This window comes from Streptomyces sp. NBC_01689 (assembly GCF_036250675.1).
Classification (GTDB): Bacteria; Actinomycetota; Actinomycetes; order Streptomycetales; family Streptomycetaceae; genus Streptomyces.
Genome location: NZ_CP109592.1, coordinates 4,313,360 through 4,371,030, shown reverse-complemented (window position 1 = coordinate 4,371,030; position 57,671 = coordinate 4,313,360). Strand labels below are relative to the sequence as shown.

General features: G+C 72.8%; 45 protein-coding genes and 1 riboswitch (2 of these 46 running past the window's edge). Of the genes, 29 read left to right on the top strand and 16 right to left on the bottom strand.

Annotated features, from left to right (window positions below):
• From tsaD to OG776_RS18415, 3 genes are all read left to right on the top strand, one after another.
• On the top strand, nt 1–956 hold the 3' portion of the coding sequence (gene tsaD / locus OG776_RS18425; RefSeq protein ID WP_148010050.1) for a tRNA (adenosine(37)-N6)-threonylcarbamoyltransferase complex transferase subunit TsaD. It extends 148 nt beyond the left edge of the window; the window shows 956 of its 1,104 coding nt (coding positions 149–1,104); its start codon lies beyond the left edge, outside the window; its stop codon occupies nt 954–956.
• Nucleotides 953–1,216, top strand: a complete 264-nt coding sequence (locus OG776_RS18420; RefSeq protein WP_148010051.1) for a hypothetical protein — start codon at nt 953–955, stop codon at nt 1,214–1,216. Before tsaD ends, OG776_RS18420 begins: the two co-directional genes overlap by 4 nt.
• Before the next feature lie 216 nt (nt 1,217–1,432).
• On the top strand, nt 1,433–2,500 hold the full coding sequence (locus tag OG776_RS18415; protein ID WP_148010052.1) for an LCP family protein: 1,068 nt from the start codon (nt 1,433–1,435) through the stop codon (nt 2,498–2,500).
• A 47-nt stretch (nt 2,501–2,547) separates the two neighbouring features.
• On the opposite strand, the gene OG776_RS18410 is transcribed toward OG776_RS18415, so the two are convergent.
• Entirely contained in the window at nt 2,548–3,135 is a 588-nt protein-coding gene (locus OG776_RS18410) for a class I SAM-dependent methyltransferase (protein ID WP_148010053.1), read from the bottom strand.
• Between the two features lie 209 nt (nt 3,136–3,344).
• On the opposite strand from OG776_RS18410, the gene OG776_RS18405 reads away from it, so the two are divergent.
• Nucleotides 3,345–3,701 (top strand): YciI family protein, encoded by a 357-nt coding sequence (locus OG776_RS18405; RefSeq protein ID WP_148010054.1) that lies wholly within the window; start codon nt 3,345–3,347, stop codon nt 3,699–3,701.
• A gap of 45 nt (nt 3,702–3,746) precedes the next feature.
• Nucleotides 3,747–5,015 (top strand): RNA polymerase sigma factor, encoded by a 1,269-nt coding sequence (locus tag OG776_RS18400; RefSeq protein WP_148010055.1) that lies wholly within the window; start codon nt 3,747–3,749, stop codon nt 5,013–5,015.
• Between the two features lie 89 nt (nt 5,016–5,104).
• Here the strand turns inward: OG776_RS18400 and OG776_RS18395 are convergent, their stop codons facing one another.
• Nucleotides 5,105–6,292, bottom strand: a complete 1,188-nt coding sequence (locus tag OG776_RS18395) for a THUMP-like domain-containing protein (protein WP_261994612.1) — start codon at nt 6,290–6,292, stop codon at nt 5,105–5,107.
• A gap of 375 nt (nt 6,293–6,667) precedes the next feature.
• Here OG776_RS18395 and OG776_RS18390 point away from each other — a divergent pair, with 375 nt between their 5' ends.
• From OG776_RS18390 to groL, 3 genes are all read left to right on the top strand, one after another.
• Entirely contained in the window at nt 6,668–7,510 is an 843-nt protein-coding gene (locus OG776_RS18390) for a polysaccharide deacetylase family protein (protein ID WP_148010057.1), read from the top strand.
• Between the two features lie 445 nt (nt 7,511–7,955).
• Nucleotides 7,956–8,264, top strand: coding sequence for a co-chaperone GroES (gene groES, locus OG776_RS18385; protein WP_060901476.1), 309 nt, complete (start codon nt 7,956–7,958; stop codon nt 8,262–8,264).
• 114 nt (nt 8,265–8,378) lie between these two features.
• Entirely contained in the window at nt 8,379–10,007 is a 1,629-nt protein-coding gene (gene groL / locus OG776_RS18380) for a chaperonin GroEL (RefSeq protein WP_148010058.1), read from the top strand.
• Nucleotides 10,008–10,155: 148 nt separating this feature from the next.
• Here groL and OG776_RS18375 read toward each other — a convergent pair whose 3' ends face one another.
• Nucleotides 10,156–10,929, bottom strand: coding sequence for an SDR family NAD(P)-dependent oxidoreductase (locus OG776_RS18375; protein ID WP_148010059.1), 774 nt, complete (start codon nt 10,927–10,929; stop codon nt 10,156–10,158).
• A 131-nt stretch (nt 10,930–11,060) separates the two neighbouring features.
• Nucleotides 11,061–11,729, bottom strand: a complete 669-nt coding sequence (locus tag OG776_RS18370; RefSeq protein WP_329321708.1) for an MOSC domain-containing protein — start codon at nt 11,727–11,729, stop codon at nt 11,061–11,063.
• A gap of 79 nt (nt 11,730–11,808) precedes the next feature.
• Here OG776_RS18370 and OG776_RS18365 point away from each other — a divergent pair, with 79 nt between their 5' ends.
• The gene (locus OG776_RS18365; RefSeq protein WP_148010061.1) at nt 11,809–12,705 is read left to right on the top strand and encodes a LysR family transcriptional regulator; all 897 of its coding nucleotides are present in this window, start codon (nt 11,809–11,811) and stop codon (nt 12,703–12,705) included.
• Nucleotides 12,706–12,844: 139 nt separating this feature from the next.
• On the opposite strand, the gene OG776_RS18360 is transcribed toward OG776_RS18365, so the two are convergent.
• Nucleotides 12,845–13,174 (bottom strand): WhiB family transcriptional regulator, encoded by a 330-nt coding sequence (locus tag OG776_RS18360; RefSeq protein ID WP_148010062.1) that lies wholly within the window; start codon nt 13,172–13,174, stop codon nt 12,845–12,847.
• A gap of 391 nt (nt 13,175–13,565) precedes the next feature.
• Here OG776_RS18360 and OG776_RS18355 point away from each other — a divergent pair, with 391 nt between their 5' ends.
• From OG776_RS18355 to OG776_RS18340, 4 genes are all read left to right on the top strand, one after another.
• Nucleotides 13,566–14,177, top strand: a complete 612-nt coding sequence (locus OG776_RS18355) for a response regulator transcription factor (RefSeq protein WP_003948568.1) — start codon at nt 13,566–13,568, stop codon at nt 14,175–14,177.
• Between the two features lie 256 nt (nt 14,178–14,433).
• Complete coding sequence (locus OG776_RS18350) at nt 14,434–15,009, top strand: sigma-70 family RNA polymerase sigma factor (protein ID WP_148010063.1); 576 nt, start codon at nt 14,434–14,436, stop codon at nt 15,007–15,009.
• A 461-nt stretch (nt 15,010–15,470) separates the two neighbouring features.
• Nucleotides 15,471–16,979: an IMP dehydrogenase gene (gene guaB, locus OG776_RS18345; RefSeq protein WP_329321705.1), complete on the top strand. Its 1,509-nt coding sequence runs from the start codon at nt 15,471–15,473 to the stop codon at nt 16,977–16,979.
• 139 nt (nt 16,980–17,118) lie between these two features.
• Entirely contained in the window at nt 17,119–18,243 is a 1,125-nt protein-coding gene (locus OG776_RS18340) for a GuaB3 family IMP dehydrogenase-related protein (RefSeq protein WP_148010065.1), read from the top strand.
• Between the two features lie 216 nt (nt 18,244–18,459).
• On the opposite strand, the gene OG776_RS18335 is transcribed toward OG776_RS18340, so the two are convergent.
• Nucleotides 18,460–19,668: a nucleotide sugar dehydrogenase gene (locus tag OG776_RS18335; RefSeq protein ID WP_148010066.1), complete on the bottom strand. Its 1,209-nt coding sequence runs from the start codon at nt 19,666–19,668 to the stop codon at nt 18,460–18,462.
• Nucleotides 19,669–19,953: 285 nt separating this feature from the next.
• On the opposite strand from OG776_RS18335, the gene OG776_RS18330 reads away from it, so the two are divergent.
• The 8 genes from OG776_RS18330 (at nt 19,954) to OG776_RS18295 (ending at nt 37,950) form a co-directional block, all read left to right on the top strand.
• Nucleotides 19,954–21,660, top strand: a complete 1,707-nt coding sequence (locus OG776_RS18330; protein WP_148010067.1) for a glycerol-3-phosphate dehydrogenase/oxidase — start codon at nt 19,954–19,956, stop codon at nt 21,658–21,660.
• Between the two features lie 996 nt (nt 21,661–22,656).
• Nucleotides 22,657–24,924, top strand: a complete 2,268-nt coding sequence (locus tag OG776_RS18325) for a serine/threonine-protein kinase (protein WP_329321702.1) — start codon at nt 22,657–22,659, stop codon at nt 24,922–24,924.
• A gap of 205 nt (nt 24,925–25,129) precedes the next feature.
• Nucleotides 25,130–28,549: a protein kinase gene (locus OG776_RS18320; protein ID WP_329321700.1), complete on the top strand. Its 3,420-nt coding sequence runs from the start codon at nt 25,130–25,132 to the stop codon at nt 28,547–28,549.
• A gap of 167 nt (nt 28,550–28,716) precedes the next feature.
• A complete protein-coding gene (locus OG776_RS18315) occupies nt 28,717–30,351 on the top strand; it encodes a serine/threonine-protein kinase (protein WP_329323724.1) in 1,635 nt (544 codons plus the stop codon).
• Nucleotides 30,352–30,435: 84 nt separating this feature from the next.
• Complete coding sequence (locus OG776_RS18310; protein WP_329321698.1) at nt 30,436–32,133, top strand: serine/threonine-protein kinase; 1,698 nt, start codon at nt 30,436–30,438, stop codon at nt 32,131–32,133.
• 114 nt (nt 32,134–32,247) lie between these two features.
• Complete coding sequence (locus OG776_RS18305; RefSeq protein WP_329321696.1) at nt 32,248–34,197, top strand: serine/threonine-protein kinase; 1,950 nt, start codon at nt 32,248–32,250, stop codon at nt 34,195–34,197.
• A gap of 162 nt (nt 34,198–34,359) precedes the next feature.
• Nucleotides 34,360–35,997, top strand: a complete 1,638-nt coding sequence (locus OG776_RS18300) for a succinic semialdehyde dehydrogenase (protein ID WP_148010072.1) — start codon at nt 34,360–34,362, stop codon at nt 35,995–35,997.
• A 144-nt stretch (nt 35,998–36,141) separates the two neighbouring features.
• The gene (locus tag OG776_RS18295) at nt 36,142–37,950 is read left to right on the top strand and encodes a GMC family oxidoreductase (RefSeq protein WP_329321693.1); all 1,809 of its coding nucleotides are present in this window, start codon (nt 36,142–36,144) and stop codon (nt 37,948–37,950) included.
• Between the two features lie 153 nt (nt 37,951–38,103).
• Here the strand turns inward: OG776_RS18295 and OG776_RS18290 are convergent, their stop codons facing one another.
• Nucleotides 38,104–39,129, bottom strand: coding sequence for an LPXTG cell wall anchor domain-containing protein (locus OG776_RS18290; RefSeq protein WP_261994614.1), 1,026 nt, complete (start codon nt 39,127–39,129; stop codon nt 38,104–38,106).
• A gap of 214 nt (nt 39,130–39,343) precedes the next feature.
• Between OG776_RS18290 and OG776_RS18285 the strand changes: the two genes are divergently transcribed.
• On the top strand, nt 39,344–40,528 hold the full coding sequence (locus tag OG776_RS18285) for a hypothetical protein (RefSeq protein ID WP_148010074.1): 1,185 nt from the start codon (nt 39,344–39,346) through the stop codon (nt 40,526–40,528).
• Nucleotides 40,529–41,110: 582 nt separating this feature from the next.
• Here the strand turns inward: OG776_RS18285 and OG776_RS18280 are convergent.
• Nucleotides 41,111–41,404: a chorismate mutase gene (locus tag OG776_RS18280; RefSeq protein WP_148010075.1), complete on the bottom strand. Its 294-nt coding sequence runs from the start codon at nt 41,402–41,404 to the stop codon at nt 41,111–41,113.
• 618 nt (nt 41,405–42,022) lie between these two features.
• On the opposite strand from OG776_RS18280, the gene guaA reads away from it, so the two are divergent.
• Complete coding sequence (guaA, locus tag OG776_RS18275) at nt 42,023–43,603, top strand: glutamine-hydrolyzing GMP synthase (protein ID WP_148010998.1); 1,581 nt, start codon at nt 42,023–42,025, stop codon at nt 43,601–43,603.
• A 9-nt stretch (nt 43,604–43,612) separates the two neighbouring features.
• Here the strand turns inward: guaA and OG776_RS18270 are convergent, their stop codons facing one another.
• On the bottom strand, nt 43,613–44,089 hold the full coding sequence (locus tag OG776_RS18270; protein ID WP_329321689.1) for a pyridoxamine 5'-phosphate oxidase family protein: 477 nt from the start codon (nt 44,087–44,089) through the stop codon (nt 43,613–43,615).
• A 269-nt stretch (nt 44,090–44,358) separates the two neighbouring features.
• Here OG776_RS18270 and OG776_RS18265 point away from each other — a divergent pair, with 269 nt between their 5' ends.
• The gene (locus OG776_RS18265; RefSeq protein ID WP_148010077.1) at nt 44,359–45,153 is read left to right on the top strand and encodes a class II aldolase/adducin family protein; all 795 of its coding nucleotides are present in this window, start codon (nt 44,359–44,361) and stop codon (nt 45,151–45,153) included.
• Here OG776_RS18265 and OG776_RS18260 read toward each other — a convergent pair.
• Nucleotides 45,146–46,027, bottom strand: coding sequence for a DUF4429 domain-containing protein (locus tag OG776_RS18260; protein WP_329321687.1), 882 nt, complete (start codon nt 46,025–46,027; stop codon nt 45,146–45,148). The genes OG776_RS18265 and OG776_RS18260 overlap by 8 nt on opposite strands.
• 246 nt (nt 46,028–46,273) lie before the next feature.
• On the opposite strand from OG776_RS18260, the gene OG776_RS18255 reads away from it, so the two are divergent.
• Nucleotides 46,274–47,587 (top strand): hypothetical protein, encoded by a 1,314-nt coding sequence (locus OG776_RS18255; RefSeq protein ID WP_329321685.1) that lies wholly within the window; start codon nt 46,274–46,276, stop codon nt 47,585–47,587.
• A 263-nt stretch (nt 47,588–47,850) separates the two neighbouring features.
• On the top strand, nt 47,851–48,393 hold the full coding sequence (locus OG776_RS18250; protein WP_443077274.1) for a DoxX family protein: 543 nt from the start codon (nt 47,851–47,853) through the stop codon (nt 48,391–48,393).
• 181 nt (nt 48,394–48,574) lie between these two features.
• Here OG776_RS18250 and OG776_RS18245 read toward each other — a convergent pair whose 3' ends face one another.
• Both OG776_RS18245 and OG776_RS18240 read right to left on the bottom strand, forming a co-directional pair.
• Nucleotides 48,575–48,835: a hypothetical protein gene (locus tag OG776_RS18245; RefSeq protein ID WP_148010081.1), complete on the bottom strand. Its 261-nt coding sequence runs from the start codon at nt 48,833–48,835 to the stop codon at nt 48,575–48,577.
• Nucleotides 48,822–50,189, bottom strand: coding sequence for a PspC domain-containing protein (locus OG776_RS18240; protein WP_148010082.1), 1,368 nt, complete (start codon nt 50,187–50,189; stop codon nt 48,822–48,824). The genes OG776_RS18245 and OG776_RS18240 overlap by 14 nt, the downstream gene beginning before the upstream one ends.
• A 178-nt stretch (nt 50,190–50,367) precedes the next feature.
• Between OG776_RS18240 and OG776_RS18235 the strand changes: the two genes are divergently transcribed.
• Complete coding sequence (locus OG776_RS18235; protein ID WP_410093196.1) at nt 50,368–51,657, top strand: ATP-binding protein; 1,290 nt, start codon at nt 50,368–50,370, stop codon at nt 51,655–51,657.
• Nucleotides 51,658–51,704: 47 nt separating this feature from the next.
• Nucleotides 51,705–52,481 carry a LuxR C-terminal-related transcriptional regulator gene (locus tag OG776_RS18230; RefSeq protein ID WP_261994669.1) on the top strand — a complete coding sequence of 259 codons (777 nt, stop codon included), beginning with the start codon at nt 51,705–51,707 and terminating at the stop codon, nt 52,479–52,481.
• Between the two features lie 307 nt (nt 52,482–52,788).
• Here OG776_RS18230 and OG776_RS18225 read toward each other — a convergent pair whose 3' ends face one another.
• Entirely contained in the window at nt 52,789–53,421 is a 633-nt protein-coding gene (locus OG776_RS18225) for a hypothetical protein (protein WP_148010085.1), read from the bottom strand.
• Nucleotides 53,422–53,538: 117 nt separating this feature from the next.
• Nucleotides 53,539–54,621 (bottom strand): C40 family peptidase, encoded by a 1,083-nt coding sequence (locus tag OG776_RS18220; protein ID WP_148010086.1) that lies wholly within the window; start codon nt 54,619–54,621, stop codon nt 53,539–53,541.
• A gap of 405 nt (nt 54,622–55,026) precedes the next feature.
• Between OG776_RS18220 and OG776_RS18215 the strand changes: the two genes are divergently transcribed.
• Nucleotides 55,027–55,380 (top strand): hypothetical protein, encoded by a 354-nt coding sequence (locus OG776_RS18215; protein WP_148010087.1) that lies wholly within the window; start codon nt 55,027–55,029, stop codon nt 55,378–55,380.
• Here OG776_RS18215 and OG776_RS18210 read toward each other — a convergent pair.
• Both OG776_RS18210 and OG776_RS18205 read right to left on the bottom strand, forming a co-directional pair.
• Nucleotides 55,358–56,335 carry a tellurite resistance/C4-dicarboxylate transporter family protein gene (locus OG776_RS18210; protein ID WP_148010088.1) on the bottom strand — a complete coding sequence of 326 codons (978 nt, stop codon included), beginning with the start codon at nt 56,333–56,335 and terminating at the stop codon, nt 55,358–55,360. The genes OG776_RS18215 and OG776_RS18210 overlap by 23 nt on opposite strands.
• A 110-nt stretch (nt 56,336–56,445) precedes the next feature.
• Nucleotides 56,446–57,627: a C40 family peptidase gene (locus tag OG776_RS18205; RefSeq protein ID WP_148010089.1), complete on the bottom strand. Its 1,182-nt coding sequence runs from the start codon at nt 57,625–57,627 to the stop codon at nt 56,446–56,448.
• An 8-nt stretch (nt 57,628–57,635) separates the two neighbouring features.
• A riboswitch (cyclic di-AMP (ydaO/yuaA leader) is annotated at nt 57,636–57,671 on the bottom strand; it runs 136 nt beyond the window's last position.

Below are 57,671 nucleotides of genomic sequence, written 5' to 3'. Positions count from 1 at the left end.
CCTCCCGCGCGCACCTGGAGGCGATGGTGCCGACCGTCGAACGCGCCCTCAAGGACGCGGGGGTGAGCGCCCGCGACCTCGACGGGATCGCCGTGACCGCCGGGCCCGGACTCGCCGGCGCCCTGCTCGTCGGGGTCTCCGCGGCGAAGGCCTACGCGTACGCCCTGGGCAAGCCGCTGTACGGCGTCAACCACCTCGCCTCGCACATCTGTGTGGACCAGCTGGAGCACGGCGCGCTGCCGGAGCCGACGATGGCGCTGCTGGTCTCGGGCGGCCACTCGTCGCTGCTCCTGTCCACCGACATCACCTCGGACGTCCGCCCGATGGGAGCGACCATCGACGACGCGGCGGGCGAGGCCTTCGACAAGATCGCACGGGTGCTGAACCTCGGCTTCCCGGGCGGTCCGGTCATCGACCGGTACGCCAAGGAGGGCGACCCGAAGGCCATCTCCTTCCCGCGCGGGCTCACCGGGCCGCGCGACCCCGCGTACGACTTCTCCTTCTCCGGTCTGAAGACCGCCGTGGCCCGCTGGATCGAGGCGAAGCGGGCGGCGGGCGAGGAGGTGCCGGTGCGTGACGTGGCCGCGTCCTTCCAGGAGGCGGTGGTGGACGTGCTGACCCGCAAGGCCGTACGGGCCTGCAAGGACCAGGGCGTCGACCATCTGATGATCGGCGGCGGGGTGGCCGCGAACTCCCGGCTGCGTGTGCTGGCCCAGGAGCGCTGCGAGGCCGCCGGGATCCGGCTCAGGGTGCCCCGGCCGAAACTGTGCACGGACAACGGCGCGATGGTCGCGGCGCTGGGCGCGGAGATGGTCGCGCGCGGGCGCGCGGCCTCCGACTGGGACCTGTCCGCGGACTCGTCCCTGCCGGTGACCGACCCGCACGTGCCGGGTACCTCGCACACGCATACGCACGATCATGTGCACGAGGTCAGCAAGGAGAACCTCTGCTCGTGACCGTCGCGCTGATGTGGGAGGCGCGGGCCGTCGACGGGCGGGGCGGAGAACTGCTCGCCTGGGTCCGCGAGCGGGAGCGGGAGCTGCCGGAGCGGCCGCTGCGCGGTGAGGTCCTGCGGGCGCCGCAGGACCGGGTCCTCGTCATCACCTGGTGGGACGCGGCGTACGACGCCGAGCTCCCGGAACTGCCCGAGCCGGACCGGGAGTTGGTGACCCGGGCGGTGCACAGGTGGCGGTTCGAGTCGGTCGGCGGGAGCTGACCGGACGCGCGTGCCGTGCACCCCGCCCGCCCGTACCCCGCCGGCCGGGCGGGCGACGACCGGATCGCCGGACCGGGCACACCTCACCGGAGCCGTGCGGGAGCCGCGCCCGGGCGGCTGGTTCGGGCTGAAGACAGTCTGAGAAAAGTGAGATTTTCCGAAGGAAATGCGAGCGGGTGTTTCTGCCCGTAACAATTCGGACTTACGTTCTGCCTCGTGAGCGGAACAGACGGGCGGGGAGCAGGCGACGAGGGCATCGCGGGACACGGGGGTCGGCGGCGGGGGCTGCTGAAGGCCGCGGGCGTCGCGCTCGCCGGGGTCCTCGTGCTCTCCGCGGCGGGGGCCGGCTGGGTCTACTGGCACCTGAACCACAACATCAGAAGCGTGGACATCAACGGCGCGCTGGGCGACGACCGGCCCCCGAGGGCCGTGCCGACCCCGTCCGGCTCCGCCTCGGCCTCCGCCGCCCCGCTGCCGAGCGGCTCCCTGAACATCCTGGTCCTCGGCTCCGACTCGCGCAGCGGCAAGGCGAACGCCGCGCTCGGCGGCGGCGACAGCACGGGCGCCCGCTCGGACACGGCGATGGTCGTCCACATCGACGAGGGCCGTACCCGCGCGACCGTGGTGAGCATCCCCCGGGACACCCTGGTGACCCGGCCGTCCTGCCCGACCCCGTCCGGCGGGACCACCTCGGTGGCGTACGGCACGATGTTCAACAGCGCGTACTCGCTCGGCGGACCCGTCTGCGCCGTGAAGACCGTCGAGTCCCTGACGGGCGTCCGCATGGACCACTATCTGGAGATCGACTTCTCGGGTTTCGCGAAGCTGGTGGACGCGGTCGGCGGGGTCACGGTGACGACGGCCGAGGACATCGACGACGACCAGAGCCATCTGCACCTGAAGGCCGGCACGCATCTCCTGGACGGCACCCACGCCCTGGCCCTGGCCAGGACCCGGCACGGCATAGGCGACGGCAGCGACCTCGGCCGCATAGGGCTCCAGCAGAAGCTGGTCAAGGCACTGCTGGAACAGATCTCCTCGACATCCTTGCTGACCAGCCCCGCGAAGCTCTACCAGGTCGCCGACGCGGTCACCGGCAGCCTCACCACCGACACCGGCCTCGATTCCCTCGGCGAGCTGACGAAGTTCGGCCAGAGCCTCCGGTCGCTCTCCGCCGACCAGGTCAGGACGGTCATGATGCCGGTGACGACGGCTCCCTCGGACGCCAACCGGGTGGTGGCGCGCGAGCCGGCGGCGGGCGAGCTGTGGGCCTCGCTCAAGTGACCGCCGGCTGACCGCGCACAGGGGCGGGGAGCGCCCGTGGCGGGGCGTCAGGTGACCGTGTACGTCAGCAGGTACCGCCAGTAGAGGAGCTGCCGGACGCGGGCGCCCGGCAGCAGCCGGGCCGCCTCGGCACGGACGGCGGTGAGCGACATCTCCGGCGCGCGCACCGGCGCCCCGGCCACCGCGGGCCCGCTCCCGCGCAGCCGGTCGCCGGCCGCGGCCCCGGCCCGGGCCACCGCGTTCGCGGGCACCGCCGCGAGGTCCCACCAGGTGTGCCCCGCGTAGCAGCCCAGCACCAGCAGCACGCCGCCGGGCGCCAGCGCGTCACGGAACCTGGTCACCGTGCGGAAGGGCATGTGGTGCAGGCTCGCGAGGCAGGTGACGACGTCGTAGCGCGCCCGCGGCAGCGTGGCCGAGGCCGCGTCCGCCCGCCGGAACCGGGGCCCGCCGCCGATCCGTTCGGCCGCCGCGATCACCTCCGCGGACGGGTCGACGGCGTCCACCTCGTAACCGCGCGCCGCCAGCCGGCGCGCGAAACGGCCGGTGCCGCAGCCGACGTCCAGCGCGGTGCGCCCGTGCCGGGGCAGCTTGCGCAGCAGGAGCCGGTGATAGTGGTCGTTGTGGTCGAAGGGCATACCGGGAACCTCGCACACCGGCGGTGGCGGCGGAAGTGCTCCCCGGACAGCCGCCCGCCGTCCGTTCGGCGGGCCTCGGGAAGCCGTCCGGCGGCGTCCGGAAAGAATCTCCGAGGTTTTCCGGGGACGGTGTCGAAACCGGCGTCCCCCGATCGACGCAGGGGTGAGAGGCGAGGAGAAGCCCCGCCCTCCGCACCGAAGGAGCCACCATGCCCCGCTACCTGTCCCTGGTCCGCATCGACGAGAACACCGCCCCCGCCGAGGGCCCGAGCCCCGAGCTGATGCAGCGGATGGGCGAGCTGATCGAGGAGATCACCAAGGCGGGGGTCATGCTCGACACCGCCGGACTGACGCCGTCCGTCCAGGGCAAGCGGGTGCACTGGGCGGGCGGGCAGCTGTCCGTGACCGACGGGCCCTTCACCGAGTCCAAGGAGGTCGTCGGCGGCTACGCCCTCATGCAGTGCAAGGACATGGCCGAGGCCCTGGAGTGGACCAAGCGGTTCCTGAAGACCCACGAGGAGCACTGGACGGTGACCTGCGAGGTGCGGGAGATCGCCGAGGGCTGAGCGGCGGCTTGGCCCGGCCGGTCCGCTGGTGTCTGATGGTGGGCTGTGGAACAGCAGCCCACCGTCACCCCGTCCGGCGCCGACGAGACCGTGGAGACGATCTTCCGGATCGAGTCGCCCCGGATCATCGCCGGCCTGACCCGCGTCGTCCGGGACGTCGGCATCGCCGAGGAACTGGCCCAGGACGCCCTGGTCGCCGCGCTGGAGCAGTGGCCGCGCGACGGGGTCCCGGACAACCCCGGAGCCTGGCTCATGGCCACGGCCAGGCACCGCGCGATCGACCTCGTACGCCGCCGGGAGCGCTACGCGCGCAAGCTGGAGGAGATCGGCCGCGGCCTGGAGACGGCCGTCCCGTTCGAGGAACCCGCCGACCCGGACGACATCGACGACGACCTGCTCCGGCTCGTGTTCACCGCCTGCCACCCGGTGCTGTCCGCGGAGGCCCGCATCGCCCTCACCCTGCGCCTGCTCGGCGGACTGACCACGCCGGAGATCGCCCGCGCCTTCCTCGTGCCGGAGGCGACGGTCGCCCAGCGCATCGTGCGCGCCAAACGGACCCTGGCGGCGAAGGGCGTCCCCTTCGAGGTCCCCTACGGCCCGGACCGGGAGGGCCGGCTCGGCTCGGTCCTCGAGGTCATCTACCTGGTGTTCAACGAGGGGTACGCGGCCACGGCGGGCGACGACCTGATGCGCCCCGCGCTGTGCGAGGAGGCGCTGCGGCTGGCCCGCGTCCTCGCCGAACTGATGCCCAAGGAGCCCGAGGTGCACGGACTCGTCGCGCTGCTGGAGCTCCAGGAGTCCCGCGCGGCCGCCCGTACCGGCCCCTCGGGCGAGCCGGTCCTGCTCAAGGACCAGAACCGCCGCCGCTGGAACCGCCTGCTGATCCGCCGCGGTTTCGCCGCGCTGGCCCGCGCCAACTCCGCCACCGGCGGCGCCCCGGGCCCGTACGCCCTGCAGGCGGCCATCGCCGCCAGTCACGCCCAGGCACACACCTACGAGGACACGGACTGGCGGCAGATCGCCACCCTGTACGGGCTCCTCGCGGCCCGCTCCCCGTCGCCCGTCGTCGAACTCAACCGGGCCGTCGCCGTCTCGATGGCGGACGGCCCCGGCCCCGCCCTGGAGATCGTCGACGCCCTCGCGGCCGAACCCGCCCTGCGCGACTACCATCTGCTGCCCAGCGTCCGCGGGGACCTGCTCGCCCGCCTGGGGCGTACGGGGGAGGCGCGGGCGGAGTTCGAACGGGCCGCGGGACTGGCCCGCAACGAACGCGAGCGGGAACTGCTGGAGGCACGCGCGCGGGAGTGCCGCTAGGTCGTGTCCGCAAAGTCGCGTCGTCCGCCCGGAGGGCGGGCCAGGCGTCGCCGGGCAGACGAGACTTTGCGGACACGACCTAGGCCGTGTCAGGCGGGGTGCCGCGGGGCCGGGTGGCCGAGCAGCATCGTCGGTGCCCCCGCCACCCTGGTCAGGAAGACGGTGGCCGCGTGCGGCCCCTGCGGCCTGACCTTCCTGCGCAGTTCCTCCGGCTCGACCGCCGAGCCCCGCTTCTTGACCGTCAGCACCCCGACCTCGCGCTCCCTCAGCAGCGCCTTCAGCTTCTTCACGTTGAAGGGAAGCCGGTCGGTGATCTCGTACGCGGTGGCGTACGGGGTCGGGCGCAGCGAGTCCGCCGTGATGTAGGCGATGGTCTCGTCGAGAAGCCCGCCGTCGAGCTCGTCGGCGGCCTCGGCGACCAGGTGGGCACGGATCACGGCGCCGTCCGGCTCGTAGAGATAGCGCCCCACCGGCCGCACCGCGGGATCGGGCAGACCGCGGCCGCGCAGGACGCGCGGGCCCGGCAGCAGGGTGGCCCGCACCAGACCCGGCTCGATGCCGAACCACAGCACGGCCTCCTTCACGTCCCCGCCGTCCGAGATCCACTCGGCCTCCGCCTCGGCGGGGACCGTCTCGTGCGGGATGCCCGGGGCGATCTTCAGGGCGGCGAGCGGGGCCTTCAGGGCGGCCCCTACCGCCCAGGAGAGCGGCGGCGAGTAGGCCTCGGGGTCGAAGATCCGCCCGCCCGCCCGGCCGCCGCGCCGTGCCGGGTCCACGAAGACGGCGTCGTAGGGAGCCGTGTCCACCTCCGTGACGTCCGCCTCGCGCACCTCGATCAGACCGGAGAGCCCGAGCGCGTCGGCGTTCGCGCGGGCGGCGGCGGCCGCAGCCGGGTCCCGGTCGACGGCGAGGACGCGTATCCCGGCCCGGGCCAGCGCGATCGCGTCGCCGCCGATGCCGGAGCAGAGATCGGCGACCGAGCGCACCCCGAGGGCGCGCAGCCGCTCCGCGCGGTGCGTGGCGACCGTCGTGCGGGTCGACTGCTCCACCCCGTTCGGTGTGAAGAACATCCGCTCCGCGTCCTCGGCGCCGAACTTCGCCGCCGCCCGCTGCCGCAGCCGCGCCTGCCCGAGCGCCGCCGAGACGAGCTCGGCCGGATGGGTGCGGCGCAGCCGGGTGGCGACGGCCAGTTCCTGGGCCGGTTCGGTGCCGCGCACCTCGTCGAGCAGCGCGTGGCCCTCGGGGGTGAGCAGGGAGGCGAAGGAGACGTCGTTCACCGGCCCATTGTCGGTCAGTGTGGGCCAGTCGGTGGACGGCGTGGGGCCGGTCGCGGTGTCGGGGCCGCGCGGGGCCCCTGGCCTGGGAGGATCCGACACCATGCGATCAGTACGACAAACCGATAAAAATGACGTGCACGGGGCGGCGATCCGCAGCGGCACCGCCTCCCGTACCGTCATCGGACCCGAGGCCGGCCGTGCCGGCGTCGGGTCCGCGGAAGCGGGGCCCCCGGCCGGCCGGAGGGCGCCGCGCGCGCCCGAGACCGGGCACCAGGGACCGGCCGCGGACCCGCTGGCCGCACCGCGGGCCCCGGCCCGGACACCCGGCACCGCACCACGCCCGCTCCACCGGTTCCCCGGGCGGGTCACGGCCCGATGCCACGCGGCGGCGCGGCCGGAGGGCCGCCTGTGACAGGCCGTCCGCCGGCACCGCGCGCCCGGACGCGCGCGCGGGCCACCGCCGCGTCGGCCGCGTTGCTCGCCGCCGTCCTGCTGGGCGGCTGCGCCCAGTCCGTCGACCCGATCGAGCGCCTGGGCAAGAAGGCCGCACTGGAGGTCCGCAGGAACCACCCGCACGGTCCGGCGTCGGCGACGTACCGGCGCTGGGGACTGTCCGCGCCGCTCGCCCCGGCGCCGCGCCCGCCGGCCCGCGGCGGGCTGCGCCGTGACCGGACGGGGCTCGTCCCGGTCGTCGGCCGCGTGCCCACCCGCGACAGGGTGGTCTTCCTGACCTACGACGACGGCGCCGAGCGCGATCCGCGGTTCGTCGACATGGTGCGTGAACTGCGGCTGCCCGTCAGCATGTTCCTCACGGACAGCGTCGTCGGCCCCGGCTACGGGCACTTCGCGCGGCTGCGGGAGGTCGGCGCCAGCGTGCAGAACCACACCCTCGACCACGCCTCGTTGCGCGGACTGCCGTACGCCGGACAGCGGGCCGAGATCTGTGGCCAGCAGGAGAAGCTCAAGGCCCGCTTCGGCATCCGCCCCCGGCTCTTCCGGCCCCCGTACAACACCTACGACACCACCACCCTGCGCGCCGCCGCCGACTGCGGTGTCTCGGCCGTCGTCCTGGGGAGGGAGGCCGACGGCCACCGGCTGCACCCCGGCGACATCCTCTCCGGCCTGGACCGGCCGAACCTCACCGCGGCGACCATCCGCCTCCTCCGCCGCATCCAGGCGGAGGGCTTCACCCCCGCCCGCCTGGAGAACTACGTCTGACCACCGACACGGCCGAGCCCCCCCATGGCGGCCGGACCCCGGATGGGCGAGGACGAGAACGAGGACGAGAACGAGGACGGGCGCGAGGGCGACGCCGGTCCGGGCGCGGGCGGGTTTCCGGCGGGTGCGAACTCCTGGCGCGGGCCGCCCCTTCCAGCTCGTCCGGCGTTCGAGGACGAGGGTGTTGAGGCCGGACGGGGCCCAGGGGCGGAGCTATCGGCGGCGCGCTCGGACCGGCGAACGGCACCCGAACCCCACGCCACGCCGCAGGCCTTTGGCACTCCGCTTGACCGAGTGCTAATCGCGGTCATAGTCTCAGGCCTGGCACTCCCCCCTGGAGAGTGCCAACAGCGACGGGCAGATCCGGCACCCGCGACGACGGATCCACCTGGTCGCCACCTCAGACAGTTAACCCCGTGAGATCTCCGAAGGGGGAGGTCGGATCGTGACGACCACCAGCTCCAAGGTTGCCATCAAGCCGCTCGAGGACCGTGTCGTGGTCCAGCCGCTGGACGCAGAGCAGACCACGGCCTCTGGCCTGGTCATCCCGGACACCGCGAAGGAGAAGCCCCAGGAGGGCGTCGTCCTCGCGGTGGGCCCGGGTCGCTTCGAGAACGGCGAGCGCCTGCCGCTCGACGTCAGCACCGGCGACATCGTGCTGTACAGCAAGTACGGCGGCACCGAGGTGAAGTACAACGGCGAGGAGTACCTCGTCCTCTCGGCCCGCGACGTGCTCGCGATCATCGAGAAGTAATTCACCACAGTTCTGCAGTGAACTGCGCCCCTGGCCCCCGCGACCTCATGAAGCCGGGCGCTGGGGGCGCGGTTCGTTTTCACCCACGTTTTCCGAGAGGGCTGAACCGCTCCCATGGCGAAGATCCTGAAGTTCGACGAGGACGCCCGTCGCGCCCTTGAGCGCGGCGTCAACAAGCTTGCCGACACGGTGAAGGTGACGATCGGCCCCAAGGGCCGCAACGTCGTCATCGACAAGAAGTTCGGCGCCCCCACCATCACCAACGACGGCGTCACCATCGCCCGCGAGGTCGAGCTCGACGACCCGTACGAGAACCTCGGCGCCCAGCTGGTGAAGGAGGTGGCGACCAAGACCAACGACATCGCGGGTGACGGTACGACCACCGCCACCGTGCTGGCCCAGGCGCTCGTCCGCGAGGGCCTGAAGAACGTCGCCGCGGGTGCCTCCCCGGCGCTGCTCAAGAAGGGCATCGACGCCGCGGTCAAGGCCGTGTCCGAGGAGCTCCTCGCGACCGCCCGCCCGATCGACGAGAAGTCCGACATCGCCGCCGTCGCCGCCCTGTCCGCCCAGGACAGCCAGGTCGGCGAGCTCATCGCCGAGGCGATGGACAAGGTCGGCAAGGACGGTGTCATCACCGTCGAGGAGTCCAACACCTTCGGCCTGGAGCTGGACTTCACCGAGGGCATGGCCTTCGACAAGGGCTACCTGTCCCCGTACTTCGTGACGGACCAGGAGCGCATGGAGGCCGTCCTCGAGGACCCGTACATCCTCATCCACCAGGGCAAGATCTCCTCCATCCAGGACCTGCTGCCGCTGCTGGAGAAGGTCATCCAGGCCAACGCCTCCAAGCCGCTGCTGATCATCGCCGAGGACGTCGACGGCGAGGCGCTGTCGACCCTGGTCGTGAACAAGATCCGCGGCACGTTCAACGCCGTCGCCGTGAAGGCCCCCGGCTTCGGCGACCGCCGCAAGGCCATGCTGGGCGACCTCGCCACCCTCACCGGCGGCCAGGTCATCGCCGAGGAGGTCGGCCTCAAGCTCGACCAGGTCGGCCTGGACGTGCTGGGCACCGCCCGCCGCGTGACGGTCACCAAGGACGACACCACCGTCGTCGACGGCGGCGGCGACCACGACGCCGTCGTGGGCCGCGTCAACCAGATCAAGGCCGAGATCGAGAACACGGACTCCGACTGGGACCGCGAGAAGCTCCAGGAGCGCCTCGCGAAGCTGGCCGGCGGCGTGTGCGTGATCAAGGTCGGCGCCGCCACCGAGGTGGAGCTCAAGGAGAAGAAGCACCGTCTGGAGGACGCCATCTCCGCGACCCGCGCCGCGGTCGAGGAGGGCATCGTCTCCGGTGGTGGCTCCGCGCTCGTCCACGCCGTCAAGGTCCTCGAGGGCAACCTCGGCAAGACCGGCGACGAGGCCACGGGTGTCGCGGTCGTCCGCCGCGCCGCCGTCGAGCCGCTGCGCTGGATCGCCGAGAACGCCGGCCTGGAGGGTTACGTCATCACCTCCAAGGTCGCCGACCTCGACAAGGGCCAGGGCTTCAACGCCGCCACCGGCGAGTACGGCGACCTGGTCAAGTCCGGTGTCATCGACCCGGTCAAGGTCACCCGCTCCGCCCTGGAGAACGCCGCCTCCATCGCCTCCCTGCTCCTCACGACCGAGACCCTGGTCGTCGAGAAGCCGGCCGAGGAAGAGGCCGAGGCGGGCCACGGCCACGGCCACGGTCACTCGCACTGAGGCACGCCGGTGAGGCTCCGCCCCGGCGGACGCCGACACCGGTGAACCGCACCGAGGCCCAGCACCCTTCGGGGGTGCTGGGCCTCAGTGCTGCGTCGGGGCGGTACGGCCCGTACCGCCCCGCGGTCCGCCGGCTCGCCCCACGCCCCTACTGCGGCCCGTACTTGCGTCCCGTCCGCGACGTGACCCCGCCCAGCAGTCCGCGCGGCGTCACCTTCACCACGCCCATCAGCGCCTTGTACCGCGGGTCGGGGACCGACAGCGACTTGCCTCGGGCCAGGTCGGCGAGCGCGGCCGCGACCAGCTTGTCCGCGTCGAGCCACATCCAGTTCGGGATGTTGTCCGTGCCCATCCCGGCGCGCTGGTGGAACTCGGTGCGCACGAAGCCCGGGGCCAGCGCCATCAGCCGGACGCCGGTGCCCGCCAGGTCCCTCGCCGCGCCCTGGGTGAACTGCACGACCCACGCCTTGGACGCCCCGTACGTGCCGCGCGGCACGAACGCGGCCACCGACGCCACGTTGACGACCCCGCCCCGGCCGCGCTCCCGCATGCCCGCGGTCGCCGCCGACGTCAGCCGCAGCACCGCCTCGCAGTGCACCTTGAGCATCGTCAGCTCGTCGGCCATCGAGACCTCGAGATAGCGGCCCTTGTTGCCGAAACCGGCGTTGTTGATCAGCAGGTCGACCGGGTTCCTGCGGTCGCCCAGCCGCCGGGCCACCGCCTCGATGCCGTCGTCCGTCGCCAGGTCGGCCGTCAGCACCTCCGCCTCGATGCCGTGCCGGTCGTGCAGTTCCGTCGCCTGCTCGGTCAGCCGCCCGGTGTCGCGCGCCACCAGCACGAGGTTGTGCCCGTCAGCCGCGAGGCGGCGCGCGAAGGCGGCGCCGATCCCCGCGGTCGATCCCGTAATCAGAGCCGTTGTCATGGCCCAAGGCTAGTGACCTGACCAGGGGTGGCGCGCCCCCCGTCGTCCGGTGCCGGACCCGCCACCGCGCCCTGCGCGCGGCCCGCGCCGCGGCCGTCGCCGGCGTCCTTCGGGGCGGGTGCCCCGGGCCGCTACCCGTCCCGCCGTGCCACGTACTTCTCCGCGGCCGCCAACGCCTCCGGACGCAGGGCCGCGCCCGCGGCCAACAGCCCCGGCAACAGCTCGCGTTCGGTCGTCATGGCGCGGAACTCGACCGCGACCGTCACCTCGTGCCCCGGCCGGTGCACCACCTCGATCGGGTCGCCCGCGCGGATCTCACCGGACTCGATCACCCGCAGATAAGCGCCCGGCGCGGCCCTGTGGGTGAACCGCTTCACCCAGCCCGGCTCACCGAGGTGCCCCTGGAACGTACGGCAGGGGATGCGCCCGGAGGTGACCTCCAGGACCAGCTCGGCGCCGACCCGCCAGCGCTCACCGATCCGCGCGCCGGACACGTCCAGCCCGAGCGTCGTGAGGTTCTCGCCGAAGGCGCCGTTCGCCAGCGGCCGGTCGAGCTCGCGCTCCCAGTCGTCGAGGTCCTCGCGCGCGGTCGCGTAGACGGCCTGGTCGTCCCCGCCGTGATGGCGCAGGTCGCACACCGTGTCCCCGGCCAGACCGCTGGCGCCGACGCCCTTGGGCCCCGGCGCCGACACCCGCACCGGCCCGGTCACCGGGCGTTTGTCGATGCCGGTCACCCCCACGGCCCGGTCCGTGTACGGGACGGCGCGGGCACGGCCCAGGTTCAGAGACAGAAGCTGCATGACAGCACGCTAGGCGATCCCGGCCAAAGCGTCGACGCGATATTCGCCACCGTACCCAAGTCTCGCTTATGCTCGAACGGTGATCGAGGCTCGTCATCTCCGTGTTCTGCGCGCCGTCGCCGCCAGTGGTTCCTTCTCGGCGGCGGGACGCGAGCTGGGCTGCACCCAGCCGGCCGTCAGTCAGCAGATGAAGGCGCTCGAGTCGTCCGTCGGCACCCCGCTGCTGATCCGCACGGGCCGCGAGATGCGCCTGACCCAGGCAGGCGAGGCGCTGGTCCGGCACGCGGCCGGCATCATCGCGGGCCTGACCGCGGCCGAGGAGGAGGTCGCCGCGATCGCGGGACTGCGCGCGGGCCGGGTCCGGCTCGTCTCGTTCCCCAGCGGCAGTTCGACGCTCGTCCCCACGGCCCTGGCCGCCCTGCGCGCCGCCCATCCCGGCACCCGGGTCTCCCTGGAGGAGGCGGAGCCGCCCCAGTCCGTCGACAAGCTGCGCGACGGCGACTGCGACATCGCGCTCGCGTTCCGGTACGAGGGAGCGGCGGGCGTCGAGGAGTGGGACGACCTGGTCGTACGGCCGCTGCTGCGCGACCGGCTGGTCGGACTGGTCCCCGAGGGGCACCGGCTCGCCGGCGCGGGATCGGTCGCCATCGGCGAACTCGCCGGGGAACCGTGGATCGCGGGCTGCCCGCGATGCCGGGGGCAACTGGTGGAGGCCTGCCGCCGCGCGGGCTTCGAGCCGCGCATCGACTTCGCCACCGACGACTACCCGGCGGTGGTCGGACTGGTCGGCGCGGGTCTCGGGGTCGCGGTGCTGCCGGAGCTCGCGATCGAGTCCGTACGCCCCAAGGGCGCCCGCGCCGTGACCGTGGAGCCGCCGGTACGGCGGGAGATCGTGGCGCTGACCCTGCCGGACCTCTCCCAGGTGCCGGCGGTGGCGGCGACGCTGGACCAGCTGGCCCTGGCCGCGGCCCGCTGACGGCGGAGCGGAGCCACCGGCGCCGCACACAGCTCAGGGACGCGCGGACGCGCGCCTGTTCGAGGGCATGCCAACGCGCGCCCGTTCAGGGGCACACCTGTGCACCCGGCCACGGACTCAACGATGCAGAAACGTTCCTTCAAGTGTTCGAAGCGGAACCGCCGCCGGTGGCCGACGCCGTCACCAGGCGGTTCCTCGCCCGTCCCATGAGTTCTTCGCGCTCGTCCTCGGTCAGGCCGCCCCACACCCCGTACGGCTCGCGCACCGCCAGCGCGTGAGCGGCGCACTGGGCGCGTACCGGGCATCGCATACAGACCTCTTTGGCCGAGTTCTCGCGAGCGCTCCGTGCCGCACCGCGCTCGCCCTCCGGATGGAAGAAGAGCGAGCTGTCGACCCCACGGCATGCCGCGAGGAGCTGCCAGTCCCAGAGATCCGCGTTCGGACCGGGAAGGCGGGAGAAATCTGCCATTGCGTGTCCCCTTGTTGCCGTTCTGGGATGCTCTGTGCCCACCGACCGTACATCTACGATCTAAGGAGATGAAAATATGACTCATTGCGAATCTAGCCGCAGACACCAGTAAATGGGAAGAAAACAGGCTGAATGGGGCATAGGTTGTGTTGAAAGATTGAGGGTCCGTTGCGCATGTCTGCACCGTGTCCGTGCCCTCACGTAGAGTGCCGAAGATGACGGGCTGCCCCGTAACTCTTTCGAGTGACCATCGTTGAGAGTCCCGAGGCGGTTGAAGGAACAAGCGCTCGGGCAGACGGCAGTATCCGTCGGCGAGTGTCGACCGCACAGGTGACGATTCGTACCCAGCCTGGAGGCTCAAGGTGACGCGCATCAGCTGCGGAGGGCGGCCATGACATCCGTCCTCGTCTGCGACGACTCCCCGCTCGCCCGAGAGGCGCTCCGCCGTGCGGTGGCGACCGTGCCCGGCGTCGAGCGCGTGACGACTGCGGCCAACGGAGAAGAGGTGCTCCGCCGTTGGGGCGCCGACCGTTCGGACCTGATTCTGATGGACGTACGCATGCCCGGTCTGGGCGGCGTCGAGACCGTTCGGCGGCTGCTGTCCGCCGACCCCGGTGCGCGCATCATCATGCTCACCGTGGCCGAGGACCTGGACGGTGTGGCGCTCGCCGTCGCCGCCGGGGCCCGCGGATATCTGCACAAGGACGCCTCCCGGGCGGAGCTGCGGGCGACCGTGACCCAGGCGCTCGCCGACCCGACCTGGCGGCTCGCCCCGCGCAGACTGCGCTCGGCCGAGATGGGCGCCGCGCCCACGCTCACCGCGCGGGAGATCCAGGTCCTGGAAGGCATGAGCCACGGCCGCTCCAACGCGGAGATCGGCCGCGAGCTGTTCCTCTCCGAGGACACGGTGAAGACGCACGCCAGGCGGCTCTTCAAGAAGCTCGGCGCCTCGGACCGTGCGCACGCCGTGGCGCTCGGTTTCCGCTGGGGCCTGGTCCGCTAGGTGAGCCGTCGCGGTGGTACGACGCACCCCGCCTGCCGTGTGGCGGGCGGGGCCGACAAGGGGGCGCGCCGGGTGCCCGCTGCTCGTTTCGCCGCCGATGCCGCATCCTTGAGGTGTGGAGTTCCTCGGGGACGAGTCGGTCGAGCGGAAGGGGAGGGCGCAGGAGATGAGTTCCGGCGCACCTGCTCATAACGCTTCGGTGCACAACTACGGACGCGGTGCCACGGACAGAACGACGCCGAGGCACCATGGACCGATGCGTGACGACGAGACGACGGTGATCGGTGCGCTCGTCCATCGCGCGGTCGACGGTGACGAGCAGGCCACACACGACCTGCTCGCACATGTTCATCCTCTGGCCCTGCGCTACTGCCGCACGCGGCTGTCCCGCCTGCCGGGCGACGCGCGGCACTTCGTGGAGGACCTGGCGCAGGAGGTCTGCGTCGCGGTGCTCCTCGCGCTGCCCCGCTACAAGGACACCGGGCGGCCCTTCGAGGCCTTCGTCTTCGCCATCGCCGCGCACAAGGTCGCCGACCTGCAGCGTGCCGCGATGCGCCATCCCGGGTCGACGGCGGTTCCCTCGGACGAGATGCCCGAGCGCCCCGACGACTCCCTCGGTCCCGAGGAGCGCGCCCTGCTCAGCAGTGACGCGGAATGGGCCAAGAAGCTGATGGCCAACCTCCCGGAGAACCAGCGCGAGCTGCTGCTGCTGCGGATCGCGGTGGGCCTCACGGCCGAGGAGACGGGCCAGATGCTGGGGATGTCCCCGGGCGCGGTCCGGGTGGCCCAGCACCGGGCGCTGAGCCGGCTGCGGGCACTGGCGGAGCAGTAGGCGCGAGGCGCGATCCCCGCAGGGTCCGCCGCGCGCGGGCCGGTGGGGGCCGGTCGAACGCGTGCGGTGGCCACCGTCGTGCGCCCGGTGCCGGTGCTGTGCCGGGTCGCCCTGCGCTCGGTGCCCGCCCCGTGCCGGGTTGCCGTGCTTCCGTCGTGTGCCGTCGTGGCGCCGGCGCGCACCGGAACGGCGTCGCCGGTTTCTCGCCGCAAAGGTGAGAACGGACACCATGGAGTGCGGCATCCTCACGCGCGCCCCCGCCCGGAGAACCCCGCGCCACCGCGGTGAACGGGAGGCAGACCCCGGGGGACCAGGGTGTCGGGCCGGAGGATGAACGGTTCCGGCGCGTGGCCCGTACGAACCTACGAAGCCCGAGGGCGATCCGAACCGTGGAATGGGAGACCCTTGCTTCCCGTTAGCATGGACATCCGCACCGATCAAGGCCATTTGGGGAAGGTGTCATGACTGCCAACGTCGACGGAGTGCCCGCCAAATTCGCGACACTCGGGCTGACCTACGACGACGTGCTGCTGCTGCCGGGCGCGTCGGACATGGCGCCCGACGAGATCGACACCGCCTCGTACATCTCGAAGAACGTGCGGGTCAACATCCCGCTGCTCTCCGCGGCCATGGACAAGGTGACCGAGTCCCGGATGGCCATCGCGATGGCCCGCCAGGGCGGCGTCGGCGTGCTGCACCGCAACCTGTCCATCGAGGACCAGGCCAACCAGGTCGACCTGGTCAAGCGTTCCGAGTCCGGCATGGTGACCGACCCGATCACCGTCCACCCGGACGCGACGCTCGGCGAGGCCGACGCGATCTGCGCCAAGTTCCGCATCTCCGGTGTGCCGGTGACCGACGGCGGCGGCAAGCTCCTCGGCATCGTCACCAACCGCGACATGGCCTTCGAGACCGACCGTTCGCGCCAGGTGCGCGAGGTCATGACGCCGATGCCCCTGGTCACCGGCAAGGTAGGCATCTCCGGCACCGACGCCATGGAGCTGCTGCGCCGCCACAAGATCGAGAAGCTGCCGCTGGTCGACGACGCGGGCGTCCTCAAGGGCCTCATCACGGTCAAGGACTTCGTGAAGGCCGAGAAGTACCCGAACGCCGCCAAGGACGCGGAGGGTCGCCTGCTGGTCGGCGCGGCCGTCGGTGTGGCCGGTGACGCCTTCGAGCGGGCCCAGGCCCTCATCGAGGCGGGCGTCGACTTCATCGTCGTCGACACCGCGCACGGCCACTCCCGGCTGGTCGGCGACATGGTCGCCAAGATCAAGTCGAACTCCGCGGGCGTCGACGTCATCGGCGGCAACATCGCGACCCGTGACGGCGCGCAGGCCCTCATCGACGCGGGTGTCGACGGCATCAAGGTCGGTGTCGGCCCCGGCTCCATCTGCACGACCCGCGTGGTCGCCGGCATCGGCGTGCCCCAGGTCACCGCCATCTACGAAGCCTCCCTCGCCGCCAAGGCGGCCGGTGTCCCGGTCATCGGCGACGGCGGTCTGCAGTACTCCGGCGACATCGCCAAGGCCCTGGTCGCCGGCGCCGACACGGTGATGCTGGGCTCGCTCCTGGCGGGCTGCGAGGAGTCGCCGGGCGAGCTGCTCTTCATCAACGGCAAGCAGTTCAAGTCGTATCGCGGCATGGGCTCCCTGGGCGCCATGCAGTCCCGTGGTGAGCAGCGTTCCTTCTCCAAGGACCGCTACTTCCAGGAGGGCGTCGCCTCCGACGAGAAGCTGGTTCCCGAGGGCATCGAGGGCCAGGTGCCCTACCGTGGTCCGCTGTCGGCGGTCGTGCACCAGCTGGTCGGCGGACTGCGCCAGTCGATGTTCTACGTCGGCGGACGCACCGTTCCCGAGCTCCAGGACAACGGCCGGTTCGTCCGGATCACCTCGGCGGGCCTCAAGGAGAGCCACCCGCACGACATCCAGATGACGGTCGAGGCACCGAACTACAGCCGCAACAAGTAACGGTCACCAAGCAGCCGTACAGAGCTCCACGCGTGCGTGAAGCCCGAACGAGGGCGGTCCCGGAGGTTCCGGGGCCGCTCTCGTCGTAGGCGTCGGGGATACTGGAAGGCGCAGAACCGAAGAGGGAAAGGCCACACACGTGACTGAGATCGAGATCGGGCGCGGCAAGCGCGGCCGCCGGGCGTACGCCTTCGACGACATCGCCGTCGTCCCGAGCCGCCGTACGCGGGACCCGAAGGAGGTCTCGATCGCCTGGCAGATCGACGCCTACCGCTTCGAGCTGCCGTTCCTGGCCGCCCCGATGGACTCGGTCGTCTCCCCGGCCACCGCGATCCGCATCGGCGAGCTGGGCGGCCTGGGCGTCCTCAACCTCGAAGGCCTGTGGACGAGGTACGAGGACCCGCAGCCGCTGCTCGACGAGATCGCCGGGCTGGACGCGGAGACCGCGACCCGCCGGCTGCAGGAGATCTACGCGGCTCCCATCAAGGAGGAGCTGATCGGGCAGCGCATCAAGGAGGTGCGCGACTCCGGTGTCGTCACCGCCGCCGCGCTCTCCCCGCAGCGCACGGCCCAGTTCTCCAAGGCCGTGGTCGACGCGGGTGTGGACATCTTTGTCATCCGCGGTACGACGGTGTCGGCGGAGCACGTCTCGGGCGCGGCCGAGCCGCTGAACCTCAAGCAGTTCATCTACGAGCTCGACGTCCCCGTCATCGTCGGCGGCTGCGCCACGTACACCGCGGCCCTGCACCTGATGCGCACCGGCGCGGCGGGTGTCCTGGTCGGGTTCGGCGGCGGTGCCGCGCACACCACGCGCAACGTGCTGGGCATCCAGGTGCCGATGGCCACCGCCGTGGCCGACGTGGCCGCGGCGCGCCGCGACTACATGGACGAGTCCGGCGGCCGGTACGTGCACGTGATCGCCGACGGCGGCGTCGGCTGGTCCGGCGACCTCCCGAAGGCGATCGCCTGCGGCGCCGACTCGGTGATGATGGGCTCCCCGCTCGCCCGTGCCACGGACGCGCCCGGCAAGGGCCACCACTGGGGCATGGAGGCGGTCAACGAGGAGCTGCCGCGGGGCAAGAAGGTCGACCTCGGTACCGTCGGCACCATCGAGGAGATCCTCACCGGCCCGTCGCACATCCCGGACGGTTCCATGAACATCTTCGGCGCCCTGCGCCGCGCCATGGCCACCACCGGCTACAGCGAGCTCAAGGAGTTCCAGCGCGTCGAGGTGACGGTCGCGGACGCGCAGCACAAGCGCTGACACCGCGGCCCAGCCCGCGCGAGGGGCCCGGACCGTCCTTGACGGTCCGGGCCCCTCGCGCGTCCGCTCCGGTCAGCGGCCGGCCCGAGGCCTGTGGATGCCCACAGGGGCGTGAGCGCACGCCTGAGAGCGCCCGGGACGCGGGCGCGGGGGTGTGGGAGAGCTGACGTCCGTCGACAGGGGCCGCTGACGTCGCGGTAGGGGATTCCGGCCGGGTCAGAGCCGGTGCGCCGCCCCCGTGGGGGTCGCCCCGCGGGTGTCCAGGAGGAGCTGGGCCTTCACGGACAGGCCCTGGAGGTCGTACGTGCGGTGCTGCTGGAGCAGGATCGTGAGATCGGCGTCGGCGGCGGCCTCGTAGAGGGAGTCGGCGCGCGGGACGGGGTGGCCGAGGACGTTCCAGGCGGGGACGAGCGGGTCGTGGTAGCTGACGGACGCGCCGAGTTCCATCAGGCGCAGGGCGATCTCGTGGGCGGGCGTGCCCTGTTGGTCGGCGAGGTCGGCCTTGTAGGTGACGCCGAGCAGCAGCACCCGCGCGGCGCGGGCCGATTTCCCGTGTTCGTTGAGGAGGGCCGCGGCGCGCTGGATGACGTACTGGGGCATGCGGTTGTTGACCTGCCGGGCCTGTTCGACCAGGCGCAGGGAGCGGGGCGCGCGCCCGGTCAGGTCCTGGGGGATGCCGTGTCCGCCGACACCGGGGCCGGGCCGGAAGGCCTGGAAGCCGAACGGCTTGGTCTCGGCGCAGCGGATGACGTCCCACAAGTCGACGCCCAGGTCGTGGCAGAGCACGGCCATCTCGTTGACCAGGGCGATGTTCACATGCCGGTAGTTGGTCTCCAGGAGCTGCACGGTCTCCGCCTCGCGCGGTCCGCGCGCGCGGACGACCTTGTCCGTGAGGCGTCCGTAGAAGGCCGCGGCCGACTCGGTGCAGGCGGGGGTGAGGCCTCCGATGATCTTGGGGGTGTTGGCCGGGGTGAAGTCGCGGTTGCCGGGGTCGACCCGGCTGGGCGAGTACGCGAGGTGGAAGTCGCGTCCGGCGCGCAGTCCGGAGCCCTCTTCCAGGAGGGGGCGCAGGAAGTCGTCCGTGGTCCCGGGGTGCACCGGTGACTCCAGGATCACCGTGGTGTGCGGGCGCAGGCGCGCGGCCAGGGTGCGGGCGGCGGAGGCCACCTGGGCCAGGTCGTGCGCGCCGTCCGGGCCCGGTGGGGTCGGGGCGCAGATGACGGCGGTGCGGACCCGGCCGAGCTCGACCGGGTCGGTGGTCGGCCGGAAGCCCCCCGAGAGCATCCGGCGCAGTTCGGCGGGGGTGAGTGAGCCGCCTTCCGGACCGGTCTTGTAACCGAGCGTGGAGACACCGGCGGCGACGGCGGCCTGGGCCAGGGGCAGGCCGAGATGACCGAGTCCGATGACGGCGAGATCTGCGGGCATGGCGTGGCCCGTCCTTCCCAGTAACCGAAGCGGGACAGGTGCGCAAGTCCGGTGGACAGGATGGACGAGCGCAATGTCAGACTAGGAGTAAATATGACCGACATGTGGTATTGGTCGGGCGCGTTTCCACGAGTGTTGTCCACAGGCCGGGCGCGCGGGTTGTCCACAGGCTGAGGGTGCGTGGTGGCCGAAGAAGGGCAAGACGGTCAGACTTTGGGCAGGGGGCAGGTGAGCCGGGCGTCGCCGGACAGGTGAGGCCAGCGCGACAGACAGCGGGAGGCAGCGGTGAGGACAGCGAAACTGGGGCCGGCGGAGCGTGCCGAGTCCCTGGCGGGAATGGCCGAGCGCGAGCTGGACGTGCTGGTGGTGGGCGCGGGCGTGGTCGGTGCGGGCACCGCGCTCGACGCTGTGACACGCGGCCTGTCCACCGGCCTGGTCGAGGCCCGCGACTGGGCCTCCGGCACGTCGAGCAGGTCCAGCAAGCTGATCCACGGCGGTCTGCGCTATCTGGAGATGCTCGACTTCGCCCTCGTGCGCGAGGCCCTGAAGGAACGCGGACTCCTCCTGGAGCGGCTCGCACCCCACCTGGTGAAGCCGGTGCCCTTCCTCTACCCCCTCCAGCACAAGGGCTGGGAGCGGCTGTACGCGGGATCGGGCGTCGCCCTCTACGACGCCATGTCGATGACGAGCGGCCATGGACGCGGACTGCCCACCCACCGTCATCTCTCCCGCGGCAAGGCCCTGCGCGTCGCCCCCGCCTTGAAGAAGGACGCGCTGGTCGGCGCGTTGCAGTACTACGACGCGCAGATGGACGACGCCCGCTACGTGGCCACCCTGGTGCGCACGGCGGCGGCGTACGGCGCGACGGTCGCCAACCGCGCCCGCGTGACCGGCTTCCTGCGCGAGGGCGAGCGGGTGGTCGGCGCCCGGGTGCAGGACGTCGAGGGCGGCGGCGAGTACGAGATCCACGCCAAGCAGGTGGTCAACGCCACGGGGGTGTGGACGGACGACACCCAGGCGATGGTCGGCGAGCGGGGCCAGTTCCACGTCCGTGCCTCCAAGGGCATCCACCTGGTCGTACCGAAGGACCGGATCAACTCCTCGACCGGCCTGATCCTGCGCACCGAGAAGTCCGTCCTCTTCGTCATCCCCTGGGGACGGCACTGGATCATCGGCACCACGGACACCGACTGGGACCTCGACAAGGCACACCCGGCGGCGTCCAGCGCGGACATCGACTATCTGCTGGAGCACGTGAACTCGGTGCTCTCGGTGCCGCTGACCCGCGACGACGTCCAGGGGGTGTACGCGGGACTGCGGCCGCTGCTCGCCGGGGAGTCGGACGCCACCAGCAAGCTGTCGCGCGAGCACACCGTGGCCCATCCCGTGCCGGGACTCGTGGTCGTGGCGGGCGGCAAGTACACCACCTACCGGGTGATGGCCAAGGACGCGGTGGACGAGGCGGTGCACGGACTCGACCAGCGCGTGGCCGAGTGCGTCACCGAGGACACCCCGCTGCTCGGCGCGGAGGGGTACCGGGCCCTGTGGAACGCGCGGGCACGCATAGCCCAGCGCACCGGACTCCATGTGGTCCGGGTGGAACACCTGTTGAACCGCTACGGGGCGCTCGCCGAGGAGGTCCTCGACCTCATCGCCGCGGACCCGGCGCTGGGCGAGCCGCTGCCGGCCGCCGAGGACTACCTCAAGGCCGAGATCGTCTACGCCGCCTCGCACGAGGGGGCCCGGCACCTGGACGACGTGCTGACCCGGCGGACCCGTATCTCTATCGAGACCTTCGACCGCGGTACGCGCAGTGCCCGGGAGGCGGCCGAGCTGATGGCGCCGGTCCTCGGCTGGGACAAGGACCAGATCGAGCGCGAGGTCGAGCACTATGAGAAGCGGGTCGAGGCCGAGCGGGAGTCGCAGCGCCAGCCCGACGACCTGACGGCCGACGCGGCACGGCTCGGCGCCCCGGACATCGTGCCCCTCTGACCTCGGCTCCGGCGGCATCACTCGAACGGGTGTATTGATCCGGGATATCTGCTCGGATCCCGTCCGTTCTGCGGGTGCGGGTGCGGGTGCGGGTGCGGGTGCGGGTGTGGAACTCGGCCGAGGGCAGGGCGGATTCCGGGCCGGGACCGGCGATCTCGCCCGGGCTCGCGCGCGGGCGAGGACGTCGCGTCGGTCGGCGGTGGTGGTGCGCGCACGGCCGCCGAGGACGCGGCCGTCGTCCCTCCTCGGGATGGGTGTCCACCGGGTCGGACCGCGACAGTGGGTGTCCGGCGGCCGGTCGGGGCACCACGGTCGCGACGGGCGACGTGGTGACGCCGCCCGCGTGGAAGTGGCCGGCGCGGGTGACGTCCCGTCCGGCGGCGGAGCATGGGCCCGTCCCGTCGGAGGACGGCAGGGTCCGCGGCCGGGGCTCCGCCCCGGGTCATGGGACGGCCGAGGGCGTCACGGGTGGTCCGGGAGGCGGAGTTTGACGGTCCGACGGGCGCGGCGGGGACTGTGGGGACGCGACAGGCGGGAGAGACGGGACAGACGGAGGAGACGGGGGAGACGAGAGGGGGGCGAAGGGGTCGGTGTCGGCGCCCGAAGGCTCGCGCGGTCTAGGGCTTCGGGGGGAGCGGGCGACGGCGAGCTTGTCCGCGCGGACGGCGGGAGGGTCCCCGGGGCCCCGGTCGGGGTGATGTGAGAGCGGAGGAACCCGCTGGGCGCGGTGGGAAGAAGGGGGAAGGAGGGGCGAGTTCGGGCCGGAAAGGGCGGCCTGGCCCGGTACCGCGAGTGTCGGGGACAGTGGTATGACCAGGAGTGTCCGAGGTGTCCGGCGCGGTGGCATCGGCGGTCCTTCTTTCTCGCCGTCCACCATGCGGGACGCCACGGGCCCGGCACCGGGGGGACCCCTTCCGAGGGGCACCCTGGGCGCTGAGCGCTTGTCGGGTGAGGGACAATGAAGGCTCTGTCAGGGCGGGTTGCATGAGGGGACGCATGTCGGAGGCGGAGCGGGCGGGAGCATCCCGTCAGGACAAGAGCGAACGTCTCCTCGCCGGGCGGTACCGGCTGGGGGATGTTCTCGGCCGCGGCGGCATGGGCACGGTCTGGCGGGCCCAGGACGAAACGCTGGGCCGCACGGTCGCCGTCAAGGAGCTGAGGTTCCCGTCGAGCATCGACGAGGACGAGAAGCGGCGGCTGATCACGCGCACCCTGCGTGAGGCCAAGGCGATCGCGCGCATTCGCAACAACGGCGCGGTGACGGTCTTCGACGTGGTCGACGAGGACAACAGACCGTGGATCGTGATGGAACTCGTCGAGGGCAAGTCGCTCGCCGAGGTCATCCGTGAGGACGGCCTCCTCACACCCAAGCGCGCCGCGGAGGTGGGGCTCGCGATACTCGACGTGCTGCGGTCGGCGCATCGCGAGGGCATCCTGCACCGCGACGTGAAGCCGTCGAACGTGCTGATCTCCGACGACGGCCGGGTCGTGCTGACCGACTTCGGCATCGCCCAGGTGGAGGGCGACCCGTCGATCACGTCGACCGGCATGCTCGTGGGCGCGCCCTCCTACATCTCCCCCGAGCGGGCGCGCGGCCACAAGCCCGGGCCCGCGGCCGACCTGTGGTCGCTGGGCGGGCTGCTGTACGCGTCGGTGGAGGGCGTCCCTCCGTACGACAGGGGCTCCGCGATCGCGACGCTCACGGCGGTCATGACCGAGCCCGTGGAGCAGCCGAAGAACGCGGGTCCGCTGGAGAGCGTGATCTACGGGCTGCTCGCCAAGGACCCCGAGCAGCGGCTCGACAACGAGCGTGCGCGGGCGATGCTCAACGAGGTGATCCGCGCCCCCGAACCGCGGCCGGCCGTTCCGGAGCCGGTGGACGCGACGAAGGTCGTGTCACTGCCGCCGCTGCCGGACGACGAGTCGGGCAAGGGGAGTTCCGGCGGCAGGCGGGGCGAGGAGGCCGGCGAGCGGTTCCGTGGCGCGCTGCGTTCGGTGCGCAAGGCCGCCTCGGCGGCCGGCGCGGCCACCGCCGCGGCGACGGCGCGCTCCAAGTCCACCGGTACGGCGGGCACGGGCGCGGCGAGCACCGAGGGCGCGGCGGGCACGGCCGCCGAGTCCCCGACGGTTCCCCGGCCGGCGGCTCCGCCGGTGTCGGCGGGCGCGACGCCGTCGAAGTCCGCGGACGGCAGGACCGGGACCGCCGGTGCGGGCACGTCGGGCGCGGTCGCACCGGGCCCGCGCACCGGAGCGGCGGACGTCTCCCGCAAGGCGGGCGCCCGCGACGGCGTGGCGGTGGGGCTGAACTCCGGTCCCGTCGGCGGGACCGGTACGAAGGACACGGCCGGTCCGGCGGACGCGACGCGGGTGACGGGCACGGCCGGCACGAGCGGTTCGGGCTCGGGGAGTTCCCAGGGTTCCGGCTGGCCCGTGGCGCCCGAGCGGCCCCCGCGGCCCGCACCGAGGGCGCCGCTCACCGATGTGGTGCCGCGGCGAACCCTGATCATCATCGCGGTGGTCCTGGCGCTCGTCGTGGTCGGGACGGTTCTGGCCCTCACCCTCGGCGGCGGTGACGGCAGCGGCGCGAAGGGCGGCAAGAGCGGCGACACCAAGGCGAGCGCCTCCAGCGGGGCGAACGCGGGCGGTGGCGGCAAGGACGCGAGCAAGGGCGAGCACACCGACAGCGACGACAAGAAGGACGGCTCCTCCGGGACGGACGGGAGCGGCGCCTCGGGCACCACGCCCAGCGCGGACGCCTCGGGCGACGGGAGCAACTCGGACGACAAGGGCGGTACGGGCGGCGGCGGCAAGGAGTCCGGTTCCGCGGGGTCCACCGCCGTGTCGACCTACCACGGGGCCCAGGGCTTCTCGATCGGGCTGCCCAAGGGGTGGTCCTACCGGTCCACGGACAGCGCGGGTGCGCGTTTCACCGGTCCCGACGGGCAGAAGCTCCTCGTGGGCTGGACCTCGACGCCCAAGGACGACCCGGTGGCCGACTGGCGGAACCAGGAGCGGGGAATGGTACGGCCGCAGTACCAGAAGATCCGCATAGAGAAGGTGGACTACCGCGGCTGGAACACCGCCGACTGGGAGTTCACCTACCAGGACGGGGGCACGACGTACCGGTCGATCGACCGCGGATTCGTTGTCAACTCCCATCAGGGGTATGCGTTGATGTACACGGCGAAGGCCTCCGCCTGGGACAGCGAGCTGCGCAAGGACACCTGGCAGACGCTGACGAAGACGTTCCAGCCGAAGTCGTGAGACGCGGGTCCGGGCCCGGGTCGTGAGGTTCGGGCCGGTTCGCCCGGGGTGTCTGATGTAGGGCTCGGTCACGGGCTGGTGACATCTCGCATCCTCACATTGCGGGTTGCCTCCGGCACGTATCGTGAGTGGTTGCGGACCGTACCAAGCCGTAACGGGACGCAAGGCGAACGGAATTGACCACCGGGCGGCCGGGGGAGGCATCGTGGACGAGTACGCGGGTCGGGTACTGGCCGACCGCTATCGCCTGCCGCTGCCGCCGTCCGACGAGTACGAGTTCGCCGAGAGCCGCGCGTTCGACACGTACAGCGGGCAGGAAGTCCTGGTCCGCCAGGTGCCGTTGCCGGAGATCGTCGAGGCCGAGGTCCTCGACGCGGACGGGCTGCCCGAGGGGTTCGTGGCACGGGACGGCGGGGTGCGCCGCCCCTCCGCGCGCACCACGCGGCGGCCGGCCGAACCGGCGGTGCGGCGGGCGATCGAGGCCGCGCAGGCCGCCGCCCAGATCCCCGACCATCCCCGACTCGACCAGGTCTTCGACGTGTTCGCCGAAGGCGGCTCGCTGTGGATAGTGAGCGAACTGGTGCCCGCGCGGCCGCTGGCAGCGCTGCTCGCCGAGAAACCGCTGAGCCCCTACCGCGCCGCCGAGGTCGCCGCGGACGTCCTCACCGCGCTGCGGGTGCTGCACGCGCACGGGTGGGTGCACCGCAACATCACCGCGCGCACGGTGCTCGTCTGCGACGACGGCCGGGTGATGCTGACCGGGCTGGCGGCCGGAGCCGCCGAGGAGGCGCTGTGCGGGTACGACCCGGTGCCGGTAAGGGACTTCGACGGTCCGGAGGGTGTGGAGGGCGCGCCGGGAGGACCGGGGGCACCCGGAGCGACAGGAGCCCCGGGCCGGGCGGGGACGCGGGTCCCCCAGGTGTCGCAGGTCTCCCAGGTGTCGCAGGTCCCGCAGATCCCCCGGGGTCCGGGCGCTCCCGGGAGTGAGGGCGGCGGCACCGAGCAGGTGCGCAACGCCGGTTCGCCGGGCGGGGCAGCCTCGCGGGGCGTGAGCGGTTCCGGAGTTCCGGGGGCCACGAGTCCCGGGGGCACGTTCGGTGCCGTGGTCGCCGGTGCTCAGGGAATCGACGCGGAGGCCGCGCGGCGGGCCGCGATCGAGGCACGTGCGGAGAACGGCACGCCCGTCGGAGAGGCGCCCGCGGCGGGCAGCGCGGCCCTGGCCCGCAGGGCGATCGAGGCCGGGGGCGACGCGCGGGCGGCGCGGGCCGGAGCCATCGCCGCGTACCGCGCCGGAGCGCGCGCCGCGGCCCGTGTGCACGAACAGCAGCGGGGTGCCCCCGCCGCCCTGCCCGCACCCCGCCCGGCCCCGCCGGCCGACGCCGCGGCTCCGCCCGCCCAGGCGTCCGGACACATCGTGGAGCAGCGGCCGGAGACCCCGCCGCCCGGTCAGATCGCCGACCCGTACGGAGTGGCGCACACCAGGGCCTGGCACGGTGCGCAGCCCCGCCCCGGCACGGGGGGCCCCGACGGCCAGGGCACCGCCCCGGGTCCGGGCCAGGACGCCGACCACACCACCGGCAGGCAAGCGGACCGGACGGCTCGGGCCTTCGGCCAGGTCCCTGGCCAGGTCCCCGGCCGGGACACGGGTCAGGGATTCGGCCGGGACACGGGGCAGGGCTTCGGCCGGGGTACGGGCGAGGGTCTCGGCGAGGGCCAGGGTTTCGGTCAGGGTGAAGGCCGGGGAAGCGAGCACGACACCGGCCACGGCACCGGCCCCGACACGGGTCGAGGCGTGGGCACCCACGCGGGCCCCGGCTTCGGCCAGGGTGCCGGTGAGGGCACCGGCCACCACGCGGGACAGGTTCCCGGCCAGGGCTTCGGCCAGGAGGCCGGTCACAGCGCGGACCAGGGTGTCGGCCTCGGCCCGGGCCCCGGACACGGCACCGGCCGCGGAGACGCGTACACGGCGGGCCGGGGCGCGGGCCACGGCCCCGGGCAGGGCGTCGAGCCCGGCGCCACTGGCGGATACGACTACGGCTACGGATACGGCGACGGCACGGGCCAGGGCGCCGGCCGGGAGACCGGTCGCGACACCGGTCGCGACACCGGCCAGGACTTCGGCCGAGGCTTCCGCTCCGGCGACGGCACCGGCCCCGCGCGTACGGCACTCCCCGGCGGCGGCGCCGGGCACGGCCGGATCGTCCCGGAGCTTCCCGGCGCCGACCCGGCCACCCTCGTGCGGGGGCGGCAGCAGTCCGCCGTTCCCGTTCCGCCGAAGGGCCGTTGGGACGAACTCGTCGCCGGTGCGCCGCCGCGCCGCGGTCCCGCCACGGCGCTCGCCGCGGAGCGGGCCCGGCAGGCGCGGATGGCGGTCGTCGGTCCGGTGACCGAGCGCTGGGCGCCGGAGCAGGCCGGCCCGGTGCACGAGAACTGGCAGCTGGCGGCGCCGATCGGCCCCGCGACCGACCTGTGGGCGCTCGGCGCCCTCCTCTTCCGGGCGGTACAGGGGCACGCCCCCTACCCGGAGGAGAGCACCGCCGAACTGGTGCAACTGGTCTGCGCCGAACCGCCCGCGTACGCGGAGGAGTGCGGACCCCTGCGGCCCGTGGTGGAGTCGCTGCTGCGTCAGGACCCCACGGAGCGGCTCGACTTCGAGGAACTGCGCGGCTGGCTGCGCTCGCTGGTGCGGTCCGCGCCCGAGCCCGAGGCGGGCGCGCACGTCGTCTCGGCGCCCCCGGTCGACCCGAGCAGGCTCCCGATCGTGCGCAGGAGGGGCGAACTCGTCCGCCGGCGCCGCGCCGGGCTGCCCGCGACCAGCCCGCACGCCCGTCACAAACGGGCCAGGAGCGACCGCCCCGCCCGCCCGGCGGGACGGTCCGTGCGGGACAAGCCCCGACGGCTCGGGCGCAACCTGGTCCTCCTGGTCCTGCTCCTGCTGGTCGCGGCGGTCGCCTACGCGATGGTCTTCATGCCGAAGAACGACCGGGCGAACGGTTCCGACGGTGGTCCGGCCGACTCCGCCGGACAGGTGAGCCCCGCACCGCAGAACTCCGCGGGCGCCGACGGAAGCGCGAGCAGCGAACCGCGGCCCGACCAGACCTCTCCGGGCGGCGACAAGAGCCCTTCGGAGAAGCCTGGTTCGCCGGAGTCCGGGAGCAACGCCCCCGGTGTCCCGTCGGGCTTCACCCTGCGCAAGGACTCCGCCGGCTTCCAGGTCGCGGTGGCGAACGGCTGGGACCGCTCGCCCAAGAACGGGCGCGGTCAGGTCGTCTACTCCCACGGCGACTTCGAGCTCATCGTCGTACCCGGCCGGGACAGCACCGCGACCTACGGCAGCGATCCGCTGACCTACCAGCGGGAGCGGGAGAGCGAGTTGCAGCCGTTCCGCGACTCGACGTGGGCGACGTCCAGCGGCATGCGGCGGATCGACGTCGGTGGACGGACCATGGCCGAGGGGCAGTTCACCTGGCAGACCTCGGCGGGGCAGGAGCTGTACGTCCGCAACCTCGTCGTCGTCCAGGGCGGGCGCTACCACATCGTCCAGGTGCGCGGCCCGGAGGCCGAGACGGACGAGGTGACCCGGCTGTACGAACAGGCGTCGGCGACCTACCGGGTCACCGGCTGAGCCCGCCGTCCGACGCCTCCACGACGCCGGGCGCGGAAAGGTTGCCCTCCGTACCAGGAAGGGAGAACCGTCACAGTGCGGTCTCCGAACGACCCCGCCGGTTCCCTGCGACGTAACCGCTCTTTAGTCTGACCCTGTCAAGACCATTGCGGGGAAACGTGAATCAGATGCAGGGCCTGCTCCTCGCGGGCCGCTACCGACTTGTCGAATCCATCGGCAGCGGTGGCATGGGCCGCGTGTGGCGCGCGCACGACGAGGTGTTGCACCGCGCGGTCGCGGTCAAGGAACTGACGGCCGCGCTGTACGTCACGGAGAGCGACCGGGCCGTGCTCCTGGCCCGTACCCACGCGGAGGCGCGGGCCGCGGCCCGGATCAACCACTCGGCCGTCGTGACCGTTCACGACGTGCTGGACCACGACAACCGGCCGTGGATAGTCATGGAGCTGGTCGAGGGCAACTCGCTGGCCGACGCGGTCAACGAGCAGGGGCGGATCGAACCGGCCGAGGCGGCGCGGATAGGTCTGTGGGTGCTGCGCGCGCTGCGCGCCGCGCACACGGCCGGGGTGCTGCACCGGGACGTGAAGCCGGGCAACGTCCTGCTCTCCTCCGACCGGCGGGTGCTGCTCACGGACTTCGGGATCGCGCAGGTCGAGGGCGACACGACCATCACCCGCACCGGTGAGATCGTCGGCTCGGTCGACTACCTCGCCCCGGAGCGGGTGCGCGGCCACGACCCGGGCCCGGCGTCCGATCTGTGGGCACTCGGCGCCACGCTGTACACGGCGGTGGAGGGCAGGTCGCCGTTCCGCCGCACCTCGCCCATCGGCACCATGCAGGCCGTCGTCGAGGAGGAACCCGCCGAACCGGTCAACTCGGGGGCGCTCGGGCCCGTACTCGCCGCGCTGCTGCGCAAGGATCCGGCCGAGCGGCCCAGCGCGGCGCAGGCCGAGGAGATGCTCGCCGAGGCGGCGGCGGGACGACTGTCGGACGCGACGCGGGCGCACGCGGTGGCGGGACGGGTGGAACACGACACCACAGTGACGGGGACCGGCACCGGGACCCGCGCGCACACGGGCACCACCACCTCGTATCAGGCGGCGGCGAACGGGACCGCGACCCCGCCGCCGAAGCGGCACCGGCTGCGCACGGTCGCCCTGGTCGTCGCCCTCGCGGCGGTCGTCGGCGGCGGTGGCGCGGTCGCGCTCCAGCACTTCGGCACGGGCGGTCCGGGCGACTCCGCCTCCGGACCGTCGACGCCGGCTCCGACTCCGAGCGCCAGTTCCGGGGCCGGTGCCACACCGGGTGACAAGGACGGTCGGACGGGGGTTCCCGCCGGCTGGGAGCGGATCCACGACCCGTTCGGCTTCAGCGTCTCCCTGCCCGAGGGGTGGACGCGGTCCGTCTCCATCGACAAGGACGGCCTCCGGCAGGTCGACTACTCGCCCGACAAGGGCAAGCACCTGGTGCGGGTCGCCGTCGACACCGCGCCGGACTTCAGCACCTCGTACGACCACATGAGCGGCCTGGACCACACGATCTCGGGGCGGCTGCAGGACTACCAGCGGCTGAGCCTCAAGGAAGAGCTCTTCCGCGACCAGCCGGGCGTCCGCTGGGAGTACACGTGGAACGCGCTGGCCAAGGACCCCCCGCACTACTTCCCGGGGCCCTACCGCGCGATCGACGTCGGTTACATGACCGGTGACGGCACCGAGTACGCCCTCTACGAGGCCTCGCCGGCCGACGAGTGGGCCACCACCGGCAAGCAGTTCGACTCGATCCTGCGGAGTTTCCAGGAGCGGTGAGCGCGGGTGATCCCCGGCCACGGGGGCGAAGTCGGCCGGTCGCCGTCACGGAGGGCGTCCATCCGGTGCGGCATGATGGGGCGTATGGGGACCCAGGGGGAGAACGTCCGCGTGATCGCCGGCCGTTACCGGCTGGAGGCCAGGATCGGGCGGGGCGGCATGGGCGTCGTCTGGCGGGCCACCGACCAACTGCTCAACCGGCAGGTCGCGGTGAAGGAACTTCCCCTCGACGACTCGCTCTCCGCCCAGGAGGCCCTGCAGCAACGCGATCGCACCCTGCGCGAGGCCCGCGCGGTCGCCCAGCTCCACCACCCGCACATCATCGTCGTGCACGACGTGGTGGAGGAGGCCGAACGCCCCTACATCGTCATGGAGTTGATCGACGGCGGCTCGCTCGCCGAACGGATCTCGGCGGACGGCCCGGTCGACGCGAGGGAGGCCGCCCGGATCGGCATCGCCCTCCTCGGCGCGCTGCGCCGCGCGCACGACGCGGGCATCCTGCACCGTGACCTCAAGCCCGCGAACGTCCTGATGGAGGCGGGCACCGACCGGGTCGTCCTCACCGACTTCGGCATCGCCCAGGTCGCGGGGGCGACCACCCTCACCGAGAGCGGTTCCTTCGTCGGCTCGCCCGAGTACACCGCGCCCGAGCGGATGTCCGGCGCCCGGACCGGCCCCGAGTCCGACCTGTGGTCGCTCGGGGCACTGCTGTGCACGGTGCTGAGCGGCGAGTCACCGTTCCGCCGCGACTCCCTGGGCGGCATCCTGCACGCCGTCGTCATGGACGAGATCAGGCCACCGGCCCAGGCCGCGCCGCTGCTCCCCGTCGTACGGGGGCTGCTGGAGCGTGATCCGGACCGCCGCCTCGACGCGGTGGAGGCGGAACGGCTGCTGCGGGCGTTCCGGCAGACCGGCCGCACGCCGAAACCCGCGCCGCCGGGCTACTCGCCCACCCAGCGCGACGTACCGAAGCGCAGGCCCACCCCACCCGACGCCGGCCCCCCGGTGCCCGCCGCGGGCACGGCCGCCGGCGCCGTACCCGAGCGCACCGCGCGGCGGTTCCCGCGAGGCCTGCTCGTCGCCGCGCTGGCCGCCGCACTGGTGGGCGCGGGGGTGTCGGCGGCCGCCCTGCTCGCGCACGACGGCCGGGACGGCGGCGGTGGGAGCACCGGGAGCGGTACGCCGTCCGTGTCCACGTCGGCGAGTGCGGCGCCGGGGGCCTCGGCGAGCGCGTCGGCGCCCGCGACCGGCCGGTCGACCGGTCAGGCGTCGGCGGGGGCACCGCACCCCACGGTCACCGTCACCCGGGAGCGGACGCCGCCCCCCTCCGGCCGCTCCACGCCGCCGTCCGGCTACCGGACCGTGCGCGATCCGGACGGGTACGCGCTCGCCGTTCCCGACGGCTTCACCCGCGACCCGCAGGGCGAGCGGATCTTCTACATGTCGCCGGGGCAGACCTTCCGGATCGGCATCAAGGTGTCGGATCCGGTGCCGGGCGGCCCGCTCGCGGTGATGCGCCACGCGGACGCCGACGGGCCGTCCACGAACCCGGGTTACCGCGACGGCACGGTCACCTCCACCACGCACACCGGACACTCCGCGGCGCTGTGGGAGTTCTCCTGGAAGGGCTTCACCGAGGCGGAGGGTCCCCGGCACACGTACGACCTCTGCTGGGAGGAGGGCGGCCGGATGTACGACGTGTGGGTCTCGGCGCCGGTCGGCAGGACGACGGAGGCGAAGAGGTACTTCGACGTCGCGGTCGGCACCTTCACCACCTCGTGAACCGCACGCAGGCGGTGGATACACGGCATTTCGGTCGCGTGCCGCGTCACGGGTCTGTGACCGGTACGCGACGGCTCTGGCTGCCGGAGCGAGGGCCGCGATAGGGATGGACCCATGAGCAGTGACGGGGGAGTCCAGCAAGGCGCCGACGAGCCGACCAGTTTCGCCCTGCAGCCACCACTGCGGGCACCGCGGCCGGCGGCGCCCGCGGAGCGGCAGGGGGTTCCCCTGCCCGGCAATCCGTACGCCGAGCCGGCCGGACCCGCCCCGCGTACGCAGGCCGGCCCACCGCACCCGCAGTCCACTCAACAGCCTTTCGCACACCCGCAGTCCGCCGCACCGCGGTCCGCGCAGCCGCAGTCCGGGCACGAACAGTCCGCCGCACCGCAGTCCGCGTCACCGCAGTCCGGGCACGAGCAGTCCGCCCATCCGCTCTCCCGTCGGCCCGCGCAGCCGCAGCCACACCCGTCCCCGCTTCCCGTGCCGCCACGGTCCGAGCGGAGCGCGCCCGCGCCCGTGCCCGACCCCGGCGCCGGGCGGCTGGTCGCGGGCCGCTACCGGCTCCTGGCGAAGCTGGGGCACGGCGGGATGGGGACCGTCTGGCGGGCCCAGGACGAGACGGTGGACCGGGAGGTCGCCGTCAAGGAACCCAGACTCCCGGACCACCTGCCCGAGCGGGAACGCGCCACCGCCTTCGAGCGGATGCGCCGGGAGGCACGCGCCGCGGCCCGGCTCGACCATCCGGCGGTGGTGAACGTCCACGACGTGGCGGTGGTGGACGGACAGCCCTGGATCGTCATGGAGCTGGTGCGGGGCCGTTCGCTGGGCGCCGTCCTCGAAGAGGGCACGCTCGGCGCGCGGGAGGCGGCGCGGATCGGCCTGGAGGTGCTCGGCGCGCTGGAGGCCGCGCACGCGGCGGGCATCCTGCACCGTGACGTCAAGCCCGACAACGTGCTGCTCGGCCCGCACGGCCGGGTGGTCCTCACCGACTTCGGCATCGCGCAGATCGAGGGCGAGACCAGCCTGACGGACACCGGCGGCTTCGTCGGCTCGCCCGAGTACATCGCGCCGGAACGGGTGCTGGGCCGGCGCCCCGGCCCGTCCTGCGACCTCTGGTCGCTCGGCGTCGTCCTCTACGCGGCCACCGAGGGGGTGTCGCCCTTCCGCCGCAGCAACACCCCGGCCACTCTGCAGTCCGTGCTCAACTCCACGCCGACGCCGCCCGCTTCGGTGTCGGGACCGCTGGCGGAGGTGATCGGCGGGCTGCTGGACAAGGACCCGGCGCGCCGCCTCGGGGCCGGCCGGGCGCGCCGGCTCCTGGAGGAGGCCGCGGAGCCGCCCGCCCGGGTCCGCACGGAGGTCGTACGGGCTCCCGAGGGCGAGGGGGCCACCGGGGCGGGGCAGATCCCGGCACCGGTGCGGGCCGCCGGTGAGGCACGGAACGGTGTCCGGATTCCGCGCGCGGTCCTGATCGGGCTCGGCGCGGCCGTCGTCGCGGTGGCCGTGACGGCGTACCTGGTGATCGCCGACCCGTTCGCGGGGCCGCTGCCCGACGGCTGGCGCAAGCACCATGAGAAGGACGTCACCGCGACGCTGGCGGTGCCCGCGGGCTACCAGCGATCGACGCCGGACCGCACGTCGGACAAGAGCCACCGGGTCACGTACACCGACTGGAGCGGCGGCGTCTGGATCAGCCTCGACGTGGCCCGCGGGTCCGAGGACACGTCCCATCAGATCAAGGACTCCTCGGCCGCCCAGATGTACGCCGACAACGGCGACTTCAAGCAGAGCGGCGCGTACGCCCTCCAGATGCCCGAGGGGCCGAGGACGACGCCGAGGCAGACCACGTACCACGGCAGGCAGTCGGCGGAGAACACCGTCGTCTACACGACCGACGACAGCCAGGACCCGCGCCCGCGCGAACTGCGCGTGTTCTATTACAAGTCGTCCGCGGGAGACATGTACAAGCTCACGGTCGGCTATCCCGGCAAGGGCGACTTCACGGTGCGCGGCCGGGAGGTCGCGCGGGCGGCGATCGCGAACCTGGACATCGACAAGAGGTAGGGACGCGACGGCGGGCCGCGGGGCCGGAAGCGTGCGTGGGCCCGGAACAACGCCCTGATCAGCACGTTTACTGCCAGTGCTCACTGGCAGGGTGTGTGCACCCCGTGAAAGCGGGTTACCAACGGGTACCCAAAGCTCTCGCGCCGTCATACCCTGCGCTTCATGACGGACTCGCAGGCCCCGGAAATCATCGGTACGGACCAGCCGGAAAAGACCGGCACCAACCCCCTCGCCCCCGCCCCCGTGGGCGCCCGCACCGCTGCCGACGTGGTCACGCCCGAGCTGGTCGCGCAGCTCACCAAGGGCGTCGTCGGCTCCGGACGGACGGCCAACCACACCCCGTTCACCGGCGAGAAGCTGGCCGACCTGCCCGAGTCCACCCCCGAGGACGTCGCCACGGCCTTCGAGCGGGCCCGCGGGGCGCAGCCGGCCTGGGCCGCCACCCCGGTGCGGCAGCGCGCCGCCGTCCTGCTGCGCTTCCACGACCTGGTGCTCGCGCGCCAGGCCGAGGTGCTGGACCTCATCCAGCTGGAGACCGGCAAGGCCCGGCTGCACGCGCACGAGGAGGTGCAGGCCGTCGTCGTGGCCGCGCGCCACTACGGCCGCAGGGCACCGGCCTACCTCCGTCCCAAGCGGCACGCCGGCGCGATGCCCACCCTCACCAAGGTCACCGAACTGCGTCACCCGCGCGGCGTCGTCGGCCAGATCGCACCCTGGAACTACCCGCTCGAACTCTCCGTCGGCGACGCGCTGCCCGCGTTCGTCGCGGGCAACGCCGTCGTCATGAAGCCCGACACCGAGACCTGCCTCACCGCGCTCTGGGCGCGTGACCTGCTGATCGAGTCCGGGCTGCCCGCCCAGGTCTTCCAGGTGGTCATCGGGGACGGTCCGGTCGTCGGGCCCGAGGTCGTCAAGCACGCGGACTACGTCTCGTTCACCGGGTCCACCCGCACCGGCCGTGAGGTCGCCCAGGGCGCGGCGGCCCGGCTCGTGGGCGTCTCCCTCGAACTCGGCGGCAAGAACGCCATGGTGGTCCTGGAGGACGCCGACATCGACAAGGCCGCCGCGGGTGCCGTCCGCGCCTGCTTCTCCTCCGCCGGCCAGCTCTGCATCTCCATCGAGCGGCTGTACGTCCACGAGTCCGTCGCCGACGCGTTCGCGGAGCGTTTCGCCGCCCGCACCCGGGCCATGCGGCTCGGCACCTCCCTCGCCTACGGGGCCGACATGGGCTCGCTGGTGGGGGAGCGGCAGCTGGAGACCGTGACCCGGCACGTGGACGAAGCGGTCGCCAAGGGCGCGAAGGTGCTGGCCGGGGGCGTCGCCCGGCCCGACATCGGTCCCTACTTCTACGAGCCCACCGTTCTCGACGGCGTCGAGGCGCCCATGGCCGTCTGCAGCGAGGAGACCTTCGGGCCGGTGGTCTCGCTGTACCGCTTCCGGACGGACGACGAGGTTGTCGACCTTGCCAACTCCACGGCGTACGGCCTCAATTCCTCCGTCTGGACGAAGGACGGCCGGCGCGGACGCGCGGTCGCGGCCCGGCTGCGCACGGGCACCGTGAACGTCAACGAGGGCTACGCGCCCGCGTACGGAAGCGTCCAGTCGCCGATGGGCGGCATGAAGGACTCGGGACTCGGCCGGCGGCACGGATCCGAGGGCATCCTCAAGTACACCGAGGCGCAGACCGTCGCCCAGCAGCGGCTGCTGCCGATGGCACCGTCGCTCGGCATGGACGACGAGAAGTACGCGGCGTTCATGAGCCGGAGCCTGCGGGTCATGAAGGCGCTGCGCCTCCGCTAGGTCGTGTCCGCACCCGGGGCGGGGCACCGGGCCGGAGTCCACCGCACCGGACGCCGGCCCGGTGTCCGGTGCACGGCCGCAGCAGGTCCGCAGCACGTTCGCAGCACGTCCGTCCGCATCCGTTCTCGACGAGGAGAGCAGCACGTGGCACAGGAGAACTCCGTCCAGGAGCAGCACGACGACTCCGCGTACGACTACGACGTCCTCGTGGTCGGCTCCGGCTTCGGCGGTTCCGTCACGGCCCTGCGCCTGACGGAGAAGGGGTACCGCGTCGGAGTGCTGGAGGCCGGCCGCCGCTTCACCCGCGAGACGCTGCCGAAGAACTCGTGGGACGTGCGGAACTATCTCTGGGCCCCCTCGCTCGGGATGTACGGCATCCAGCGCATCCATCTGCTGGGCAACGTCATGGTCCTGGCGGGGGCGGGCGTCGGCGGCGGCTCCCTCAACTACGCCAACACCCTCTACGTACCGCCGAAGGCGTTCTTCGACGATCCGCAGTGGAAGGACATCACGGACTGGCGGGAGGAGCTGGAGCCGTACTACGACCAGGCCCGGCGCATGCTCGGTGTCCGGCTCAACCCGACGACGACCCCGTCCGACGTCCATCTCAAGGCGGCCGCGCAGCGGATGGGCGTCGGCGACACCTTCCACATGGCGCCGGTCGGGGTCTTCTTCGGGGACGGGCAGGACGCGGACGGCGCGGCCCGGGCCCGGCCCGGCGGGGAGGTCGAGGACCCGTACTTCGGGGGCGCGGGGCCCGGCCGCACGGCGTGCACCGAGTGCGGTGAGTGCATGACCGGCTGCCGGCACGGAGCGAAGAACACCCTCAACGAGAACTACCTGTACCTGGCCGAGAAGGCCGGCGCGGTCGTGCACCCGATGACGACCGTCGTGTCCGTGACCGACGACTCGCGCGGCGGCCACGCCGTGGCCACCCTGCCCACCGATGCCCGGCGCAAGGGCGCCGGACGGATGTTCACGGCGCGCCGGGTCGTGATCGCGGCCGGTACCTACGGCACCCAGACGCTGCTGCACCGCATGAGGGCGGGCGGGCAGCTGCCCCGCCTCTCGCCACGGCTGGGAGAACTGACCCGCACCAACTCGGAGGCGCTGGTCGGCGCGCAGACGGACAACCGCCGCTACCGCAGGGCGACCGGCGAGCCGAAGGCCGACTTCACCCGGGGTGTGGCCATCACGTCCTCGATCCATCCCGACGAGAACACGCACATCGAACCGGTCCGCTACGGGCGGGGGTCGAACTCGATGGGCAGCCTCTCCATCCTTCAAGTGCCTTACGCGGAGGGCTCGTCGAGGGTTCTGGGCTGGCTGGCCAACGCCGTGCGGCACCCGCTGCTGGTGGCCCGTTCGCTCTCCAACCGGCACTGGTCGGAGCGGACCATCATCGGCCTGGTGATGCAGTCCCTGGACAACTCGCTCACCACCTATCTGAAGCCCAAGGGCGTGGGCAAGGGGCTGCTGACCGCCCGGCAAGGACATGGAGCCCCCAACCCCAAGCAGATCAGGGCGGCTTCGGAGGCCGCGTCCACCCTCGCCGCCGAGATCAACGGCTTCGCCGGCAGCAACGTGGGCGAGCTGATGGGCACCCCGCTCACCGCGCACTTCCTGGGCGGCTGTCCGATCGGCGCGAGTGCCGACGAGGGCGTGATCGACCCGTACCACCGGTTGTACGGGCACCCGGGGATCTCGGTGGTCGACGGCGCCGCCGTCTCCGCGAACCTGGGCGTCAACCCGTCGCTGACCATCACGGCCCAGGCCGAGCGCGCGATGTCGTACTGGCCCAACAAGGGGAAGGCGGACCCGCGCCCGGCGCAGGGAGCCGCGTACGAGCGGCTGAAGCCGGTCGAGCCCCTCAGGCCCGCCGTTCCCGCGGACGCCTTCGGCGCGCTGAGGCTGCCGTTCCTGGGGATGCCGACGGTGCCGCGGAAGAAGTAGGCCGTCGGGCGGGGCCGCGTGGGCCGGGCGGGGTGAGAGGCCGCCCGGCCGGGAACGCGAAAAGGGACCTGTGCCCCCCTCCGAGCTCAGGTCCCTTTTCCGTGTACCGCTGAGGGCAGTGCCGCTCACACGGCCCGTCCCGGAAACGTGGCCTTACGCGGCCGCGCCACCTGACCTGCGACGACGCACCGTGAAGACCGCACCGGCACCGGCGACGACGGCGACGCCGCCCACGAGGGCGATCGTCGGCAGGGCGGACGAGGAACCGGTCGAGGCGAGGCTGCCCGTGGCCGGGATCTCGTCGGCGCCACCCTGCGGCTTCGTGCCGCCGGACGGAGTCTCACCGGTGCCCGGCTTGGGCGTGCCCGGGTTCTCGTTGCTGCTGCCGGCCGGGAGGACGGTGAGCTCGTAGAACGCGAAGGAGCTGTGGACGCAGTCCTGCTTCTGGTCCACGTAGCCGCCCAGACCGAGGGCGTAGCCGTCGCCGGCCGGGGCCTTCGAGCTGATGTTGACCCGCAGCTTGATGGCGACCGTCTGCTTGCCGCCCAGCGTGGTCTCACCGAAGTAGATGCCGTTGCCGACCTCGTCCGCGATGGACTCCCACGACTTGCTCGTGGGGTTGAAGTACTCGAGCTGGGCGTACGTGCTCAGCCAGTCGTCCTCGTCGTCGCTGTCCGAGTAGTTGTCGACCGTGGCGAGCCACTGGACCTGACCGAGGTCCTGGTCGCTGTGGTTGGCGGCGGAGAGCGTGAAGTTGTGCCAGCCGCTGCCCGCGACGATCTTGCCGGGCAGTCCGGTGACGGCCAGGGACAGCTGGGAACCGGCGTCCACACCGTCGTCGTCGACGGGGCAGTCCTCCGTCGGCCACGCCGACGGCTCCGAGGACTGCGAAGGGCTGGCGGACGTCGACGGCTTGCCGGACGTGCTGGCGGTGGCACTGGCGCTGGTGCTCGCGCTGCTGCTCGGAGCCGGAGCGGTCTCGCTCGCGGACTCGGAGGCGCTCGGCGCGGGAGCGGAGTCGCTCGGCGACGCGGACGTCGACTCGCTCGTGGACTCGGACACTGCCGCTGCCGGGGTGGTGGTGTCGTCCGACGCGAACGCGGCCGGCGCCGAAAGCAGCGCCAGTGGGGCTATGGCGGCCGTCGCGGCCGCGACGGCCATGGCACGGCGAAGCTTCATGAAGACCTCGGTAAGTCCGGTGTACCGCGTCGCCGCGGTACGCGTATGGGTGAGGCCTCCGCGTGTGGGGCGCGGGTGTGGCCGTTGGTTCAGCAGGTGTGACCCGTGGACCCCGTGAACGGTTGTGCGGTCCTTCACAGAATTCTTATGTGGGCTGGGTCACACACGGATACGACTTGTGGACGGCTGTTCCATCCGCCTAGAACTGACCCTCGTGTCTGAGAAGCAGCCCGGAAGGGCAGGTGGGGAGCGTCCGGAGGAACCGTCCGTTCCCGATGAGGTGTGGGAGCGGTTCATCCGCGACTCCGAGCGGGACATCCGGGCCTCGGCGCCCAAGGAGCCCTCCGCCCGCGCCCGCATGGTGACCGAACGGCTGCGGCAGCAGGAGGCCCGGGGTATCGAACCGGAGGGGTGGCGGACCGGGCCCGCGTGGCAGGAGATGCGCAGGGCGGAGGATCGCACCGCCCGCCGCCGACGGCTGTGGGCGATCATCGGCGTCCCCCTGGCGGCCGCCGTGGCGCTGGTGGCCGTACGCCCGTCGCTGCTGCCCGGTGATCTTCTCGGCGCGTCCTCCTCCGGCAGCGGTTCGTCCGGCGCGGCCGCGGACCCGCTGCCCGCCGAGACCGCGGCCCCGACCACGGCTCCCTCGGCGGCGCCCGGCACCCCCACACTCGACCGGCCGTTCGCCGGCTCACCCGCCGAGCGGTACGCCGACGGCGCGGCCGGCATCGTCGTGCCGGAGGCGAAGCCGGTCGGTCCGCTCGGCAAGGAACAGGTCGCCCGGGCGCTTCGGCAGACCAAGGAGCTGCTCGTCGGCGCGAACATCGACCGCGGGACCCTGCTCGGCGGCCGCCCGAAGAGCGTCCTCGCCCTTCTCGACCCCCAGCAGCCCAAGCTGCTCGACGACGTGAACAGCTGGTTGCGCACACCGGATGCGAAGCACGATCCGCTCTCGCTCTTCAGCCGTTTCGACCCGCGCGAGGTACGGCTCGTCGGGGACGTGGTCAAGACCCGCGGCCGCATGACGTTCAAGGCGGGCACCCGCGCCTCCGTCGTCATCCACGCCGACTACACCTTCGTCTACCCGCTGGCCCAGGCGGACCCCGAGTCGACCGAGGTGGCCCGCACCATCGTGCGCCGCGTCCTCGACATCGAGGTCTCCGACCCGGCGAAGTACCGGGTCACCCCCGGCAGGCTGGCGATCCTCTCCTTCGACGAGAACCTCTCCAACTCCGCCTGCTTCGTCCACGACGGCTTCCTGCACCCGCGGTTCGACTCGGCCGGCCCGGCCGCCTCGGACGAGGCGACGCCCAGCGGGCCCGCGGTCGATCCCTACGACCGGAGCCGGGAGCTCAGGCACTCCGACGCCGAGTCCTGCGGCGCGGTCTCCAGGACCTGAGCGGGCGAAGGCGCGTACGCAGCCGCGAAGGGCCCCGCGGGACGGAATCCGCGGGGCCCTTCTGCGTCAGCACCGACGTCAGGGCGGCGCCGGTGCCGGGGGCGCGGCGCCGGAGGGGGTGCGCCGCGGGTCAGGTGGTGAGGCCGTCCGTCCACGGGGACATGGAGGGCGAGCCGGGGTGGCAACGGGTGGGGGACCTGGGGACGCGGGGGTGGGGAAGCCTCTCCGGGCGGGCGCCGTCGAAGCGGTGGGTCCGGACCGGCCGGTCGGAGGATCGCGCCGGCCGTCCGGACGGTTGCGCCGGCCGGCCCCGGGCGTCCCCGGAGCCGGCCGTTCTCTTGCGTGACCGGGCCGCTGTCCCCTGCCGTCCGGTCACACCCCTGGGGCGAGGTCCCACGACGCACGGCACGATCCGTACGTCTCATCGCCCCAGCGGAGCCACGCGTGGTTCTTTCGGCCCGCCCCTGGCTGACACGGACACCGGGACCAACGAAGCCGCTCCTGGCGCGGTCACGCGCCGTACGGGTGAGACGGCAGGCGTATGTGCGTACGCGGGCGTGGCGGGTGGACGCGGACGGGCGCTCAGACTCGGCCGCGGCACAGCTCCAGCAGGGTCATGGCCAGCGACGTGCCCGGCTTGCCCAGCGCGTCCCGGTAGCGGCCGAGGACCTCCATCTCGCGGGAGAGGTTCACGCGACGGCCGCCGGACTCCATCCGGGCCTGCTGGATCACCGCGGAGACGGCCATGCGTTCCTGCACGAGGCCGATGATCCGGTCGTCGAGGGCGTCGACGCGGTCACGGGCGTCGGTGATCACGCCGGCCGCCTCGTCGGTACGGGCGCCGGTCCTGTTCAGTACGTCGGTCACGTCGGCCATGGTGGGGCTCCTTCTGCTCGATGGAGGGGAGCCCCGGGCTGCCGGGCCCGGAAACGGCAGACGCCCCGGGCCTTGTCGGCCCGGGGCGCCTGGGGAGTCGCTTGTCAGTTGCTCAAGCAGCACGACCATGGCAGCCGGTGGGCCGGTTGCCATAGGTAAACGCGAAGGTCTGGTGCGTGAGCATGGGACCAGTATGCCCGTGCGTACGGGGTGGTCCAAGCGGGTTCGCATCCTGAGACGGCAGCCCCCACCCCTGGGGGCTGCCGCCCCCAGACCCCCGCGTCGGCCTGGACGGCCTCGTCCTCAGGCGCCGGACGGGCTGGGGGTGCGGGCGCGCGTTGTTCGGCGGGCGTGGGTTCCGAGTCCCTGGGGGCTCCGCCCCCAGACCCCCGTATCGGCCTGGACGGCCTCGTCCTCAAACGCCGGCCGGGGGCAGGTATGTCAGCCCGTCCGGCGTTTGAGGACGAGCCCTTCGGGCGAGGGCGGGGGTCCAGGGGGCGCAGCGCCCCTGGCGGGGGTCCGGGGGCGGAGCCCCAGGGACGCCGGGACGGCACCCCCGGGCAGACCCCCGGTAGACTCGACACCCCACACCCCTTGCTCACCGCCGGAAGGCAAACCGTGCCAGAAGCGTCCCCCGCCGCCCCCGACACCGTCCTGGTCGTCGACTTCGGTGCGCAGTACGCCCAGCTCATCGCCCGTCGCGTCCGCGAGGCGCGGGTCTACAGCGAGATCGTGCCGAGCACCATGCCGGTCCAGGAGATGCTCGCCAAGAACCCGGCGGCGATCATCCTCTCCGGCGGCCCCTCGTCGGTGTACGCCGAGAGCGCACCCCGCCTCGACCGCGAGCTCTTCGAGGCCGGTGTCCCGGTCTTCGGCATGTGCTACGGCTTCCAGCTGATGGCGACGGCCCTCGGCGGCACCGTCGACAACACGGGCGCCCGCGAGTACGGCCGTACGCCCCTGCACGTCTCGAAGTCGGGTTCGACCCTGTTCGAGGGCACCCCGGACGAGCAGTCGGTGTGGATGTCGCACGGTGACGCGTGCAGCGCCGCCCCCGAGGGCTTCACGGTGACGGCCTCCACGGACGTCGTCCCGGTCGCGGCCTTCGAGAACGACGAGAAGAAGCTCTACGGCGTCCAGTACCACCCCGAGGTCATGCACTCCACGCACGGCCAGCAGGTGCTGGAGCACTTCCTGTACCGCGGCGCCGGCCTGGAGCCGGACTGGACGACCGGCAACGTCATCGAGGAGCAGGTCGCCCTCATCCGCGAGCAGGTCGGTGGCAAGCGCGCCATCTGCGGTCTGTCCGGCGGTGTGGACTCCGCCGTCGCGGCCGCCCTCGTGCAGAAGGCCATCGGCTCCCAGCTGACCTGCGTGTACGTCGACCACGGTCTGATGCGCAAGGGCGAGACCGAGCAGGTCGAGAAGGACTTCGTGGCCGCGACCGGCGTCCAGCTGAAGGTCGTGGACGCGCAGGAGCGGTTCCTCGACGCGCTCAAGGGCGTCTCGGACCCCGAGGAGAAGCGGAAGATCATCGGCCGGGAGTTCATCCGGGTCTTCGAGCAGGCGCAGGCGGAGATCGTGGCCGAGGCCGCGGAGGGCGAGGACGTCGCCTTCCTGGTGCAGGGCACCCTCTACCCGGACGTGGTCGAGTCCGGCGGCGGTACCGGCACCGCCAACATCAAGTCCCACCACAACGTGGGCGGCCTCCCCGAGGACCTGGAGTTCGAGCTCGTCGAGCCGCTGCGCAAGCTGTTCAAGGACGAGGTGCGGATGGTCGGCCAGGAGCTCGGCCTGCCGGACGAGATCGTCCAGCGCCAGCCCTTCCCCGGTCCTGGCCTCGGTATCCGTATCGTCGGCGAGGTCACCAAGGACCGTCTCGACCTGCTGCGCGAGGCGGACGCCATCGCCCGCGAGGAGCTGACGGCGGCCGGCCTCGACCGCGACATCTGGCAGTGCCCGGTCGTCCTGCTCGCCGACGTCCGCAGCGTGGGTGTCCAGGGCGACGGCCGCACGTACGGCCACCCGATCGTGCTCCGTCCGGTGTCCAGCGAGGACGCGATGACGGCCGACTGGTCGCGGCTGCCCTACGAGGTCCTCGCGAAGATCTCGACGCGCATCACGAACGAGGTCGCCGACGTCAACCGTGTCGTCCTCGACGTGACGAGCAAGCCCCCGGGCACGATCGAGTGGGAGTAGCCCCTTCCGTCAGGTCCGCCTGAGGGTCCGCACCGGCTCTCCGGGCTTCCAGACCTGGACGACCAGATACGTGTCGTCCTCGACGAAGGTCTGTACGACCTCCGTCAGTTCGGTGCGGAAGAGGTGGAACGGCTCCGGCGGTTCCACCTCTTTCACGTACGTCCGCCGCGCGTCGCCGTCGGTGACCTCCACCGCCCGGCCGCCGATCCGTACGTCGCCCCCGCCCATCGAGGTGCCCGGCCCCGGGTTCGCCTGGAGCGCGAAGCGCGGGTCCCGGCGCAGGTCGAGCGCCTTGAGCGAGTCCGGCATCATGCCGAGCCACAGCTCGCCGAGCAGGAACCGCGTCTCGATGCCGCTCGTGCGGGGCGCGCCGTCCGAGCGGACGGTCGCGAGGACATGGTGGGTGAACGCGGTGAACCGCTCCTCGGCCGACCGGGCGAGGTCGGGTGCGGCGGCGGTGAAGGCGGCCCAGTTCGTACGGCTCATTCCCCGAGTCTCCCGCCGATATCCGACATCTTTTGTCAGGTATCAGGATCAGGTATCAGGATCAGGTGTCGGCGGGAGGGGGAGAGGCTCTCGACGGTGGCGCCGGCGGGCTCGCGGACCCGGGGCGTCGGCCCCCGGGCTCCCACAGGGCCCCCGCACGACACTCCCGCGTAACGGTTGCGCACTCTCTTCACCGAACGGCCCTGTTCTCCTGCGGCGCCCGGAGGTAACTTCCGCTCCGTATCGGACACGCCAGTGCTGGAGGACATATGCAAGGGCCCACGCCGCCCCTGCCCCTACCGACCGACCAGCTCCAGTTCGCCATGCCGCCGATGTACGACTCGCCGGACGACGAGCGGCGCCACCGCAAGGAGCGGCTGGCGGGAGCGCTGCGGATCTTCGGGCGGCTCGGATTCGAGGACGGGGTCTCCGGCCACATCACCGCGCGCGACCCGGAGTACAGCGACTGCTTCTGGGTGAACCCCTTCGGGATGCCCTTCAAGCACGTCACCGTGAGCGACCTGGTCATGGCCAACCAGGACGGGCAGGTGGTCGAGGGCCGCTATCACGTGAACCAGGCGGCGTTCACCGTGCACGCCCAGGTCCACGCCGCCCGCCCCGACGTCGTCGCCGTCGCCCACTGCCACTCGGTGCACGGCCGCGCGCTCTCCGCCCTCGGTGATCTCCTCGACCCGATCAGCCAGGAGAGCTGTGCCTTCTACGAGGACCACGCGCTCTACGACACCTACAGCGGCGTCGCCGTGGACACCGAGGAGGGCCGCCGCATCGCCGGCGCGCTCGGCAGCCGCAAGGCGCTGGTGCTGCGCAACCACGGCCTGCTCACCGTCGGCGACTCGGTGGACGCGGCGGCCTGGTGGTTCCTGTCGATGGAGCGCTCCAGCCAGGTCCAGCTCACCGCGCAGGCGGCGGGCCGCCCCGTCCTCATCGACCACAAGCAGGCCGTCGCGACCCGGGAGCAGCTCGGCGGCGACCTGGTGGCCTGGATCAACTACCAGCCCCTGTGGCAGGACATCAGCAGGAGCGAGCCGGACCTCCTCAGCTGAAGCCCTTCAGGACCGCCGCCTTCGTCATCGCGAACTCCTCGTCCGTGAGCACCCCGTCCCGGTGCAGCTCGCCCAGTTCGCGCAGCCGGCGCAGGAGTACGTCGTGATAGTCGGCGCGGACCGGTGCGGGCGCCTGCGGCGGCCGGTCGGCGAACTCGCCCGCCCGGAGCGAGGGATGCGGGAGGCGGGCCGTCACCGCCGCGGCGACGAGCGCGGTGAGCAGGTCGCGGCGCGCGCTGCCCCACAGGTCGAGAGCGAACGGGTCCTTCTCGGGCGGCAGTTCGGAGAACACGGTGTCGCGCGTCACGAAGCGCAGGAACCCGTCCTCGTAACCGGAGTTGGGCAGCCATGCCACCTGGAGCAGATCGTCGACGGCGATGATCCGCGGGCCCGTCGCGCGCTTGACCCGGTGCGAGGTGTCCGCCCAGTCGATCCGTACCTGCGCGCCGTCGAAGGAGACCGTGCCGTCACTGGAGCGCACCGAGACGGGCACCGGCGGCCCCGCGAGGAGGTAGGTCCGCGCCGGCTCCTTGGGGACCTGCTCCAGGAGCAGCGCGCGCCGGATCTCCTCGGCGACGTACTCGGCGATCCCGGAGCGGTCGAGGTCGACCGTCAGCCGGTACGGATCGGCGGCGTCCGGAAGCCGTCCCCCGGTCGCCTGGAGCAGCGGATCGGCCCCCTGACGAAGCCTCAGACGCAGCCGCCCGCGCTTGCGTTCGGGCTCGTGCACGATGCCGGACACCGCTTCCAGGGGAACCGTGATCTCCCCGTACGTCTGCCGGAACAGGGGTACGGAACGGTGCAGGCCCGGCGTGATCCTGACCGCGCTGCCGTCGAAGACCCAGGTCCCGTCGCGCTGGATGATCTCGGCCATGGGGGAATTCTCGCAGCCGGGTCAACACGGGGTCCGGCACTTCACCCGCGCTGACCCGCCCTGCCGGACGCGGACGCTGTCGCGTACGGCACAATTCGCTGTCATCGCGGGGCAGTTGTAAGGCAGTTGTACGGAAGTCAGGCGTGCGGGCCGTACGGAGACGTGCGGAGCCCCGCGGGGGCGTGCACGGACGTACGAGGATCTGGCCGCACGGGGGTGCCCGGTGCGGGGAAGGCGGCAACGGGCGTGGCGGTGCAGGAGGCGAGACACGGCGCGGAGCGCGGTGCGGGGCGCGGTGGCGGGCTCGGCGCCGGGCAGGGCGCGCATGGTGGCGGCTGCACCTGCGGGGACTGTCCGCACGGGGCGCGCGAGGGGCACCGGCGGGCCGTCGCCGCGTTCCTCGCGAAGCGCGACGAACTGGCGTCGGGACAGGGCCTGCCGGCCGCCGTCGCCCACTCGGCGTCCGCGTCCCGGCAGTGGGTCTCGGACGAACTCACCCAGTCCGCCGACCTGGTCGCGGAGCGCGGGCGGGTCGACGGCGAGGCCTGGCTGGGGAGGCTGTGGCGGCGTACGGCGTTCGCGGTCTGGGGAACCGTCGTGGCGCTGCTGCTGGTGCAGGCGCTCACCGCGATCGGCGCGGGGTGGACGGCCGCGCGGACGGCGGGGCTGGTCGCCGCCGTCCTGGTGGCCGGTCTGCTGACGGGGGCGGGCTATCTCCACCGGGCGCGCGGCGGGGCCCTCGCACCGGTCATCGGCGAGGACAACCGTCTCTCCACCTCGCGCGCGGTGGCCGCCGCGTGGGTGCTGTTCGTGGTGTACGCGGTGCTCGTCCTGGTGGGCCGGCTCGCGGCGGCCTCCGCCCACGGCCGGCGCGACGACCTGATCGCCGGGCTCGAACTCGCGCGGGGCGCCGGTGTCGTGACCGTCGTCGCGGTGGTCTGCGGGATCGCGGTGCTGGTCCGCCGCGTGGTGGGCGTACGGGTCCTCGGGCAGCGGCTGCAGAAGGTCCGGGCCGACCGGCCGCGCGCCGCCGACCTCCTCACCGACGACTCGGGCAAGGGCGGCTTCGCCGACATCCAGTACGTCGTCATCGGTGCCGTCGCCCTGGTCTTCGCCGCGGTACGGCTGGCCCGGCGGCCGGAACAGCTGCCCGACCTGCCCTGGGGTCTGGCGGTGCTGGTCCTGGTCTCGGCGGCCACCTATCTCTCCGGCAAGTACGCCGAGGGCGGCCGGCCCGTGATCCTCTCCGTCGTCCGCTCCCGCGAGGCCGGTGATCTCGACGCGCCGATCCGCACGGGGGACGACATCGAGATCCGGGGGGCCGGATTCGTCCCTCCTGGCGCCCAGACCGCGGACCGGCTCTCCCGCATGGTCGTCCGTATCGGCCCGGTCCATGTGCACGTCCCGCTGGTCCCGGTGCCGGGCGGCTTCAGCAACCCCACGGACGCCGTGCTCACCGTGCCGGTGCCGGTCGACGTGGAGCCGGGACGGGTGGAGGTCCAGGTGGTGACGGCCGCCGGGGTGGAGACCAACCGCAGCATGATCGACGTGACGGACTGACCGCGACGTGACGGACCGGCAGCGATGTGACGCGCTGCCGGGTCGCCCGGTCAGCGGGCCGCCGGGCGCCCGGGTCACCGGTTCGGCGGTGGCGGGGCGAGAAACGAAAACAGCGTCCCGCCGTCCCGCCGACATGCGGTCGGACGGCCGTGACGGGGTGTCCGCGGGCAGGAAACCGCTCCCGGCGGTGAGCGGGGACGCGCTCTCGTACGTATGGTCTGTTGAGGGGTCAACGGAATACGGGTGAGAGGCGGCGGAGAGCGATGACTCACGGTATGCGAACGGACGCCCAGGGTTCTTACGTCGACAGCGGCGGCGGGCGGGACGGGTGGCGCGAGACGGCCACGCGGTACGCCCTGCTGCCGCTGCGCATCTTCCTCGGCGTCACCTTCATCTACGCGGGGATCGACAAGCTCACCAACAGCGCCTTCCTCTCCGACTCCGGCGCGGGCTCCATCGGGGACCTGATGCGGTCGGTGCGTGACTCCTCGGCGATCCCGGCCCTGGTCGACCTCGCGCTGAAGAGCCCCGTCGGTTTCGGCTACGCCATCGCCCTCGGCGAACTGGCCGTCGGCATCGGCACGCTCGTCGGACTGCTGGCCCGCCTCGCGGCGTTCGGCGGCGCGTTGATCTCCCTCAGCCTGTGGCTGACGGTCAGCTGGGCCTCCGACCCGTACTACTACGGCAACGACCTCGCCTATCTGATGGCCTGGCTGCCGCTGGTGCTCGCCGGTGCCTCGGTCTTCTCCCTCGACGCGCTCTGGCGGGCGCGGCGCGGCGGACGGGCCGGGGAGTACCGCTACTAGTCGGCACATGTCCCCGCCCCGGGCGGGGACCACGGGACCGCGAGGCCGAGGTGGGAGCCCCACCGGCCGAGCGGTCCTTCCGCGTGCCGGGTACCCGGTGCCGGGTGCGCCGTGCCGGACGTCTCGTGGTGCGGGCCGGCCGCCCCGTACGGCTCCGCGGATGCCGCCGGTACCGGTCCGGTCAGCCCGGACCGTCCGGACGCCCGGGGCCGCCGTTGGCCGCCACCGCGGCCGCGCGCCGTGAGCCCGCCCGGTGTCGCCGTACGCCGTGGGCCAGCAGCGCCACCGCTCCGGCCAGGCAGAGGCCGCCCGTGATGAGGGGGATCATCACGAACCACGGGGTGTCCCACCAGCCGCCGGCGTCACCGGCGTACACGACGCCCCCGGTGGTGAGGAAGAGGCCCGCGACGAGCTTTCCCGGCTGGAACTCATGACGTGCCACGGGTCACCTCCGCCTGGCCGACACCGACGTGAAGGTCGAGGTCGAGTGTTCCGCCGTGCCGGGTGCCGGCCGCCGGGGCCAGCGTCACCTGCTTGACCTTGCCGGGCTCCACGTCCACGTCCTTCTTGCCGTCCCCGGGCAACTGGATGTCCCCGAGGCCCACATCGATGCTGAGCCGTACGGTCACGTCCTTCGGGACCACCACTTCGAGCCGCCCCGCGCCCACCTCCGCGCGCGCTGTCACCGTCTGGCCCCCGGCGAGTTCGAGCCGGCTCAGATCGAGGGTGCCGACGCCGGTGCCGAGTGCGTAGTTCTTCCGTACGTCGGTGACCGCGGCCGGTGTCCAGGCGGTCCGCTTCCAGTGGGTGGTGATGTCCTTCGGCAGGGCCACCGAGCCGGCCAGCAGGGCCGCCGTGAGCACGGCCAGGAAGAGCGAGCCGGCTCCCGTGCGCCCGACGAACGCGCTGAGCGCGATGCCCAGGCCGAAGACGACGAGCGCGCAGGACAGACCGACCTGCAGGCTCGGACCGAGGGGCCGGTCGTGCCATGTCAGACCCGAGCCGAGGCCGCCCGCGGCGAGCGCGAACAGGAACACCCAGCCGCCGATCCAGCGCGGGCCGCGCGGCCGGGGCTCCCGTGTCGCGCGCAGGTCCGGGCGGGGCGTGCCGCGGGCGATGTTCACCGCCGCCGCGACATCCCGGTCCCGGGCGTCCCACGGGCCCCAGAGATAGCCCGTACCGCCGACGTGTGAACCGTCCTTGACGATCGGGTCGCGCCACCAGGAGGGGTAGGAGTCGGGCACGGGCGGGGCCTGTGCCTCGGGCGGGGCGTCGGCCACGGCCTGGGCGGCGAGCGGGTCCGGGTCGGGCGCGCCGCGCTGCTGCGACCAGTAGCCCGCGCCCGCGAGAAGCAGCGTGAGCACCACGGCGAAGGTGAGCACCCCGCCGTTGTTGAGCATGGAGAGGAAGACACCGCAGCCGACGAGGGCGAACAGCACGGCCGCCAGCGCCTGGCCGTCCACCCGGCCGGTGAGGAGCTTGCGCACCTCGTTCTCGTCCTCGTCGTCGTACGGCACGAACAGCCAGAAGAAGCCGTACATGATCAGGCCGATGCCGCCCGTCGCGGAGAGCACCGCGAGCACGATCCGGAAGATCACCGGGTCCATGTCGCACTGGCGTCCGAGCCCCGCGCACACTCCGCCCAGCATCCTGTGCCGCCGGTCGCGCCGGAACCTGTGCGGAGCCTCGGGTGCCACCGCGTCGTCCTGTGCGCGCGGCTCGGCACCCGGGGCGGAGCCCGGCGGGGCGCCGGAGCCACGGGGCGGCTCCGCTGCCGCGCGCTGCTGATCTGTCATGTGTCCATGGTGACGGGCGAGAAGGCGGGACGGGAGTCGGGACGACCCTGGCCGAACCCTGATATCGGCCCTGACGGGTGCGCGGGGAGGCGTTCGAGCACCGGGGAGCCGAAGATCAGGGGAGTCTCGGGGGTCGACCCTGATGCTCCGGCCGTCCGGCCGTGTGAACATCGTTGACATGCCGGAAGCCGCAGCAGTGCCTCTCGACGACCCGCGGCCCCCGCGCAAGCTCTACCGCAGCAGTGACGGACGCTGGCTCGGCGGTGTGGCGCGGGGGCTCGCCGGGCATCTCGGGCTGCCCGTGATCTGGGTGCGGCTGGTCTTCGTCGGCCTGTTCATGGCGGACGGCCTCGGCGCGCTGCTCTACGCGGCCTTCTGGTTCTTCGTGCCGCTGGGCGTCGGCGGCGTCGACTCCGAGCGGGCGTCGGCCTTCACCACCGAGACCGCTCCGGACGGCCGCCGCAGACTCGTCGCGCGCAAGCCGGACCGGGGCCAGATGGTCGCCCTGCTCCTCATGGTCGTCGTGGCCCTGGTCTTCGTCGGCAACGTGAACCTCGGGGGCGGAGCCAAGGCGTATCTGTGGCCCACCGTCCTCGTCGGCGCGGGCGTCGCCCTGGTCTGGCGCCAGGCTGACAACGCGCGGCGGGCCCGCTGGGTGGAGGTCGGCCGCCGCCGTCGCACGCTCACGCTGCTGCGGTCCGCGGCCGGTGTCCTGCTCGTCACCGCGGGCGTCACCGGGATCTTCGTCCTCCAGGGCTCCGCTGCCCACCTGGGCTCGGTCCTGCAGGCGGCGCTCGCCGTCCTCGTCGGCACGGCGCTCCTCGCCGGCCCCTATCTCGTCCGCATGACACAGGACCTCTCCGAGGAGCGCCTGATGCGGATCAGGGCCCAGGAGCGGGCCGAGGTGGCCGCCCATGTGCACGACTCGGTGCTGCACACCCTGACCCTGATCCAGCGCAACGCGGAGAACGCGAACGAGGTGCGCCGGCTCGCCCGGGCCCAGGAGCGCGACCTGCGCGCCTGGCTCTACAAGCCGGAGGGCACCGGCAAGGACGAGGCCGACGAGCCCGCCACCCTCGCCGAGGCGGTCCGCCGCAACGCCGCCGAGGTGGAGGACAAGCACGGCGTCCCCATCGAGGTCGTCGTGGTCGGCGACTGCCCGCTCGACGAGGGTCTGGCCGCACAGATGCAGGCCGCGCGGGAAGCCATGGTGAACGCCGCCAAGTACGGTGGCGAGGGCGGCGCCGTACAGGTCTACGCCGAAGTCGAGGGAAGGACGGTCTTCGTGTCCGTCCGCGACCGCGGCCCCGGCTTCGACATCGACGCGATACCCGCCGACCGCATGGGCGTCAGAGAATCGATCATCGGCCGCATGGAGCGCCACGGCGGCACGGCGCGGCTGCGCGCGGTGCCGGACGGCGGCACGGAGGTCGAGCTGGAAATGGAGAGGGCGGAGAAGACGTCATGAGCGACGCGAACGGTCCGACCGGACAGCCGGCCGGGTCCTCCGGGCCCATGGGCCCGAAGGCCCCGGGCGACACCGCGACCGGGGCGGAGGCGGCCACCGGGTCCCCGGAGGCGGGCGGACCGGCCGCCGGGGACACCGCCGAGCCGTCCGGAGCCCCGGGCGGACGCCATGTACGGGTCGTCCTCGTCGACGACCACCGCATGTTCCGTACGGGAGTGCAGGCCGAGATCGGGCAGACCGAGCGGACCGGCGTCCAGGTGGTCGGCGAGGCCGCGGACGTCGACCAGGCGGTCACGGTCATCACGGCCGCCCGGCCCGAGGTGGTGCTGCTCGACGTCCATCTGCCGGGCGGCGGCGGTGTCGAAGTGCTGCGCCGCTGCGCCCCGTTGATGGGGGACGCCGAACAGCCGGTCCGTTTCCTCGCGCTGTCCGTGTCGGACGCCGCGGAGGACGTCATCGGGGTGATCCGCGGCGGCGCCCGGGGCTACGTCACCAAGACGATCACCGGGACCGACCTGGTGGACTCCATCTTCCGGGTGCAGGAGGGCGACGCGGTCTTCTCGCCCCGCCTCGCCGGATTCGTCCTCGACGCCTTCGCCTCCACCGACGCCCCGCCGGTCGACGAGGACCTCGACCGGCTCACCCAGCGCGAGCGCGAGGTCCTGCGTCTCATCGCCCGCGGTTACGCGTACAAGGAGATCGCCAAGCAGCTGTTCATCTCCGTCAAGACGGTCGAGTCGCACGTCTCGGCGGTCCTCAGGAAGCTCCAGCTCTCCAACCGCCACGAGCTGACGCGCTGGGCGACGGCACGACGCCTGGTCTGACCCGCCGCCCGCCGGGACCGGCCGTCGTCCGCCCGGAGCGGCCGCCGGAGCCCGTCGTCCGCCGGACCGCGCGGACACCGGCGGCCCGTCGGTGTCCCGGGGCCGGTCCCACGCCGCGCCCTCCGGTATCCAGGCGGGACGCGTGCCGGCGCCTTCCGGATGACCCGTGCGGAGGTCGCCCGCGGGCGCGCGCCGGTGTCGCCGGGTGGACGTGTGCGGATGTCCCGGGCGGACGCTCACCGGTGTCGCCGGGAGGGCGACCACCGATGTCCCCGGCGGACGCTCACCGGTGTTCCCCGGCGGACGCCTACCGGTGGTGGGCGGTGGACGCCGGGCCCAGGATGCGCAGTGCCCAGCGGTAGTGGCGTACGGCCTTCGCGATTCCGATGAGGCCGGTCGTCCACAGGATCAGGCCGATCCCGACCCCCTGGACGACCTCGCTGTACAGGCCTTGCCCGGGCCCGCCCGGTGCCGCCGCGGCGTAGGACGTCCAGACTCCGATCGCGCAGACGCCGAGCGAGGAGAGCAGCCAGAAGAGGCTGAGCCCGGGGGAGCGGAGCCGGGAGTCGGTCGCGGGGTGGCGGTCCAACTCGGTCCAGGCCTGCAGCAGTTCGTGCAGGCGACGGTCGCTGCGCACGGACAGCGCGACGGCGAAGACCGTCGGCGCGAGCGCGGCCAGGCCCAGCAGGGCGAACAGCGGGCCCAGGAAGACACCGGTGGGGTCGCGCTGCTCGATCTGCTGCAGCGGCAGCACCAGCAGCGCCCAGCCGACGATCGCCGCGAGGGCCAGCAGCCAGAGCAGCAGCACCCGGTGCACCCCGAGACTGCGTCCGCGCAGTTCCTCCAGTGCCCGTCGCCGGTCGGCCAGCAGCGCCGCCCGGTCCGGCCAGGAGCGGACGTGCGCGGGCGGCGGAGGCGGCGGCAACAGGAAGCCGGGCATCGGGACCTCTCGGACGACGGGACACGGTCCCCGTCGACGCTACCGCGATCCACCCCCGGACCCCCACCACGCCGATCCGCCCCGGCGTCTTCGCGCCACCCGGGTGGACCCGCACGCTCAGGCCACCCGGGTGGCCCCCGCGAACGGCATCTGGTCGATCGGCGCGAGACGCACCGGCGCGGTGGGGTTCGGGGCGTGGATCATCATCCCGTTGCCCACGTAGATCCCCACATGGCTGATGCCCGAGTAGAAGAACACCAGGTCACCGGGGAGGAGTTCGGAGCGCGAGACCCGTCGGCCCGCGTTGATCTGGGCGTACGTGGTGCGCGGCAGCTGGAGGCCCGCGGAGCGGTACGCGGCCTGGGCGAGCCCCGAGCAGTCGAAGGCGTCGGGCCCGGTGGCGCCCCACACATAGGGGCTGCCGAGCTTGCCGTAGGCGTACGAGACAGCGGCCGCCGCACGGGAGTTGGGGGCCGCGACGGAACCGGCCGAGGGCGACGAGGAGGACGGGCCCAGGTCCCGCGCGGCGGAGCGTGAGGCGTGCCGGACCGCACCGCCGGCCGTGCCGGGGTCCGCGAGCCGCGCCCGCTGTTCGTCGGTGAGCCGCGACAGCAGCCGACGCGCCGAGTCCAGCTTTCCGGTGATCGTCTTCTTGGCCCGCTTCAGTTCCGCCTGCCGCGTGGCGAGCGCGGCGAGTTCGACGTGCGCGGCCCCGCGCAGCTGCTCGACCTCCCGCAGCTGCTTGCGCACCCTGGCCACCGCTCCCGCCTGCCGGTCACCGACCCGCTCGGCGAACGCGGCGCCGTCCAGGTACTGGTCGGGCCGGTCGGAGAGCGCGAGCTGCAGAGCGGGGTCGAGGCCCCCGCTGCGGTACTGCGCCGCGGCGATCGAACCCAGCGCGTCCCGCGCCGTGTTGAGCCGGTCCTCCCGGCGGGCGGTCTCGTCGCGCAGGTCGTGCAGCCGTCGCGAGGCCTGGTCGGCCTTCTCCTTCGCCCCGTCGTACTTCTCCGTGGCGACCTCGGCCTCCTGGTACAGCTTGTCGACCCGGGCCTGCACCTGCGCCGGGGACAGTTGCGGCTCCGCGTGCCCGGTGCCCTCGAATCCGGCCGTCGTCGCCGCGCCGGCGAGGGCGATGGTCGCGGCCGTGCGGACCGTGTGGCCGCCGAGTGAGCGCTGTCTGGGCTTGCGGTGCGCAGCCACGAGGGCCCACATCCTTCCCTGGGGACGTGACCGCCGGGGAGAGCGCGGTCATCGGTGACGCGTCCGGCGGCGGCCCACACAGGGGGAGCGGGTCGCCGCCGGACCTTTCTCGGCGGGGGTGTCCGACTGCCGCCCCTGGCCCGGGCGGCGGTGGGGAGCCGGGCACCTGGTGGAGGACGCTAAACCTGAGTGCGAGGGCTCGGTAACACCATGTACGGAACTGGCGTAACTGGATCGCCGGGTGACCGTATGTGACGGTGATCCGGGTCCGGCCCCGGCGATTTCACACAGGGTGATGACCGATGGGATGGTTCCGGGGCGATCGGGTGTTCTCAGGTGCTACGGGTCCACAAGGGGTGGCCCGGTGCCGGGAGGGGCACACCCCGGCGATTAGGCTCCCGCCCCATGGACGTACTCATCCATCTCTTCGTGGGCCTGCACATCATCGGCATCGCCTCACTGCTCGGCGGCTTCCTCACCCAGATGAAGGCGATGGGCCGGGGCACCGCCCGATTCGTCCCCGCCATGCTGCACGGCGCGCTGACCATGCTGGTCACGGGTGTCGTCCTGGTCGGCCTCAACCAGGCCGACGACCACTCGGTCAACACCGTGAAGATCGGTGTGAAGCTGGCCCTGCTGATCGTGATCCTCGGCCTGGTCTACGTGAAGCGGGACGACGAGAAGGTCGACAAGGGTCTGTTCGGGCTCGTCGGGCTGCTCACCACCGCGAACATCTTCATCGCGGTGCTGTGGACCTGACGGTCCCCGCCGTCACCAGCAGCCAGGCGGCCACCGAGATCCACAGCAGTACCTGCCCGAGCCCCCTGAGCCAGCCGAAGCCGACGGCGTCCGCGACCGACAGGGCCGCCGCCGCCGTCATGGCCATCGGGAACACGGTCGCCCAGCGGCGCACGTCGTACCGCGGGCGCCGCCACAGCAGTTCCGCCACGGCCAGGACGGCGTACCAGGCGAGCGTCACCATGATCAGCGCCTGGCACACCCAGCGCAGCACGCCGTTGTCGTCGTAGTTCCAGAGGTAGATGTCCGCCTGGTAGGCGAGGACGAGCTTCGACGCGGCCAGCGCCGAGATCGCGAGCGCGCCGCCCGCGATCCAGTGGTCGCCGCCGCCCGTGGCCGTCTCCCGGAAGGCGAAGCACGTCAGCGCCACCACGTAGAGCACCAGGAACCCCAGCCAGAACAGGACCAGCGCCGCGTACGCGAGCCAGTCCGCGTGCGTGGCCTCGGCGAGCGAGGCGGACAGTACCGCGAGCCCCTGCGTGGCCACGCAGCCGAGGAACACGCTTCCGGGCATACCGCCGCGCAGGCTCCGTACGAACAGGAAGAGGAGCCCGGGCCACAGCACCGCGGCGCACGCGAGCAGCACCTCGGCGAGCCCCAGCCACCCGAGGCTGGTCAGCCGGGTGCCGAGCACGGCCGTCGCGGCGACGCCGGTGAGCGCGCTCGGTGTGCCGGCCTCCGCCAGCCACCGCTCCCGTTCGCGCAGCAGCCGCAGGGTGAAGTCCGCGGCGAACCCGAGCCAGGTGACGGCCGCCAGGACCAGCGCGATCACCGAGAGGATCTCGGCGCCGGCCTCGTGCAGCCCGACGGAGAGGATGCCGGTGGCCAGGACGGCTGCCGCGGCGGCGGGCGGGCTCTCCGCCCACCAGGTGCGGAGTCGGACCCACGGGCTGCGGGGCGGCGAGGTGGCTGGCATGGCCCCGATGCTAGGGATCTCGGGGCCGCTTGCCCGTGGGGCGCGCGCGTACGCCACGAATACGCGGTCGGGCGAACGGATACGCGGGCGCGCGTGTCCCGCGCGGGCGATCAGGCCGGGCGCACCACGCTGTGGATGATCGACTCACCGCCGTAGAAGATCGACTCCTCGCGGACGTACGCACCCGGCTTGGGGGCGTGGATCATCATCCCGTTGCCGACGTAGAGGCCCACGTGGCTGATGTCGCCGTAGAAGAAGACGAGGTCCCCGGGCTCGATCGCGGAGAGCGGGACGGTGGTGCCCGCGTTCACCTGGTCGTAGGTGGTACGCGGGAGGGTGACACCGGCGGCCTTCCATACGGCCTGGGTGAGACCGGAACAGTCGTACGAGCCGGGCCCGGTCGCGCCCCACACGTACGGCTTGCCGATCTGGGCGCGGGCGAAGGCGACGGCCTTGCCGGCCTTGGCGGCGTACGAGGAGTCGGTGGCCGGGGTCCCCGAGGTCCCCGTGGTGCCGGACGAGGTGCCCGCCGTCCCGGACGAGGTGCCCGTCCGTCCGTCCGTCTCCGCGGCCTTCTTCTCCGCGGCGGCCCGCTCGGCCGCCAGCTTCGCCGCCTCGCGGTCGGCCGCCTCCTGCTTCTTCTTCGCGAGCGCGGCGAGCCGCGCCTTCTCGTCGGCGGTCAGTCTCGACAGCAGGTCCCGCGCCGTGGCGAGCTTGCCCTGCACGTCGGCCTTGGCGGTCTTGAGCGCGTCCTGCGAGGTGGTGAGCGTCCGCAGGCTCCGGGAGGCCTCCGCGCGCTTCTTCGAGGTGGCGGCCTGCTCGGTGACGTAGTCGTCGACGGCCGCCTTCTGGCGGCTGGTCAGACGGTTCATCAACTGGGTCTGGTCGAAGTAGTCCTGCGGGTTGTCGGCCAGCAGCAGGCTCGCGCTGCCGGGCGCGGAGGCCCCGGTGCGGTACTGCGCCGCGGCGAACGAACCCAGCTCCTCGCGCGCGGTGTTGAGCTTCTCGGTGCGCCGGGCCACGTCGTCGAGGAGGGTGTCGACGCGCTTGCGCTGCTGGGCGGTCTTCTCCCTGGTCGCGTTGTACTTCTCGGTGGCCGTCTCGGCCTGGTGGTAGAGGTCGTCGACCTTCTTCCCGACCTCTTCGAGGGTGGGCCGCGGCTCGGCCGGGGGCGCGGCGTGGGCCGTCTGTGACAGCAGGGCCACGGAGGCCAGCGCGGCCGTGGCGATGGCCGGGGTCCGTATGCCCGGCCTGCGTGCGCCCGGAGGACTCCACTTGCGGTGCGACGCCAAGAGAGGCGACTCCTTCCGTCATCCGCCTACCGGGTTAGCTGTCG

What these genes read in the sequence shown, in the direction of transcription:
- OG776_RS18240 (WP_148010082.1), bottom strand. Translation starts at nt 50,189, where the DNA reads ATGACAGATCAGCAGCGCGCGGCAGCGGAGCCGCCCCGTGGCTCCGGC.
- OG776_RS18305 (WP_329321696.1), top strand. Translation starts at nt 32,248, where the DNA reads ATGAGCAGTGACGGGGGAGTCCAGCAAGGCGCCGACGAGCCGACCAGT.
- OG776_RS18360 (WP_148010062.1), bottom strand. Translation starts at nt 13,174, where the DNA reads ATGGCAGATTTCTCCCGCCTTCCCGGTCCGAACGCGGATCTCTGGGAC.
- guaB (WP_329321705.1), top strand. Translation starts at nt 15,471, where the DNA reads ATGACTGCCAACGTCGACGGAGTGCCCGCCAAATTCGCGACACTCGGG.
- OG776_RS18335 (WP_148010066.1), bottom strand. Translation starts at nt 19,668, where the DNA reads ATGCCCGCAGATCTCGCCGTCATCGGACTCGGTCATCTCGGCCTGCCC.
- OG776_RS18230 (WP_261994669.1), top strand. Translation starts at nt 51,705, where the DNA reads ATGGGCCCGAAGGCCCCGGGCGACACCGCGACCGGGGCGGAGGCGGCC.
- OG776_RS18235 (WP_410093196.1), top strand. Translation starts at nt 50,368, where the DNA reads ATGCCGGAAGCCGCAGCAGTGCCTCTCGACGACCCGCGGCCCCCGCGC.
- OG776_RS18225 (WP_148010085.1), bottom strand. Translation starts at nt 53,421, where the DNA reads ATGCCCGGCTTCCTGTTGCCGCCGCCTCCGCCGCCCGCGCACGTCCGC.
- OG776_RS18375 (WP_148010059.1), bottom strand. Translation starts at nt 10,929, where the DNA reads ATGACAACGGCTCTGATTACGGGATCGACCGCGGGGATCGGCGCCGCC.
- OG776_RS18390 (WP_148010057.1), top strand. Translation starts at nt 6,668, where the DNA reads ATGCCACGCGGCGGCGCGGCCGGAGGGCCGCCTGTGACAGGCCGTCCG.
- OG776_RS18310 (WP_329321698.1), top strand. Translation starts at nt 30,436, where the DNA reads ATGGGGACCCAGGGGGAGAACGTCCGCGTGATCGCCGGCCGTTACCGG.
- OG776_RS18370 (WP_329321708.1), bottom strand. Translation starts at nt 11,729, where the DNA reads ATGCAGCTTCTGTCTCTGAACCTGGGCCGTGCCCGCGCCGTCCCGTAC.
- OG776_RS18405 (WP_148010054.1), top strand. Translation starts at nt 3,345, where the DNA reads ATGCCCCGCTACCTGTCCCTGGTCCGCATCGACGAGAACACCGCCCCC.
- OG776_RS18315 (WP_329323724.1), top strand. Translation starts at nt 28,717, where the DNA reads ATGCAGGGCCTGCTCCTCGCGGGCCGCTACCGACTTGTCGAATCCATC.
- OG776_RS18210 (WP_148010088.1), bottom strand. Translation starts at nt 56,335, where the DNA reads ATGCCAGCCACCTCGCCGCCCCGCAGCCCGTGGGTCCGACTCCGCACC.
- OG776_RS18355 (WP_003948568.1), top strand. Translation starts at nt 13,566, where the DNA reads ATGACATCCGTCCTCGTCTGCGACGACTCCCCGCTCGCCCGAGAGGCG.
- groL (WP_148010058.1), top strand. Translation starts at nt 8,379, where the DNA reads ATGGCGAAGATCCTGAAGTTCGACGAGGACGCCCGTCGCGCCCTTGAG.
- OG776_RS18290 (WP_261994614.1), bottom strand. Translation starts at nt 39,129, where the DNA reads ATGAAGCTTCGCCGTGCCATGGCCGTCGCGGCCGCGACGGCCGCCATA.
- OG776_RS18260 (WP_329321687.1), bottom strand. Translation starts at nt 46,027, where the DNA reads ATGGCCGAGATCATCCAGCGCGACGGGACCTGGGTCTTCGACGGCAGC.
- OG776_RS18410 (WP_148010053.1), bottom strand. Translation starts at nt 3,135, where the DNA reads ATGCCCTTCGACCACAACGACCACTATCACCGGCTCCTGCTGCGCAAG.
- OG776_RS18250 (WP_443077274.1), top strand. Translation starts at nt 47,851, where the DNA reads ATGACTCACGGTATGCGAACGGACGCCCAGGGTTCTTACGTCGACAGC.
- OG776_RS18280 (WP_148010075.1), bottom strand. Translation starts at nt 41,404, where the DNA reads ATGGCCGACGTGACCGACGTACTGAACAGGACCGGCGCCCGTACCGAC.
- OG776_RS18325 (WP_329321702.1), top strand. Translation starts at nt 22,657, where the DNA reads ATGTCGGAGGCGGAGCGGGCGGGAGCATCCCGTCAGGACAAGAGCGAA.
- OG776_RS18265 (WP_148010077.1), top strand. Translation starts at nt 44,359, where the DNA reads ATGCAAGGGCCCACGCCGCCCCTGCCCCTACCGACCGACCAGCTCCAG.
- OG776_RS18350 (WP_148010063.1), top strand. Translation starts at nt 14,434, where the DNA reads ATGCGTGACGACGAGACGACGGTGATCGGTGCGCTCGTCCATCGCGCG.
- OG776_RS18300 (WP_148010072.1), top strand. Translation starts at nt 34,360, where the DNA reads ATGACGGACTCGCAGGCCCCGGAAATCATCGGTACGGACCAGCCGGAA.
- OG776_RS18215 (WP_148010087.1), top strand. Translation starts at nt 55,027, where the DNA reads ATGGACGTACTCATCCATCTCTTCGTGGGCCTGCACATCATCGGCATC.
- OG776_RS18270 (WP_329321689.1), bottom strand. Translation starts at nt 44,089, where the DNA reads ATGAGCCGTACGAACTGGGCCGCCTTCACCGCCGCCGCACCCGACCTC.